General features: G+C 65.1%; 52 protein-coding genes, 1 pseudogene and 1 riboswitch (2 of these 54 running past the window's edge). Of the genes and pseudogenes, 36 read left to right on the top strand and 17 right to left on the bottom strand.

Annotated features, from left to right (window positions below; translation table 11 throughout):
- Both ACZ5BT_RS03185 and ACZ5BT_RS03180 read right to left on the bottom strand, forming a co-directional pair.
- Positions 1-17: the 5' portion of a GNAT family N-acetyltransferase gene (locus ACZ5BT_RS03185; RefSeq protein ID WP_464885180.1), read on the bottom strand. It extends 601 nt beyond the left edge of the window; 17 of the gene's 618 nt are visible here — the first part of the coding sequence; its start codon is at positions 15-17; its stop codon lies off the left edge, out of view.
- A 2-nt stretch (positions 18-19) separates the two neighbouring features.
- Positions 20-532, bottom strand: coding sequence for a ubiquitin-like small modifier protein 1 (locus tag ACZ5BT_RS03180; RefSeq protein WP_464885179.1), 513 nt, complete (start codon positions 530-532; stop codon positions 20-22).
- Between the two features lie 16 nt (positions 533-548).
- Here ACZ5BT_RS03180 and glyA point away from each other — a divergent pair, with 16 nt between their 5' ends.
- Entirely contained in the window at positions 549-1,763 is a 1,215-nt protein-coding gene (glyA, locus tag ACZ5BT_RS03175; protein WP_464885178.1) for a serine hydroxymethyltransferase, read from the top strand.
- A gap of 6 nt (positions 1,764-1,769) precedes the next feature.
- On the opposite strand, the gene ACZ5BT_RS03170 is transcribed toward glyA, so the two are convergent.
- The 5 genes from ACZ5BT_RS03170 to ACZ5BT_RS03150 all read right to left on the bottom strand — a co-directional run bounded on the left by ACZ5BT_RS03170 (position 1,770) and on the right by ACZ5BT_RS03150 (position 8,306).
- Positions 1,770-2,417 carry a ribonuclease HII gene (locus ACZ5BT_RS03170; RefSeq protein WP_464885177.1) on the bottom strand — a complete coding sequence of 216 codons (648 nt, stop codon included), beginning with the start codon at positions 2,415-2,417 and terminating at the stop codon, positions 1,770-1,772.
- Positions 2,404-3,066, bottom strand: a complete 663-nt coding sequence (locus ACZ5BT_RS03165) for an LOG family protein (protein WP_464885176.1) — start codon at positions 3,064-3,066, stop codon at positions 2,404-2,406. The genes ACZ5BT_RS03170 and ACZ5BT_RS03165 overlap by 14 nt, the downstream gene beginning before the upstream one ends.
- Entirely contained in the window at positions 3,063-4,538 is a 1,476-nt protein-coding gene (locus ACZ5BT_RS03160; RefSeq protein WP_464885175.1) for a PASTA domain-containing protein, read from the bottom strand. The genes ACZ5BT_RS03165 and ACZ5BT_RS03160 overlap by 4 nt, the downstream gene beginning before the upstream one ends.
- Before the next feature lie 82 nt (positions 4,539-4,620).
- Complete coding sequence (locus tag ACZ5BT_RS03155) at positions 4,621-6,831, bottom strand: S8 family peptidase (RefSeq protein WP_464885174.1); 2,211 nt, start codon at positions 6,829-6,831, stop codon at positions 4,621-4,623.
- 11 nt (positions 6,832-6,842) lie between these two features.
- Positions 6,843-8,306: a carboxypeptidase regulatory-like domain-containing protein gene (locus tag ACZ5BT_RS03150; protein WP_464885173.1), complete on the bottom strand. Its 1,464-nt coding sequence runs from the start codon at positions 8,304-8,306 to the stop codon at positions 6,843-6,845.
- A 228-nt stretch (positions 8,307-8,534) separates the two neighbouring features.
- Between ACZ5BT_RS03150 and ACZ5BT_RS03145 the strand changes: the two genes are divergently transcribed.
- The 12 genes from ACZ5BT_RS03145 to cobT all read left to right on the top strand — a co-directional run bounded on the left by ACZ5BT_RS03145 (position 8,535) and on the right by cobT (position 19,848).
- Positions 8,535-9,326, top strand: coding sequence for a class I SAM-dependent methyltransferase (locus ACZ5BT_RS03145; RefSeq protein WP_464885172.1), 792 nt, complete (start codon positions 8,535-8,537; stop codon positions 9,324-9,326).
- Complete coding sequence (locus ACZ5BT_RS03140; protein ID WP_464885171.1) at positions 9,323-9,730, top strand: secondary thiamine-phosphate synthase enzyme YjbQ; 408 nt, start codon at positions 9,323-9,325, stop codon at positions 9,728-9,730. Before ACZ5BT_RS03145 ends, ACZ5BT_RS03140 begins: the two co-directional genes overlap by 4 nt.
- Before the next feature lie 70 nt (positions 9,731-9,800).
- A riboswitch (cobalamin riboswitch) is annotated at positions 9,801-9,959 on the top strand.
- Between the two features lie 130 nt (positions 9,960-10,089).
- On the top strand, positions 10,090-10,968 hold the full coding sequence (locus ACZ5BT_RS03135) for an ABC transporter substrate-binding protein (RefSeq protein ID WP_464885757.1): 879 nt from the start codon (positions 10,090-10,092) through the stop codon (positions 10,966-10,968).
- Positions 10,969-10,977: 9 nt separating this feature from the next.
- Positions 10,978-11,997, top strand: a complete 1,020-nt coding sequence (locus tag ACZ5BT_RS03130) for a FecCD family ABC transporter permease (protein ID WP_464885170.1) — start codon at positions 10,978-10,980, stop codon at positions 11,995-11,997.
- A complete protein-coding gene (locus ACZ5BT_RS03125) occupies positions 11,987-12,748 on the top strand; it encodes an ABC transporter ATP-binding protein (RefSeq protein ID WP_464885169.1) in 762 nt (253 codons plus the stop codon). The genes ACZ5BT_RS03130 and ACZ5BT_RS03125 overlap by 11 nt, the downstream gene beginning before the upstream one ends.
- Complete coding sequence (locus tag ACZ5BT_RS03120; RefSeq protein ID WP_464885168.1) at positions 12,745-13,077, top strand: hypothetical protein; 333 nt, start codon at positions 12,745-12,747, stop codon at positions 13,075-13,077. The genes ACZ5BT_RS03125 and ACZ5BT_RS03120 overlap by 4 nt, the downstream gene beginning before the upstream one ends.
- A gap of 3 nt (positions 13,078-13,080) precedes the next feature.
- Complete coding sequence (cobO, locus tag ACZ5BT_RS03115; RefSeq protein ID WP_464885167.1) at positions 13,081-13,593, top strand: cob(I)yrinic acid a,c-diamide adenosyltransferase; 513 nt, start codon at positions 13,081-13,083, stop codon at positions 13,591-13,593.
- Between the two features lie 21 nt (positions 13,594-13,614).
- Complete coding sequence (locus ACZ5BT_RS03110) at positions 13,615-14,955, top strand: cobyrinate a,c-diamide synthase (protein ID WP_464885756.1); 1,341 nt, start codon at positions 13,615-13,617, stop codon at positions 14,953-14,955.
- The gene (gene cbiB, locus ACZ5BT_RS03105; protein WP_464885166.1) at positions 14,927-15,832 is read left to right on the top strand and encodes an adenosylcobinamide-phosphate synthase CbiB; all 906 of its coding nucleotides are present in this window, start codon (positions 14,927-14,929) and stop codon (positions 15,830-15,832) included. Before ACZ5BT_RS03110 ends, cbiB begins: the two co-directional genes overlap by 29 nt.
- Complete coding sequence (locus tag ACZ5BT_RS03100) at positions 15,829-16,836, top strand: pyridoxal phosphate-dependent aminotransferase (RefSeq protein ID WP_464885165.1); 1,008 nt, start codon at positions 15,829-15,831, stop codon at positions 16,834-16,836. Before cbiB ends, ACZ5BT_RS03100 begins: the two co-directional genes overlap by 4 nt.
- Positions 16,833-18,797, top strand: coding sequence for a cobyric acid synthase (locus tag ACZ5BT_RS03095; protein ID WP_464885164.1), 1,965 nt, complete (start codon positions 16,833-16,835; stop codon positions 18,795-18,797). The genes ACZ5BT_RS03100 and ACZ5BT_RS03095 overlap by 4 nt, the downstream gene beginning before the upstream one ends.
- The gene (gene cobT / locus ACZ5BT_RS03090) at positions 18,787-19,848 is read left to right on the top strand and encodes a nicotinate-nucleotide--dimethylbenzimidazole phosphoribosyltransferase (protein WP_464885163.1); all 1,062 of its coding nucleotides are present in this window, start codon (positions 18,787-18,789) and stop codon (positions 19,846-19,848) included. The genes ACZ5BT_RS03095 and cobT overlap by 11 nt, the downstream gene beginning before the upstream one ends.
- 15 nt (positions 19,849-19,863) lie before the next feature.
- Here cobT and ACZ5BT_RS03085 read toward each other — a convergent pair whose 3' ends face one another.
- Positions 19,864-21,783, bottom strand: coding sequence for a BTAD domain-containing putative transcriptional regulator (locus tag ACZ5BT_RS03085; RefSeq protein WP_464885162.1), 1,920 nt, complete (start codon positions 21,781-21,783; stop codon positions 19,864-19,866).
- A 103-nt stretch (positions 21,784-21,886) separates the two neighbouring features.
- On the opposite strand from ACZ5BT_RS03085, the gene ACZ5BT_RS03080 reads away from it, so the two are divergent.
- The 11 genes from ACZ5BT_RS03080 to ACZ5BT_RS03030 all read left to right on the top strand — a co-directional run bounded on the left by ACZ5BT_RS03080 (position 21,887) and on the right by ACZ5BT_RS03030 (position 34,976).
- Positions 21,887-22,666 (top strand): c-type cytochrome, encoded by a 780-nt coding sequence (locus ACZ5BT_RS03080; protein ID WP_464885161.1) that lies wholly within the window; start codon positions 21,887-21,889, stop codon positions 22,664-22,666.
- The gene (locus ACZ5BT_RS03075; protein ID WP_464885160.1) at positions 22,663-26,256 is read left to right on the top strand and encodes a nitrate reductase subunit alpha; all 3,594 of its coding nucleotides are present in this window, start codon (positions 22,663-22,665) and stop codon (positions 26,254-26,256) included. Before ACZ5BT_RS03080 ends, ACZ5BT_RS03075 begins: the two co-directional genes overlap by 4 nt.
- Before the next feature lie 21 nt (positions 26,257-26,277).
- Complete coding sequence (gene narH, locus ACZ5BT_RS03070) at positions 26,278-27,789, top strand: nitrate reductase subunit beta (RefSeq protein ID WP_464885159.1); 1,512 nt, start codon at positions 26,278-26,280, stop codon at positions 27,787-27,789.
- Positions 27,790-28,299 carry a nitrate reductase molybdenum cofactor assembly chaperone gene (locus ACZ5BT_RS03065; RefSeq protein WP_464885158.1) on the top strand — a complete coding sequence of 170 codons (510 nt, stop codon included), beginning with the start codon at positions 27,790-27,792 and terminating at the stop codon, positions 28,297-28,299.
- Entirely contained in the window at positions 28,296-28,991 is a 696-nt protein-coding gene (gene narI / locus ACZ5BT_RS03060; protein WP_464885157.1) for a respiratory nitrate reductase subunit gamma, read from the top strand. Before ACZ5BT_RS03065 ends, narI begins: the two co-directional genes overlap by 4 nt.
- A gap of 15 nt (positions 28,992-29,006) precedes the next feature.
- Positions 29,007-30,317 (top strand): MFS transporter, encoded by a 1,311-nt coding sequence (locus tag ACZ5BT_RS03055; RefSeq protein WP_464885156.1) that lies wholly within the window; start codon positions 29,007-29,009, stop codon positions 30,315-30,317.
- Between the two features lie 88 nt (positions 30,318-30,405).
- Positions 30,406-31,116: an adenosylcobinamide-GDP ribazoletransferase gene (gene cobS / locus ACZ5BT_RS03050; RefSeq protein ID WP_464885155.1), complete on the top strand. Its 711-nt coding sequence runs from the start codon at positions 30,406-30,408 to the stop codon at positions 31,114-31,116.
- A 56-nt stretch (positions 31,117-31,172) separates the two neighbouring features.
- Positions 31,173-32,483 (top strand): ABC transporter substrate-binding protein, encoded by a 1,311-nt coding sequence (locus ACZ5BT_RS03045; RefSeq protein ID WP_464885154.1) that lies wholly within the window; start codon positions 31,173-31,175, stop codon positions 32,481-32,483.
- A gap of 69 nt (positions 32,484-32,552) precedes the next feature.
- Complete coding sequence (locus tag ACZ5BT_RS03040; RefSeq protein ID WP_464885153.1) at positions 32,553-33,443, top strand: carbohydrate ABC transporter permease; 891 nt, start codon at positions 32,553-32,555, stop codon at positions 33,441-33,443.
- Between the two features lie 3 nt (positions 33,444-33,446).
- Entirely contained in the window at positions 33,447-34,271 is an 825-nt protein-coding gene (locus ACZ5BT_RS03035) for a carbohydrate ABC transporter permease (protein WP_464885152.1), read from the top strand.
- A 12-nt stretch (positions 34,272-34,283) separates the two neighbouring features.
- Positions 34,284-34,976 (top strand): glycerophosphodiester phosphodiesterase, encoded by a 693-nt coding sequence (locus tag ACZ5BT_RS03030; protein ID WP_464885151.1) that lies wholly within the window; start codon positions 34,284-34,286, stop codon positions 34,974-34,976.
- Between the two features lie 6 nt (positions 34,977-34,982).
- On the opposite strand, the gene mgtE is transcribed toward ACZ5BT_RS03030, so the two are convergent.
- Entirely contained in the window at positions 34,983-36,347 is a 1,365-nt protein-coding gene (mgtE, locus tag ACZ5BT_RS03025) for a magnesium transporter (RefSeq protein ID WP_464885150.1), read from the bottom strand.
- 204 nt (positions 36,348-36,551) lie between these two features.
- Between mgtE and ffh the strand changes: the two genes are divergently transcribed.
- From ffh to trmD, 5 genes are all read left to right on the top strand, one after another.
- Entirely contained in the window at positions 36,552-37,859 is a 1,308-nt protein-coding gene (gene ffh / locus ACZ5BT_RS03020) for a signal recognition particle protein (RefSeq protein WP_464885149.1), read from the top strand.
- Positions 37,853-38,119 (top strand): 30S ribosomal protein S16, encoded by a 267-nt coding sequence (rpsP, locus tag ACZ5BT_RS03015; RefSeq protein WP_464885148.1) that lies wholly within the window; start codon positions 37,853-37,855, stop codon positions 38,117-38,119. The genes ffh and rpsP overlap by 7 nt, the downstream gene beginning before the upstream one ends.
- Before the next feature lie 82 nt (positions 38,120-38,201).
- Complete coding sequence (locus ACZ5BT_RS03010; RefSeq protein WP_464885147.1) at positions 38,202-38,420, top strand: KH domain-containing protein; 219 nt, start codon at positions 38,202-38,204, stop codon at positions 38,418-38,420.
- The gene (gene rimM / locus ACZ5BT_RS03005) at positions 38,417-38,899 is read left to right on the top strand and encodes a ribosome maturation factor RimM (protein WP_464885146.1); all 483 of its coding nucleotides are present in this window, start codon (positions 38,417-38,419) and stop codon (positions 38,897-38,899) included. Before ACZ5BT_RS03010 ends, rimM begins: the two co-directional genes overlap by 4 nt.
- On the top strand, positions 38,900-39,631 hold the full coding sequence (trmD, locus tag ACZ5BT_RS03000; RefSeq protein WP_464885145.1) for a tRNA (guanosine(37)-N1)-methyltransferase TrmD: 732 nt from the start codon (positions 38,900-38,902) through the stop codon (positions 39,629-39,631).
- A 53-nt stretch (positions 39,632-39,684) separates the two neighbouring features.
- Here trmD and tgt read toward each other — a convergent pair whose 3' ends face one another.
- Positions 39,685-40,854 carry a tRNA guanosine(34) transglycosylase Tgt gene (gene tgt / locus ACZ5BT_RS02995; RefSeq protein WP_464885144.1) on the bottom strand — a complete coding sequence of 390 codons (1,170 nt, stop codon included), beginning with the start codon at positions 40,852-40,854 and terminating at the stop codon, positions 39,685-39,687.
- A gap of 32 nt (positions 40,855-40,886) precedes the next feature.
- Between tgt and ACZ5BT_RS02990 the strand changes: the two genes are divergently transcribed.
- Positions 40,887-41,654: a type III pantothenate kinase gene (locus ACZ5BT_RS02990; RefSeq protein WP_464885143.1), complete on the top strand. Its 768-nt coding sequence runs from the start codon at positions 40,887-40,889 to the stop codon at positions 41,652-41,654.
- 10 nt (positions 41,655-41,664) lie between these two features.
- On the opposite strand, the gene ACZ5BT_RS02985 is transcribed toward ACZ5BT_RS02990, so the two are convergent.
- From ACZ5BT_RS02985 to ACZ5BT_RS02970, 4 genes are all read right to left on the bottom strand, one after another.
- Entirely contained in the window at positions 41,665-42,789 is a 1,125-nt protein-coding gene (locus tag ACZ5BT_RS02985) for a hypothetical protein (RefSeq protein ID WP_464885142.1), read from the bottom strand.
- A gap of 37 nt (positions 42,790-42,826) precedes the next feature.
- Complete coding sequence (locus tag ACZ5BT_RS02980) at positions 42,827-43,618, bottom strand: YhjD/YihY/BrkB family envelope integrity protein (protein ID WP_464885141.1); 792 nt, start codon at positions 43,616-43,618, stop codon at positions 42,827-42,829.
- 11 nt (positions 43,619-43,629) lie between these two features.
- Positions 43,630-47,193: a methionine synthase gene (gene metH / locus ACZ5BT_RS02975; protein ID WP_464885755.1), complete on the bottom strand. Its 3,564-nt coding sequence runs from the start codon at positions 47,191-47,193 to the stop codon at positions 43,630-43,632.
- Between the two features lie 175 nt (positions 47,194-47,368).
- The gene (locus tag ACZ5BT_RS02970; RefSeq protein ID WP_464885140.1) at positions 47,369-48,979 is read right to left on the bottom strand and encodes an ABC transporter ATP-binding protein; all 1,611 of its coding nucleotides are present in this window, start codon (positions 48,977-48,979) and stop codon (positions 47,369-47,371) included.
- Between the two features lie 322 nt (positions 48,980-49,301).
- Here ACZ5BT_RS02970 and pyrF point away from each other — a divergent pair, with 322 nt between their 5' ends.
- From pyrF to ACZ5BT_RS02950, 4 genes are all read left to right on the top strand, one after another.
- On the top strand, positions 49,302-50,060 hold the full coding sequence (pyrF, locus tag ACZ5BT_RS02965; protein WP_464885139.1) for an orotidine-5'-phosphate decarboxylase: 759 nt from the start codon (positions 49,302-49,304) through the stop codon (positions 50,058-50,060).
- A gap of 2 nt (positions 50,061-50,062) precedes the next feature.
- Complete coding sequence (pyrE, locus tag ACZ5BT_RS02960; RefSeq protein ID WP_464885138.1) at positions 50,063-50,614, top strand: orotate phosphoribosyltransferase; 552 nt, start codon at positions 50,063-50,065, stop codon at positions 50,612-50,614.
- 341 nt (positions 50,615-50,955) lie between these two features.
- Positions 50,956-51,291 carry a hypothetical protein gene (locus tag ACZ5BT_RS02955; protein ID WP_464885137.1) on the top strand — a complete coding sequence of 112 codons (336 nt, stop codon included), beginning with the start codon at positions 50,956-50,958 and terminating at the stop codon, positions 51,289-51,291.
- Between the two features lie 138 nt (positions 51,292-51,429).
- Complete coding sequence (locus ACZ5BT_RS02950) at positions 51,430-51,654, top strand: integrase core domain-containing protein (protein WP_464885754.1); 225 nt, start codon at positions 51,430-51,432, stop codon at positions 51,652-51,654.
- Between the two features lie 100 nt (positions 51,655-51,754).
- Here ACZ5BT_RS02950 and ACZ5BT_RS02945 read toward each other — a convergent pair.
- From ACZ5BT_RS02945 to ACZ5BT_RS02935, 3 genes and pseudogenes are all read right to left on the bottom strand, one after another.
- A pseudogene (locus ACZ5BT_RS02945) lies at positions 51,755-52,924 on the bottom strand (IS256 family transposase); the annotation flags it as partial.
- Positions 52,925-53,681: 757 nt separating this feature from the next.
- Complete coding sequence (locus ACZ5BT_RS02940; RefSeq protein ID WP_464885136.1) at positions 53,682-53,837, bottom strand: hypothetical protein; 156 nt, start codon at positions 53,835-53,837, stop codon at positions 53,682-53,684.
- Positions 53,838-53,963: 126 nt separating this feature from the next.
- A complete protein-coding gene (locus tag ACZ5BT_RS02935) occupies positions 53,964-54,101 on the bottom strand; it encodes a hypothetical protein (RefSeq protein ID WP_464885135.1) in 138 nt (45 codons plus the stop codon).
- A 90-nt stretch (positions 54,102-54,191) separates the two neighbouring features.
- On the opposite strand from ACZ5BT_RS02935, the gene ACZ5BT_RS02930 reads away from it, so the two are divergent.
- Complete coding sequence (locus ACZ5BT_RS02930; RefSeq protein ID WP_464885134.1) at positions 54,192-54,698, top strand: 2'-5' RNA ligase family protein; 507 nt, start codon at positions 54,192-54,194, stop codon at positions 54,696-54,698.
- Between the two features lie 61 nt (positions 54,699-54,759).
- On the top strand, positions 54,760-56,469 hold the 5' portion of the coding sequence (locus tag ACZ5BT_RS02925; protein ID WP_464885133.1) for a PD-(D/E)XK nuclease family protein. The gene runs 552 nt beyond the window's last position; the window shows 1,710 of its 2,262 coding nt (coding positions 1-1,710); the start codon lies at positions 54,760-54,762; its stop codon lies beyond the right edge, outside the window.

Raw genomic sequence — 56,469 nt, 5'->3', positions numbered from 1 at the left:
TCTTCCTCCGTGCCCACGGCTAACCTCCACCGCGCATGCAGGCCAGAGTGATCTTCTTCCACCAGCGCTCGGCTTCATCCCCTTCGACCTCGACCCCGAGCTTGGCCACCAGCCAGGAACCGACCTGGGTCGGCGGTTCTTCCCAGTAGCGAACCCGAGCGCCGGAGAGCGTCCACCAGCCGTCTTCGCCGGGGGTCGCGCCCCACTTTTTCAGGTAGCCCTGGAATTGCTGGGGGCTGACGCCCCCGAAGACGGTGCTGAACCTGCCGCCGCCGGCGACGGGGGGGAAGATGTCGATGACGTCGTCCTCGGCGACCGGGCTTTGAAGGCCCTCGAGGTAACGCACGTCGCGGCCGTTGATGAACACCGAGTAACCGTCGGCCACCTCGTCGCCCTCGAGGAGTTCAGCTTTGATCACGGGCCAGCGCGCGGCGAGTGCTTCGATGACCTCCTTCACCGTGCCCCCGCTGACGTTGAGGCTCTTTTCTCCCGTGAGATCGCGGAGCGTGGCGTACAGATTGACCCTGGGCATCCCTTACCATAATGGCATGTATCCACGCGACCAGGAGGTATTCCAGTGGATTGCCGCCGAGGCGCGGCGCCAGGCCGAGGGGCTCGAGCTCATCGCCAGCGAGAACTTCGTCAGCCCGCAGGTGCGGGAAGCGGTGGGGAGCGTCCTGACCAACAAGTACGCCGAGGGCTACCCGGGCAGGCGCTACTACGGGGGCTGTGAGTACATCGACGAGGTGGAAACCCTCGCCATCGAGCGGGCCAAGACCCTGTTCGATGCGAGGTGGGCCAACGTCCAGCCCCACTCCGGCTCACAGGCCAACATGGCGGTGTATTTCGCCCTGTTAAAGCCCGGCGACACCATTTTGGGGATGGACCTGGCCTCGGGTGGCCACCTGACGCACGGGTCCCGGGTGAACTTTTCGGGGAAGTTTTTCAACGTAGTGAGTTACGGCGTCGACCGTGAGACCGAGACCATCGACTACGACGAGGTCGAGCGCCTGGCCCTGGCCCACGAGCCCAAGATGATCGTCGCCGGGGCCAGCGCTTACCCCCGGGTGATCGATTTCGAGCGCTTCCGGGCCATCGCCGACAAGGTCGGGGCCTATCTCATGGTCGACATGGCCCACATCGCCGGGCTCGTGGCCACCGGTTTGCACCCCAGCCCCCTGCCCCACGCCCATGCGGTGACCTCGACCACCCATAAGACGCTCAGGGGGCCCCGGGGCGGGCTGATTTTGGGCAATGACCTCGAGGTGGCGAAGAAGGTCGACAAGATGATCTTCCCCGGGATCCAGGGCGGTCCCCTCGAGCACGTAATCGCGGGCAAGGCGGTGGCCTTTTTCGAGGCTTTGCAGCCGGCTTTCAAGGCCTATTCCCGGACCGTCATCGACAACGCCAAGGCCCTGGCGGCGGCGCTTTCCGAGCGCGGCTATCGCATCGTTTCCGGCGGCACCGACAACCACCTCTTCCTGGTCGATCTTCGTCCCAAGGGGTTGACCGGGAAGGAGGCTGAGGCGCGCCTTGATGCGGTCGGGATCACGGTCAACAAGAACGCCATCCCCTTTGATCCCGAGCCCCCGCGGGTCACGAGCGGGATTCGCGTCGGCACCCCGGCGATCACCACCCGGGGCTTCCTTCCCGAAGACATGCCGCTCGTCGCCGAGCTCATGGATCGGGCGCTGACCGAGGGGCCCTCCGATTCGATTCGCGAGCGCGTGCGGCAGCTGGCGCTCGAACACCCCATGCCCTGATCTCGCTCACCGCCGGCGGCGAGGATCCCCGGGCCGCCCGGGGCCTTCGGACCCTTCCAGAGCCGTAAAGAGCGGTGCCTGGCGCACGGGGGAAAAGCGCCTGCGGTGGAGCGGTGTCGGGCCGAGCCGTACCAGGGCGGCCTTGTGCTCCCGGGTGGCGTAGCCTTTGTGGCGCGCGAACCCGTAACCGGGGAAGCGGGCATCCAGGTGAACCATGAGCCGGTCACGGCAGACCTTGGCCAGCACCGAGGCCGCGGCCACCGATGGGCTCAGGCGTTCGGCCTTGGGCGGTGCCAGGAGGGGGATGTCCACCTCGAGGCGTAGGAAATCGGTGATGAGCAGTTGGGGAACGAGCCCGAGCCGCTTGAGGGCTCTGGCCGCCGCCAGATGGGTCGCGGTCAGGACGCCGAGCCGGTCCACCTCGGCGCTCGAGGCCCAGCCCACGGCTGCGGCCAGGGCCACGCGCCGGATCTCTTTGGCCATCCTCTCCCGGGCATGTGGCGAGAGGCGTTTGGAGTCTTCGAAGGGGTAATCGCCAGGGGGGAGCACGACCGCTCCCACCGCCACCGGCCCCGCCAGGGCACCGCGCCCCACTTCGTCGATCCCGGCTACGGTGAGGCCTTCCTGCCAGTAGGGCGTCTCAAGTCCCCACATTGGGCTCGTGGCTTTGAATGTAGGCGACGGCTTGCTGGGGCGAGTCGACCAGGGCGAAGAGGTTCTCATCCCCCGGGCTGATGGCCTTGGCCTTGCCCATCGTTTCCCGGATCCACTCGGCGAGCCCCCGCCAGTAGTCGACCCCGAGGGCGACGACCGGGAAGTGGTGGACTTTTCGCGTTTGGATCAGGACCAGCACTTCAGAGAGCTCGTCGAGCGTTCCCAGCCCGCCCGGGAGCACGATGAAACCTGCCGCGTAACGCACGAACATCACCTTGCGCACGAAGAAGTAGCGGAAGGTCAGGGCATGGGTCTGGTAGGGGTTGGGGTGCTGTTCGTGGGGGAGCTCGATGTTGAGCCCGACCGAGACGCCGCCGGCTTCAAAGGCCCCGCGGTTGACCGCTTCCATGGTGCCCGGCCCGCCGCCGGTCACCACCCCGTAGCCGGCTTCGACCAGGGCCTTGCCGAGCTCGTAGCCCATTTCGTAGGTGGGATGGTCGGGGCCGAACCGGGCCGAACCGAAAACGCTCACCAGCGGCACCTTGATCTCGGAGAGGAGCTCGAATCCGTCGACGAACTCGGCCAGAATGCGGAACATTCGCCAGGCGTCGCCGTGGTGGAGTTGGTCGAGGATCCCCTGCTGGTTCATGGCCCACCTTCCTGCGGGGTCGCGGTCCATTGCTGATAGAGGAAGTCGCCGACGTAGAGCTTAAAGAGCGCCTTGCCCTTGACCGGGACCTCGCCCTCGATCTTCCAGCCCTTTTGGGTGGGTCCTTCGTAAAGGGTCCGGGTGCCGTTGTCGTCGGTCACGGTGAGGCGGACGGGCTTGCCCTCCAGCCCTGGAGGCAGGCTCAGCCGGATGGGGACCGTCGGCCCCTGCTCGGCTGGCGGGGGCAAGGTTGGGGGTGAGGTTGGCGGTGTGGTTGGCGTCTGGGGCGCGGCGCCGTTCGTGGGGAGCGTTTTCGGCCTGAGAACTTCGACCGCTTCGGCGATGGTGAGCGTGACCGGGGTTCCCTCTTCGATCACCGTGCCCGGCTCGGGGGTCTGGGCGATGACGGTGCCGGGGGCTTCGGGGCTCGGCAGCTTTTCCTCACGCCCGAGCGTGAGCTTGGCCATCGAGACCAATGCTTCGGCGGTTTTGGCCGGGAGGCCCTGGAGCTTCGGCACCATGGTGAGCGGTTTTTGGGGGCCTTCGGAGACGAGGAGATCGACGCTCTGACCGGTCGGGAGGGCAAACCCCACCGGGGGCAGTGTCGCGAGCACGGTACCTGCGGGTGAGGCGTCGTAGGCTCGGACCACACGCCCGAGCTGGTAGCCTTCGGCCTCGAGGCGCTGGCTGGCGACCGCGAGGCGCTGTCCGACGATCTCGGGGACGCGATGCGCCTTGGGTCGGTTGACAATGAGCCGGATTCTGCGGCCCGGCTTGATCTGGGTGCCGGGCGGGGGAGTGATTTCGAGGACCGTCCCCGCCGGCTGCTCCGGCCGGCTCTCTTCCTGGAAGACGATCTCGAGCCCCTTTCCCCGGAGCGCTTTGAGCGCTTCCTGGACCGTGCGTCCGGTGATCTGGGGAACGGTGAAGATCGGAGGGTTGAGGTAGCGATCCACGCCGATGGCGCCCAGGGCGAGGCCGAGGAGGCCGAGCACCAGCCCCGGGAGCCAGCGGAAAAGGCTGCGGGTTCTTGGGATCCGGTCGGTCGCCGGGCGTGGGGGGCTGGCCTGGAGTTCGGGCGCCAGATCGAGGATCTGGAGATGGCCGCCAACGAGACTGACCGCTTCCGGGTTGATCGCGTAGCCAAGGGGGGCCAGCGCGTTTTCGATCTCGGCCAGCTTGCGACGAGCGCGCCGACCCTTCGGGGGGACGATTTCGTGGCCCTGGGGCCAGAAAACGTAGTAACGGCCGGGCTTGGCGCTGACCTCGAGGCCCTGCGGTAAGACGCCGAGGCGCTCAAGCTTTTTAAGGGCGTTGCGATATCGGAAGAAGGCCGCGCGTGACTCAGGGTCGTGGACCTCGAACCAGTAGAGCTTTCCGGGACCGCTCGGACCCTGGACCTCGAGGGTGCGCACGAATCCTCTGAGCGGACCTTCGCGTAGGACCTGGTATTTGCCCACCACCTCGGGCACAGACCGATTATACGGGCACCTGGTGGGGCGAGCCCCCTGCTATGGTCGTGCCACAGCAGGGGGCTCCCTGGCGCGGATCGGCTCAGTAGACGGTCAGGAGGTTGGTAAAGCCCGCGTTGCCGCCGGAGAGGGCGGAGTAGATGACCGAGAGGTTCGTATTGACGTCGCTGCCCTTGGCGATGGGGATCGGGCCGAACCGTTTGGTGATGCCGTTCATGGTGACCGTGATCGTGATCTGCGTGTCCTGGCTCGCGTTGGTGGCGTCTACGCTCACGATGTAGGGCCAGCTGGTGGCCTCGCTCGGGGTGTGGCTCGCGGGCAGGGTGTAGGTCTCGCTGGCGGTGGTACCGGTGCCGTCGTCGTCCTGATTGAATGGGGAGTTCTGTTGCCCGCTGCTTACCTTGGGGGTGTTCCACCCAAGACCGGCTTCCAGGATGGCCAGGTCGAGGTCGTTAGGCGTGTTGGGATCGCCGGTCCCGGCCCACTCGATGGTCACCTGCATCGTGGAGTTCAGGGTCGCGGTCAGGGTATCCGGGGCCGTGATGTCGCTCCCCGCGTTGACGGTGAGCGTGCCCGGGGTGACGCCGTTATTCGGATCGCCATCCGAATCCCAGCTGGTCCGCTCGAAGGGCCAGGCGGCCATGGCGCTGAAGTCGGTAATGTCCTGGCCGGAGACCATGACGTCGTAGGTTCCGGGGGCAATATCGGCGAAAATGGCCTCGCCCAGATCGTTGGTCTTGGCCAGGTACTTCACCTCGCCGTTTTGCAAAAGCTGAACGTCGACTGCCGGAAGAGGTACGCCACCGTTTTCGGTGGTTACGGTGACCTTGGCCACCCCGCCTTTTTCGGTCTGGGCCGTTTGCGCCAGGATGGCCTTGACCTTATCGACGAGCTTTTTCAGATTGATCCGACCCCAGCCGGTGCCCCGGTCGAAGCCCGGGGGGCCGATGTCGTCGGCGGTGGATTCCAGCAGGCGGCGAACCTCGTACGGCGTGGCCGCGGGGAGGAATTGCTTGATGAGCGCCACCGCCCCCGACACCTCGGGCGTGGCCATGCTGGTGCCCGAGATGCGGTAGTAGTACTGGCCGGTCCAGCGGGGCCAGGTGGAGAGGATGTCCACGCCGGGGGCACTCACGCTGATGTGTCCGCCCGAGGTCGAGAAGTCGGCCTTTTGGTCCTGGCCGTTGGTCGCCCCCACGGCGATGATCCCCGGATAGCCCGCGGGGTATTGGACTTCGTCTTGGAACGAATTCCCCATGGCTACGGTGATGGTGACGGTTCGGTCGGGGATACCGTCCCCTGCCGTGCCGCCCCCGGTGCCGTCGTCGTAGGCGGGGAGCGCCTGGCCGGTGGTCACGTCGTAGCCGGTGAGCGCCGAGTCGAGCGCATCCTTAACCACCTGGCCGTAGCCCTTGCCGCCGAGGCTCATGGTCAGGATGTCGGGAACGACGCCGTCGCCGTCAGCGTCGGTGATGGCGGCCCACACGCCCTGGGCGATGGTGAAATCGCTGGTGAAGGGACCGCAGAAGACCTTGATGTCCATCAGGGTAGCGTTGTAGGCCACCCCGGCGACACCCTCGTTGTTATTGCCCCTCGCGGCTGCGATTCCGGCGACGTGGGTGCCGTGGATTTCACCCGTTGAGGCGTCGCTCCCCGGCGGGATCAGGCCGCTCGGTGAGAAGCAGCCGGTGGCGTCCCAACCGTTGACGAAGGCTCCGGCCAGATCCGGATGCTGGCCGTCGATGCCGGTGTCCACGACCCCGATGACCACCCCGCTGCCGTCAGGTGTCGTGCCCTGGCCATCCATATCGGTGGCCCACGCGTCTGCGGCCTGCATCACGTCGTGGTCCCACTTTTGGGCCTCGAGGGGGTCGTTCAGCCCCACCTGGGCCGCGGCGGTCCCGATGGCGGTGACCGCGGTGCCCTGCGGCGTGGGCAGGGGGTGTTTAAAGTTCGGCTGGGCGTAGCGCATCCCGCGGGGCTTCTTCGCCCGGAGGATGCCCAGCGCCTGGGATGCGCTGGTCCCGCTTGGGAGTTCGACCAGGGCGGCCTTGAGCCCGGGGATGGTGTCGATCACCCGGGCGCCGCCGAGCGCCGAGAGGATTTCAGGCAAGTCGCCGCTGTTTTGGTAGCCGATGACGATCTGGTCCGGCACGTGGTCGGCGGTGATGGCCACCGGCTGGGCCGGAATCGAGGGGCCCGACCCTTGGGAAGTTGAGCTGGTCGTGCTCGGAGTGGTGGAGCAGGCGGCCAGGAGGAGGAGTCCGGTGAGGAGTACGAGAATTTTTCGCATTCGTGACCTCCTTAGGGTGCGGTGGTGAAGGTGAAGTGGTCGGACGAGGGGACGCCGTAGGGGAACCAAAGGCCGAGGCCGTCAGCGGCAACCGAGACCGCGGTGGGGTTGACGGGGTTGTCAAGGGCGTAGGCCTCGATGAGTTGCCATTCGTAGGATCGGCCCTTTTGCAGCGTCTCAAACGCGGTTCCGTTGAAGCTGCCGTCCTGGTTCCAGGTCCACTGGGTGATGTTTTCCAGGGCCATGACCGGGTTGTTGGTGAGGAAGGCGATCTCGCCGCTCACGGTGTCCCACAGCGCGGCGGCGTAGTAGTGGTAGGGGCTGACCGTGGCGCTCGCTTGCCAGGAGAAGGTCGGGGTGACCGAGACCCCGGTGGCATTATCGCCGGGTGAGACGAGCGAGACGGTGAAGGCCTCGAGAGGCGTGGTGCTGAGGATGTTCGACGGCTCGGACTCCTGGTCGCCGATGAACGCGGTCATTCGGTAATAGACTTTCCTGCCCGGGGCGAGTTCGGGGCTTGCGTCCACAAAGGAAACATCTCCGGCGGCTACGGTACCGATGGCGGTAAAGCTGAAGCCGTCGAAGCTGCGGTAAATGCGATACCCGTAGGGGATGCCGTCGGGAATGCCACTGAAATCGTACCGCGGGCTCCAGACGAGCTGTACCCAGAGGTTGCCGCCGGTGGGCGCAGCTTGCGGGCTGACCTGGAAGAACTGGACCGGGCTGGAGAGCGTGACCGCCAGAATCCCCCTGAGATCAGGTGCGGTCAGGGTGAGGTTCCCCGGGCTCGGGTGATTGATGGTGATGTGCCGTCGGAGTTCGGTCCGGTTGCCGTTGGTGTCGTAGACCACGACGGTAAGGGTCGTGGGCCCGCTGACCGCGTAGTCGAGGGGGTTGAGGTACGCGTCGCCGGTGTCGTTGGTCTGGGAGAAGAAGGCACGCGTACCGCTTAAAAACCCGGCGCCCGGCGTCTTCCCGAGGGCGGCGTAGATGATGTTGCTCGTGAGCGGGCTTTGGGGCGTGACCTGGACCCGGTAGAGGATCGGTCCCTGCGAGGCGTCGTAGGTATCCCCTTCGTTCACCCATTGCAAGGTGACCTGTGGGGGCTCTGTGGGCCAGTTGGGGTTAAAGGCCTGCCGTTGGATGATGGTGAGTTTCGTAACCTGGTTTTTCTCTACCTTGACGTTCAAGACCTGGGAGCCGGCATAGCCGTTTTTGCTGGCCACGAAGTCGTACAGGCCGGGTTCCAGATCGATCTTGAACGCGCCGTCACTTCCGGTGGTAACGGTTGCAACCGGCTGGCCAGCCTTCTTGACGCTGATCTGTACGCCAGCGATCGTGCTCCCCGCGTTCGCGCTGACGACATAACCCTCGACCCCGCTCGGAGTGGGCGTCGGCCAGAAGAAGTTCTGGTTGCAGCTGGCAAGGATGAGGGTGAGGAACAAGAGTGAGGATAAGACCAATTTTTTTCGCACGTAAACCTCCTTCCAACGAGCGACTTGGATGCTCTGGGCAAAGTGTGTGACGAGACCTCCCTGCTGCGCCTATCTCGGGGATGCTCTTTTCCTTCTGGGTTCCACCTCCTCTCCAGGGTTATTTTTTGGAAATCTTACGCCAGCCGCGAACGATAACCGGTGAGATTTGCACCACGGCTTCCCGGCTTTTGGCTTATAAGGAATAGATTGGTATGATACCTCCTGAGCATGGAGCCCGCTCGAGGCCGAGTGGCCTTCGCCTACGACCGAACGCGCTATCATCCCCCTGAAGTCTCGGGGCGCATCGCGACAGCCATCACCGCCCCGGTGGAGCGGCGGTTCCGTGATCCGCACTTCCTCGAGCTGGGCGTGGGCACCGGCCGGATCGGGGTTCCGGTGCTTGCCCGGGGGTTCCGGTTCACCGCCGTCGACAACGACCCGGCGATGCTCGAGGTCTTCCGCTACAAGATCGCCGGGGTCAACCGAAAGGTGCAGGTGGTTGAGGCCGACGTGCGAGAGCTGCCCTTTGAAAAGGGGCGTTTCCACGCGGTGCTGAGCGTTCACCTTTGGCATCTGATCCCCGACTGGCAGCGGGCGTTGCTCGAGGCCATCCGCGTTTTGGCCCCCCAGGGCTTTCTTTTTGAGGGCTGGGACGAGGGCGTAGGGGAGAGCGAGGACTGGCGCATTCAGGAAGTCTGGCGGGAGATCCTCAAATCCCGCGGGTTCGAGCTCAAACGGGGGCGGCACAAAGCGCGGTTGATGGAGGTGGAGAAAGCCCTGCGTAAGCTCGGGCTCGAGCCTGAGACCCAGGTCGCGGCGGAGTGGGTTGAAGAGCGGACGCCGCGCCAGAGCCTCGAGGCCATCGAGGAGCGGCTCTACTCGTTCACGCACCAGGTCCCGGAGCCGGTCTTTCGCGAGTCGGTTGAAGAACTCTACCGATGGGCCCGGGCCACCTACGCCGATCTCGATCAGCCCATGCCCATCCGCTGGCGTTTTATGCTGCGAACGACGGCGTTATGAGAACGATTGAGATCCAAACCCCGAGCCGGGAGGCCCTGGTCAATCTGACCGCCGAGGTAAGGGCGGCGGTGAAGGGCGCAGGTTTTACCTACGGCGTCGTTCATCTCTACAGTCCTCACACCACCGCCGGGCTCGTGATCCAGGAAGGGGCGGACCCCATGGTGGCGGAGGATCTCCTGCGGCGATTGCGCGAGCTCATTCCCCACCATCACCCTGCCGACCGGCACCTCGAGGGCAACTCCGACGCCCACCTCAAGACGGCGCTGGTGGGCCAGTCGGTGACGGTCCCGGTGCGGGGCGGGCGGCTTTTGCTCGGCACCTGGCAGCAGATCTTCCTTGCCGAGTTCGACGGACCCCGGCGGCGTCAGGTCTGGGTCAGCTTCCTGGCTGCGGCCGTCGTGTGATCGCCGTGCCCTTGAAAACTGGGTTCGCGGGTTTTAGCCTGGGGGTGTCCCCGATACGGGGCATAAAGGCTGCCAATACGAGGCCCCTGGTGCCTGGGCGCGTAGCTCAGGCTTAAAGTGGGGAAGTCCGGTGAAAGTCCGGCGCTGTCCCGCAACGGTAACCGGGCAAGCATAGGAGCTTGCGTCGTTGCCCGGAAGCCCGAACACCTGCCAGGGGAGCCCAGTGCGCCCCGCCTGGGCACCTCTCGCGGAAGAGGGGAAAGGGGGGTTCTCGATCGTCGCTTACCCCGCCTTTTCCCGGTGGGGATTTTTCGTGCCCCACCTCCGAAGCCGGCAGCCTAAGGAGGTGGTTTTTCATGTTGAAGCGTTGGTTGGTTGCACTTTGGTTTTTGGGCTTGGCGATCGCCACGTCGTACCCGCTCACGGTTCAAGACGACCTCGGACGCACGGTGGTCCTGCCCGAGGCCCCAAAGCGCGTGGTGGTCATGCTGCCCTCGGCGACGGAGACCCTTTGTGCGATCGGGGCCTGTGATTTGATCGTGGCCACCGATGATTATTCCAACTGGCCGGCGTTGGTGAAGTCGCTGCCCAAGGTCGGGGGTCTTTACAACCCAAACATCGAACGGATCCTTTCGTTTAAACCAGACCTGGTGATCGCGTCCAAATATGGCAAGCTCGCCGACACCCTGAGCCGGGCCGGGATTCCCACCTACGCGGTGAAGACCGAGACCTTCGAGGACATCTTTAAGACGGCACGGGCGCTCGGGCGGCTCGTCGATCGCGAGGCGGAGGCTGAGGCCTTGGTGGCCAGGATCCAGGCCGAGGTGTACCGCCTGGAGTCGCTCGCGGCCAAAGCCAAAGACCGCCCCACCCTCTACTACGAGATCGACCCCACGCCCTACACCGTGGGTCCGAAGTCCTTTATCGGCGTACTGATCGCCAAAGCCCGGGCAAAAAACATCATCCCCGCTTCGCTCGGGCTCTTCCCCAAGATCAGCCCCGAGCTGGTGGTGGAGAAAAACCCTGCCGTGATCGTGCTCGGTGACGCCCCCTATGGCGTCACCCGGGAAAAGATCGAGGCCAGACCTGGGTGGTCGGGGATTCAGGCGGTTCAGGATGGGCGCGTGTGTGAGCTGAGCAAGGAAGAAACCGATGTCGTCCACCGTCCGGGCCCCAGGGTGGCCCAGGGCCTTGAGGTCCTCATCCGGTGCGTGCACCCCGAGGTGCTCGGGCAGTAGAGGATCTTCGTGGAACGATCCCGGCGTCGCTACGTGTGGCTCGGTCTTTTGCTCGCCCTCATCCTCTCGGTCCTGCTCGGGGTGATGGTGGGGGCGGTCCGGGTGCCCCTGGCCCAGGTCGTTGCCTCGGTGACGGGTGGGCTTTGGGGGGGTGAGGTCAACCCCGTGATCTTTGAGATCCGCCTGCCCCGCGTCCTCGGGGCCACGCTGGTCGGCGCCTTGCTGGGGGTTGCCGGGGCCACCTACCAGGGTCTTTTCCGCAACCCTCTGGCCGATCCCTATTTGATGGGGGCGGCGAGCGGCGCCGCATTAGGGACAGCGGTGGCGCTGTCGGTCGCGGGTGCGCTCTCCTCCTCGTACGCGGCCTGGATCGCCTCCGAGGGGACGGGGTGGGTCCCGCTCTTCGCGTTTTTGGGTGCCATCTTTGCCGTCTCGCTGGCGCTTTTCCTGGCCGGCGGGGTGGGGCGAACCCAAGATCTCATCCTGGCCGGGGTCGTGGTGGGCGCGGTGCTCACCGGGCTGACGACTTACCTGATGATGAAGGACGCCGATCGCGTGCGCGCCGTCTTCGCCTATACGCTTGGCAACCTCTCGTTCGTCGGCTGGCCCGAGGTACACCGGCTCGCCCTCTATTTCCTGATCACCGTTCCGCCGCTTTTGCTCCTGGCCCGGGTTCTCAACGCGCTGCAGCTCGGCGACGAGGTGGCGCGGAGTTTGGGGTTGCCCCTCGAGGCCCTCAAATATGCCCTGATTGCCGCGAGCACGCTGGCCACGGCGGTGGCGGTGGCCGTGGCTGGCATCATCGGTTTCGTGGGTTTGATCGTCCCCCACACCCTCAGGCGGCTCGGGGGCGGAGACCACCGTTTCCTGATCCCGGCGAGCGCCGTCGGAGGGGCGGTGCTCATGGTACTCGCTGACCTCCTGGCCCGGGTCGCGGTCCGGCCGGCGGAGCTCCCGGTGGGGGTGGTGACCACCCTGCTCGGGGGGCCCTTTTTCCTGTATTTGCTCCGGAGGTCCCGTGGCGCTTGAAGCGAAGGGTATCGTCGCCGGGTACGGCAGCCGGATCGCCCTTTCGGGGCTTGACCTTTCTTTGGCCGGTGGGGAATGGCTTGCGCTGCTCGGCCCCAACGGTTCGGGGAAGACCACGCTCTTGCACGTGTTGACGGGGCTCATGCGTCCTTTCCGGGGCGAGGTGTGGGCCGACGGGGTCCCCCTTTTGGGGATGAGCCCCTGGCTGCGGGGGCAAAAGATCGCCTACCTGCCTCAAAACGGGGCGGTTCCTCGGGGGATGTCGGCGCTGGAGGTGGTATCCCTCGGCCGAACGCCCTACCTCGGTCTGCTGGGGCGGATCGGCCCTGGCGATGAGGAAGCGGTGCGCTGGGCCATGGAGGTGACCGAAACCTGGGGCATCCGGGATCGCGCCCTCCATACCCTCTCCGGCGGCGAGCGCCAGCGGGTGATGCTGGCCCGCGCGCTGGCGGCGAGGCCGCGCTATCTGCTCCTCGACGAGCCGACCAATCACCTCGACCTCCAGCACCAATCCCGGCTGCTGCGCCTGCTTTCCAGGCTGCGTGCCGAGGGCATCGGGGTGTTGACCGTGCTCCACGACCCCAACCACGCCCGCCCCGCCGATCGGGTGGCGGTCTTGGTCGAAGGCACCGTGGTGGCGAGCGGGCCTTACGAGGCGGTGGTGCCGGGCCTCGATGCGATCTATGCCGGATGGGTCAAGGTCGTGCGGACGCCGGGGGGGGCGGTGGTGTTGCCGAAATGGGAGGCATGATGCGCGGTTCGCTCAGGGCAACCGGCAATCTTTTGGTCATCGACCTCGGCGAGGTGCGCCGGCTGATCACCGAATCCGGGCCTCGAATCGCCCGCTACGTGGTCGTGGTGCGCGACGGCGCCACCGGCCAGGCAAAACGCCCGGTCGGTCCCTTATTGCTGCGGCACGGCGTTCCCCCGGGGGAGACGCTCATCTACACCACGGCCTGTGACACCTTGGACTTCGAAATCGTCGATGGTGCGGTGGTGGTCGGCGGGGTGGCCGTCTATCCCGACGGGCCGCCCGATCTGGTCTTCACGCCGTATTACGCCTGGACGGCAGGAGAGTGAGGCATGGGCCGTTTTCTGATCATGACCGGTGAGGGAAAGGGAAAGTCCACGGCCGCCTTCGGGCTTTGCCTTCGGGCTTACGGACGGGGCATCGCCCCCATCGTGCTGCAGTTCATCAAGCGTGCGGATGCCAACTACGGCGAGCACCGCGCGCTTTCGGCGCTGGGGATTCCGGTGATGGCCCTGGGGGATGGCTTCACCTGGCGGAGCAAGGACCTCGAGGCCACCAAACGCCTGGCGCAAGCGGGCTGGGCGCGGGCGAGCGAGGTCATCCGCTCGGGGCGCTACGGACTGGTCGTCCTCGACGGGCTGACCTACGTGCTCAATTTCGGCTGGCTCGACCGGGCTGAAGTGGTGTCGGTTTTCACCCAGCGCCCCGAGGATCAGCACCTGGTGGTGACCGGTCGCGATGCGCCGGCATGGCTGGTGGCGATGGCCGACACCGTGACCGAGATGCGAAAGGTCAAACACGCCTACGACCAGGGGATCCCCGCCACCAAAGGCATCGAGCTCTAGGGAGGGGGCAAAGGGGCATTGCTGGAAATTCCCCGTTTGGTGATTGCGGCGCCTCACTCCGGGGCAGGGAAGACGACGGTGTCCCTGGCGCTGGCGCTGGCCTTTCGCCGTCTGGGGCTTTTGGTTCAGCCGTTTAAGGTCGGGCCGGACTACATCGACCCCACGCACCTGGGCCGGGTGGCGGGCCGGATTCCCCGCAATCTGGACCGCTTTTTCCTCGATCGCGAGGCCTTGCGTTGGCTTTTCGCCCGGGCCACGAGGGACGCCGACCTGGCCCTGATCGAAGGGGTGATGGGTCTTTTCGACGGCAAGGACGCCCGCGGACAAAAAGCCTCGACCGCCGCGGTGGCTAGGGATCTGATGGCGCCGGTGGTCCTGGTCGTCGATGCCCAGGCCATGGCCGGCTCGATCGCCGCGCTGGCCCGGGGCTTTTGCGACCACGATCCCGAAGTGCGTGTTGCCGGCGTCATCGCCAACCGGGTCGCCGGACCCCGCCATGCGGCGATTCTCAGGGAAGCCCTTCGCGCCGTAGGGCTCCCCTTGCTCGGCTACCTGCCAAGGGATCCGGCCCTGACCCTGCCCGAGCGACATTTGGGGCTGGTGCTGGCGGGGGAGGTCTCGCTGCCCGATGACGCGCTCGCCGCCGCCTCGAGGACGCTCGATGTCGAGGCGTTGCTGCAGGTGGCGAGGCTCGCCCCGCCCCTGCCCCGGGGCCGGGCCCCGTACCCTCAGGACCTCCGCTTCACTCCAGCCCGGATCGCCCTCGCCCGGGACGAAGCATTCAGCTTCTATTACCCCGAGGTGCTGGAGATGCTCGAAGATCTGGGGGCCGAGTTCTTGCCCATGAGCCCCTTGCGGGACCAGGCCATTCCCGAGGGCGCGGGGGCCATCTGGCTCGGGGGTGGTTACCCCGAACACTATGCCCGGGGCCTGGCGGAAAACCGGGCCATGCGCGAGGCCATCCGGCGTTTTCCGGGGCCGATCTATGCCGAGTGCGGCGGGTACATCTACCTCTCGCAAGCCCTTTGGTGGCAGGGACGTCGCTACCCGATGGTCGGTCTTTGTCCCGGCGAGGCCAGGATGCGGTCCCGTCCGACGCTTGGCTACCGCGAGGTCCGGGCCATCGCCGACACCCCTTTTGTGGCCCGGGGGATGCTGGCCAGGGGGCACGAGTTCCATTACGCCGAACGCCCCCCTTCGCCCCGCCCGGTTTGGCAAAACGTCGCCGACGGGAAGGTAGAGGGGTGTGGGGACTCGCGGGTCCACGCAAGCTTTGTCCACCTGTATTTGCTCTCAAGCCCGGGCATTGCCAGGCGTTTTCTGGAGGCGGCCGGTGGTCGTTTGGCTTTCGGGCATCCTTGACCTCGCATTCGGCGAGCCGCCGACGCGCTTGCACCCGGTCGGGTGGCTCGGGAAGTGGCTTGACCGCTGTGAACGGGTGTGCTATCGCGATTCCCGCCGGTCCGGGGCCTTGGCCTTGGCGCTGGCCCTGGCACCGGTTCTCGCCGCCGCGGGGTTGGCCGAGTCCCTGGCGCTGGCCCTGGAGGATCCCTGGCGGGTGATGGTCCTTGCGGTTTTGCTCAAGCCGAGCTTCGCCCTTCGAGGGCTCTTCCAGGCCGTCGCCGCCGTCGAGCGGGCGTTCGACGGCGGTCTGGATGCGGCCAGGGCGCGGCTTTCGGAGATCGTGAGTCGCGATACGAGGCGCCTCGATGCCGGCGGGGTCCGGATGGCGGCGATCTCGTCTTTGGCCGAGAACCTTTCCGACTCGGTGGTGGCACCGCTTTTTTACTACGCGCTCTTTGGCCTTCCCGGCGCCTGGGTTTACCGGGCGGTCAACACCGCGGACGCCATGTGGGGGTACACCGACCTTGGGGGCGTGGAAGGCGCGGGCGATCCTCGAGGGCGTCGCTACCGTCACTTTGGCTGGGCTGCGGCCAGGCTCGACGACCTTTTGAACCTGGTCCCTTCCCGCCTCGCCGCGATCTTAATCTTCCCCAGGGTTTGGGCCCTGGCTGGGGAGGCGCGAAAAACGCGGTCTCCCAACGCCGGCTGGCCCATGGCGGCGATGGCTTTGGCGCTCGGCGTTCGCCTGGAAAAGCGCGGACACTACGTTTTGAACCCTGGTGGTCGGGTACCCGGGGGACGCGACGTGACCCGCGCCCTAATTCGGGCTGGGACCGCTGCCTCGGGGGCCGGGTTTCTGCTGGGCTTGCTGGCTGGCTTGGGGGGAGGGCGGTGAAGCGGGGCGGGTTTTTCGACGCCTCGATGCTCGTGCGTCGGCACGGCGGTGCCGACGACGGCCCCGAACCTCGTTACGACTTCTCCACCAACGCCAATGCCTTGGGGCCGAATCCGGTGGTCCTCGAGGCGATCAGGAACGCCGATCTCTCGCGCTATCCCGAACCCACTTACCGGGAACTTCGTGCCCGGCTGGCCGACGATCTTGGTGTCTCGCCCGAGGCGGTGGTCGTGGGCGCGGGGGTGAGCGAGCTCATCTTCCGTCTGGTGGGGTTACTCGGCGGCCCGGTCCTCACCCAGCCGCCCACCTTCGGTGAGTACGCGCTGGCGGCCAGGGTGATGGGGCAGGCGGTCCGCGAGGCCAGGGATCCGGTCGCCTTCCTGCGGCTTTTACCCGAAGCCGAGCTGGCCTTTCTTTGCCTGCCCAACAACCCCACCGGGGCGGTGCCGGATGAGGCATTTTTGCACCGGGCGGCGGCAATCGCGGCCCGGCACGGCACGGTTTTGGCGCTCGACCTCGCCTACCTTCCCCTTTCCGAGGTTGCGGTGGCCCTACCCGATTCCGCCCTCCTGCTCTTTTCGCCGAACAAGGCCCACGGCCTCACCGGCATCCGCGCCGGCTATGCCCGGGTCCCCGACCCCGATCTGGCCGGGGCGCTGCGGAACCGTGCGCCCTCGTGGGTCCTGGGTGCGTTGGAGGTGGCCTTTTTGAGCGCGAGCCTGAGCACCGATGCCCGTTCGTGGCTTTCGAGAACGGTGCCCAGACTCCACGCCTGGCGGCGATCGCTGGCAGTGGGCTTGGCCGATCTTGGCTACCCGGTCGTCGAGGGAAAGGCAAACTTTCTCATGGCCCGCCTGGGGAGGGTGGCGGTGAAAAGGCTCCGCCACCAGGGCATCCGCGTGCGACCGCTCGGCGATAAGGGCCTGCCGGAATGGGTCCGGCTCGCCGCCCTGGGGCCGGTCGCCCAGGCGGCGCTCTTCCGTGGGTTGCGGGAGGAAGGATGAGCCGAGCGATTGCCGTTTGGGGGACGGGCTCGAACGTGGGCAAAAGCCTTTTGGTGACTGCCCTCGCCCGGTGGTACCGGCGGCAGGGGTTTCGCGTGGCCCCCTTCAAAGGGCAGAACATGTCGAACCATGCCCGGGTGGCTGAAGGTGGTGAGATGGGCGCCGCCCAGTATTACCAGGCCCTGGCCGCGGGCGCGGTTCCCGAGGTGCGTATGAATCCGGTGCTTTTAAAGCCCGAGGGCGAGCGGCAGAGCCAGGTGGTGGTGCTCGGCCAGGCCGACCTCGAGCTCTCCCGGATGCCCTGGCGGGAAAGAAAGGTGCGGCTTTGGCCGGTGGTCCGGGAGAGCCTGGCGGCGTTGATGGCCGAGTATGACCTTTTGCTCATTGAAGGGGCCGGGAGCCCGGCGGAGATCAACCTCATCGACGCCGACATCGTGAACCTTCGGGTGGCCCGCGAGGCCGGGGCGCCGGTCTTGCTGGTGGCCGATATCGATCGGGGTGGGGCGTTCGCCCACCTCTATGGGACCTGGGCCCTCCTCCCCGAAAAAGGTCGCTCGTTGCTGCGGGCGTTCGTCCTCAACAAGTTTCGCGGCGATCCCGACCTCCTGGCACCGGCGCCGGAGACGATTTGGCAAAGAACGGGGCTCTACCCCCTTGGCGTTCTCCCGATGCTGCGGCACCGGCTGCCGGAAGAAGACGCGGCCACGCTCGGCACGCAGACGGGGATCAAGGGCGGGCCGCGGGTGGCGGTGGTGGCCTATCCCTTCGCCTCGAACCTCGACGAGTTCTGGTCTCTCGGCGATCTGGCCCGGCTGCGCCTGGCGCGGGTGCCGGACGATCTCGACGATGCGGATTTGGTGGTGCTTCCGGGTTCGAAGAACGGGGGCGCCAGCCTCGCCTGGCTTTTCGAGAGCGGAATGGACGAGGCGGTCCGCGCCAAGGCCGGGCAGGGGATTCCGGTCCTGGGAATCTGCGGGGGGATGCAGATACTGGGCCAGGAGATCGTTGATCCATTTGGGGTTGAGTTTGGCGGCAGGGCCCGGGGGCTCGGGCTCTTGCCGATCGCGACCGAGCTGGACCTCAAAAAGCGGGTGAAAAGGCGGGTGGTTCGCTTTGGCCAGGTTGAGGGATTTTTCGCCCCGCTCGGCGGGATGGAGTTTTTGGGGTACGAGATCCACCACGGGAAGACCGTGGCCCACAAGGCGAGCGCGGTTCTTCCCGAGGGGCTCGGCTTTCAAAAGGGCAACGTCCTGGGGGTTTACCTCCACGGTCTCTTCGAAAACCCCGGGGTTCAAACGGCGCTCTTCGGCCGGGCGGCAAAGGGGCTCGACTCGACGTTTGATGCGCTCGCCGATGCGGTGGAGGCGCACCTCGACCGGGCCTTCTTGCTCGAACTCGCGGAGCGGGGTTTGGGGGCAAGGCGCCCGGTGAATCCGAGGAAGGTGTTCTTTCTCGGCGGGGCCCGGAGTGGCAAGAGCCAAAGGGCCCAGGCCCTGGCCCGGCGCTTGGGGGGCGATGCCGTCAGCCTGATCGTGACCGCCAGGGTCGAGGACGAGGAAATGCGCGAGCGGGTGCGGGCGCACCAGCGCCAGCGGCCCGCGAGCTGGGAGGTCCTCGAGGCCCCGCGCGGGGCGGCCAGCGCGGTTCGGGCGGCCAAGCACAGGGTGGTTTTGCTCGATTGCCTCGCCTTGCTCGTGGCGAGCGCGCTCCTCGACGAAGGTGAGGCGGCGGCCCGGGCCGAGGTGGAAGCGCTGGTTGAGGCCATACGGGACACCGCCAAGACCGTGATCGTGGTTTCCAACGAGGTAGGCATGGGCGTGGTGCCGGCCTACCCCTTGGGCCGGCGCTACCGCGATTTGCTCGGCTGGGCCAACCAGCGGCTCATGGACGTGGTGAGCGAGGGGTATCTGGTGGTGGCGGGACGGACGGTTCCGCTCAAAGGAGGCTGGGATGACGTTTGAAATCGAGACCGTATCCGACGAATGGCGCCAGCGGGCCTGGCAGCGACTCGATCGTCTCACCAAACCGCCTCGTTCGCTGGGGCGCCTGGAGGCCATTGCCGCCCAGATCGCCGCCATTTTGCGCGATGATCGTCCGGTTTTGGGCAAAGGGGCGGTGGTGGTGGCCGCCGCCGATCACGGGGTGGCCGAGGAGGGTGTTTCCGCTTATCCCCCCGAGGTGACCTGGCAGATGGTGCAAAACTTCCTCGTCGGCGGGGCGGCGATCAACCAGATCGCGCGCGTCGCCGGGGCCGAGGTCTGGGTCCTCGACGTGGGGGTGCGGGGACCGGCTTTTCCCGACCACCCGCGCTTGATCCCGGCCCGCGTTCGCCAGGGGACCGGGAACATCGCCCGGGAAGCGGCGATGCCTTTGGAAGCGGCGGAGGCTGCCCTTATGGCCGGGAGGCAAGCGGGGCGGCGGGCCATCGAAGCCGGGGCGACCCTGCTCGCTGCCGGCGACATGGGTATTGCCAACACCACCGCGGCCGCCGCTTTGGTCGCCGCCTTTCTGGACCTGCCGGCGGCTGCGGTCACCGGCCGGGGCACCGGGGTCGGGGACGCGGCCTACCAGGCCAAGCTGGCAATGGTCGAGCGCGCGCTCCGTCGCGCCCGGGATGAGCTCGGCGATTTCAGCCGCTCAGACCCCCTCGCGGTGGCGGCCCAGCTTGGGGGCCTTGAGCTCGTGGCCATCGCGGGCGTGTTTTTAGCCGGGGCCGAGGCGGGCGTGCCGCTGGTGGTGGACGGGTACCCGGTAAGCGCCGGCGCCCTTCTCGCGACCCGGCTGGCGCCGCCCCTCCGGGACTATCTCTTTGCCGGTCACCGTTCGGTCGAGCCCGGGCACAGCCTGGTCCTCGAGGCGCTGGGCCTGAGGCCGCTGTTGGAGTTCGAGATGCGCCTCGGGGAAGGGACCGGGGCCGTGCTGGCCTTCCCCTTGCTCCGAGCCGCGGCGGCGGTCCTGTCGGGGATGGCGACGTTCGAGGAGGCCGGGGTCAGCGGCGCCGGTGAGCGTTGAAGCCGCCGGCCAGCCTCACACCGGCTCGAGGCGTCTTTTGGCCTCGGCTCTCGCCAGCTCGGCCTCGCGGTGCCGGCCGAGGCGTTCGAGGGTCTGGGCCAGGTTCTCATAGAGGTAGGGGTCGTCGGGGTCGATGGCGGTGAGGCGGTGGTAAATGGCCAGCGCCTCCTTGGGCCGGCCGAGCTGGGTCAGCTCGGTGGCGGCGCGCTCACCCACCCGCACCGCCTGGGCCTTGAGGTAGGCGCGCTCCGACATGAGCCAGTCGCTGTAGCGCTCTTCGGCCATGACGTCGCCCCGGTAGAGGTCGAGGGCCTCGAGGTAGGCGCGGATCGCCTCTTCGCCCTTTTTCGCGTCCCCCTCGCGGATCTTGGCCTCGAAGGCGTCGACATCGAGGTGGTATGACAGCGAGGGTTCCCAGGCGTAGCCCTCGCCCACGGTCTGGATGATCTGCGGTTGGCTGGGGTGGGGCTCGATCTCCTGGCGCAGCTCGTGCACCACCTGGGGGACGCGACGGGTGGCCTCGAGGGGGTCTTCGCTCGGCCAGAGGGCGGCGGCAATCTCCTCCTTGCTCAAAGGGCGCCCCCGGTGCGCGAGCAGGAGTTTAAAGAGCTTCCAGGCCCGCTTTTTCGCCAGATCCTGGGAAGGGATGCGCCGCCCTTGAACGCGCACCTTCAGGTTGCCGAGGGCTTCGACCTCCAGCCAGTGGGAGCTGCCGAGCCTGAGGGCCGGCTGGCTCGGCGCGCTCAGTGTTTCCCAGACCAGACGCTGGAGCCACATCAGGGGGACGATGGCCCGGGTGGGAGGCGTCGGGCTGCGGGCGAAGAGCAGGGTTTGCACGCCGACCACCGCGTCGCCCGCCCATACCGGCAGGCAGTAGCGGGGTCGACCCTGGCTCTCGGGGCAGGGTTTGACGCCCATGCGCACCGTGTAGACCTCGCCGGAAAAGGCCGGGCAGCTCTCCACGCCATCGCAGGCCGGGGGCAGGTGGGCGGGGACCGAGATGCGCTTGCCGTCCTGGTCGAGGAAGGTGGCCGAGCTGGCGCCGCTGAAGGCCGCTGATTCGGCCAGGAGGTGCTCGATGGCGCTCTCCCGCGATCCGTGCTTGAGCGAGTTGAGGGAGCGGGAGAGCTGGCGTTCACCGAGGCCGGTCAGGGCGGCGTAGATGCCCGAGGCCAGCATGGGGGCGATGAGTTCGAGCAGCTCCAACGCCTCATCTCCGGCATCCTTGTTCTTGCTCGCGAGGTTGAGGACGCCGATGATGCCGTGGGGTAGTTCGAGGGGGTAGCTCAGGTAGGTGTGATAGCCGGCGCGCTTGACCATCACCCGTAGGTAGCGTTCGTCGGCCTCGAGGTCGTGGGTGACGATCGGCGTCTTTTCGGTGGCGACGATGCCGGGATACCCCTCGCCCCAAGCGAAAAAGGGGCGTTCGAGGAAAGCGCGAACGTTTTTCCCCACGTGGGCGGTGAGGATGAGGTAACGCTGGCGGGGGTCGGCCAAAAAGAGTTCGGCGGCCTCCATCCCCGAGGCGTGGCGAAGCCGGTCGAGGAAGACCTCGAGCACCTGAAAAAACCGCAACGGCGCCTGGACCATGCGCCGGGTCGCCCAGGAGAGCGAAGCCAGGATCTCCTCGGCGTTGGGCTTTTTTCGAGATCGGAGGTGGATGACCGTGCCGTCGCTCCCAGCGACCCCGTGGCAGCGCAGGCGCTCGCCCCGGACCACGAGCAAGGTTTGGGCCTCGTAGTCCCCGCGCTCGATACGGGCGAGAACGGGGCAGCGGGCGCAAAGGGGGCGGCCGAAGTCGTCGGTGCCCCGGACGGCCTCCCAGCAGAATTTGCCAAGGATCTCTCTCCCTTCCTGGCCGAGGAGTTCCCCGACCTCGGGGGATAGCTCCAGGATCCGTCCCTCCCGGTCGAGTCGCCAGCGCGCTTTCTCCATTACCCCCCACTATAGCAGTTGGTACAGATGTCCCGGCCAGTGAATTTGGGGCGAATTGGTGTCGGCTAAGGTTCGCCCTAGGAAGGGGGAGTGTGGAATGCGAATGCGAAGAAGCTGGCTTTTGGCCCTGCTCCTCATGCTCCTGGGCCTGGCCACGGCTCAGAGCGGGGCGGCCCTCTACGGGAACAACTGCGCCGCCTGCCACGGCGCGAGCGGCGAGGGTGTGCCCGGGGTTTTCCCTCCGCTCAAGGACAATCCCAACGTCGAGGATTCCGCCTACGTGGCCAAGGTGATCCGCGAGGGGAGGAGCGGGCCCCTCGAGGTCAACGGCCAAACCTATAACGGCGCCATGCCACCGTTCCCTCAGCTCTCCGACGCCGAGGTCGAGGCGCTGGCGCGCTACATCGCCGCCGGGCTCGCTGAGGCTCGGGCGTCTGAGCCCGCCCCGAAGACCGCAACGCCAAAAGGGGATCCGCTCCGTGGTCGTGCGCTCTTTTTGGGCGAGCAGCGCTTCCAAAACGGCGGATCGCCCTGCGTCGCCTGCCACACCGCCAAATCGGTGGGCGCTCTGGGCGGCGGTGCGCTGGGGCCGGACCTTTCGGATGCGGCCCAGCGCTTTGGCAGCGCGCTCCCCGGCGTGATCAAACAACCCGGTTTCAAGGTCATGCGCGTCATCTATCGGGACAAACCCCTCACCGACCAGGAGGCCCAGGACGTGGCCGCCTTTTTGGCCGAAGGCGGCAGCGGTCCCAGCGTCGCCACCGCGGGCAGCCGCCTTTTGGGACTCGGTTTCCTGGGGTTTTTGGTCCTCTTCCTCGGCATGTTCCCGTTCTGGCCCAGGCAGCGTGAAACGTACTTGCAGCGCTTAAGGAGGAGAAAATGAAGAACTGGATCAAGGAGATCGAGTCGCCTGCCGAGCGCAAGTGGGAAGAGTTCTACCGCAACCGCCATCAGCATGACAAACGGGTGCGTACCACCCACGGCGTCAACTGCACCGGCAGCTGCAGCTGGGAGGTCTTCGTCAAGGACGGAATCGTGACCTGGGAGCTCCAGGCCACCGATTATCCCCACCTCGAGGACGGCCTTCCCCCATACGAACCCCGGGGCTGCCAGCGGGGGATTAGCTATTCCTGGTACCTCTACAGCCCGATTCGGGTGAAATACCCCTTTGCCCGGGGCGCGCTGCTCGATCTTTGGCGCGAGGCACGCCGCGAACACAAAGACCCGGTGAAAGCCTGGGAAGCGCTGCAGTCGGATTCGGAAAAACGCCGCCGCTACCAGCGGGCCCGGGGCAAGGGCGGGTTCCGCCGCAGCACCTGGGAGGAGATGCTCGAGCTCATCGCCGCCAGCGTGGTCTACACGGTGAAGAAGTACGGCCCCGACCGGGTGATCGGCTTTTCCCCAATTCCGGCGATGAGTCAGGTGAGCTACGCCGCCGGCAGCCGCTTCCTCACCCACCTCGGCGGCGTGGTGCTCAGCTTCTACGACTGGTACTGCGACCTCCCCCCGGCGTCGCCGGAGATCTTCGGTGAGCAAACCGACGTCAACGAGTCGGCCGACTGGTACAACAGCCGCTTCATCGCGGTGATGGGTTCCAACCTCAACATGACCCGCACCCCCGACACCCACTTCATCTCCGAGGTGCGCCACGCCGGGGCCAAGCTGGTGGTGTTCAGCCCCGACTTTTCCCAGGTCGCCAAGTACGCCGATTGGTGGGTGCCGACGAACCCCGGTCAGGACGGGGCGTTTTGGATGGCCGTCGACCACGTCATCCTCAAGGAGTACTACGCCGAACAGAGCACGCCCGAGTTCACCGAATACCTCAAGACCTACACCGACGCCCCCTTCCTGGTCGAGATCAAGGACGGGCGGCCCTATCGCTATCTGCGGGCGGGTGAGCTCTCCGCGTACCGGGACGTCGAGCACAAAGCGTGGAAGCTCCTCATCTGGGATAAGGAAAAGGGTCCCAAGATGCCGCAGGGCACCATCGGCTTCCGCTGGGCCGAGAAGGAGACCGGCAAGTGGAGCCTCGAGATGAAGGACGGGAAGACCGGCGAGGCGCTCTCGCCCGAACTGACCTTCCTCTCGGCCCATGACGAGGTGTTGGAGCTCGAGTTCGACGACTTCGCCGGCGATCGAACCCTGCGGCGCGGCGTTCCCGTACGCTACGTCGAGACCGAGCGGGGAAGAGTCGCCGTCGCCACTGTCTTTGATCTCATGATGGCCCAGTTCGGCGTCGATCGGGGCCTGCCGGGCGAGTACCCAAAGGGCTACGACGATGCGCTCCCCTTCACCCCCGCCTGGCAGGAGGGTTACACCGGGATTCACCGCGACACCGTGATCCGCTTTGCCCGGGCCTGGGCGGAAAACGGCCGGAAGACCGGTGGCAAGAACATGATCATCATCGGCGCCGGCGTGAACCACTGGTATCACAACAACCTGATGTACCGGGCCGGGATCGTGGGGCTGATGCTGACCGGTTCGGTGGGCAAGAACGGCGGCGGCCTCGCCCACTACGTGGGGCAGGAAAAGGTCGCGAACCAAGCTTCGTGGAGCACGATCGCGTTCGCCCTGGACTGGGGCATGGCCCCCAGGCACCAAAACACCCCGAGCTTCCACTACGTCCACACCGATCAGTGGCGCTACGAACGCGGCGCTGCCGACTACGACAAGACCGCCGAGACGGTCGAGGACCACACCATCGACCACCAGGTGCGGGCGGTCAAGCGGGGCTGGCTCCCGTTTTACCCGCAGTTCAACAAGAGTTCCCTCGAGGTCGTCCGCGAGGCCGAGGCTGCCGGGGCCAAGACCGATGCCGAGATTGTCGCCTACGTGGTGGAAAAGCTTAAAGGCGGTGAGCTGAAGTTCGCGGTCGAGGACCCCGACGCGCCGGAGAACTGGCCCCGGGTGTGGTTCATTTGGCGTGGCAACGCCATCGGGACCAGCATGAAGGGGCACGAGTACATGATGCGCCACTACCTCGGCACCCATTCCAACGCCGTGGCCAAGGAGTGGGCCAAGGAAGTGGTCAAGGAAGTTGTCTTCCGCGACGCGGCCCCCGAGGGCAAGTTCGACCTGGTGGTCGACCTCAACTTCCGCATGGACACCAGCGCCCTCTACTCCGACATCGTGCTCCCGGCGGCGAGCTGGTACGAGAAGCATGACATCAACACCACCGACATGCACACCTTCATCAACCCCATGCAACCCGCCGTGCCCCCGGTTTGGGAATCCAAGCCCGACTGGGAAATCTTTAGCGAGATCGCCCGGAAGGTGAGCGAGCTGGCCGAGGTCCACCTTCCCGAGCCGGTCAAGGACGTGGTCATGCTTCCCCTGCAGCACGATACTCCGGACGAGCTGGCCCAGACCGAGGTCAAGGACTGGTGGACCGGTGAGGTGGAGGCCATTCCCGGTAAGACCATGCCCAAGTTCCGGGTGATCGAGCGGAATTATCGCGACCTCTACGAGCGGATGGTTTCGCTTGGACCGGCGGTCAAGAAGAACGGCGTCGCCGCGCACGGCTTGAAGATCCCCGTCGACGACGTCTACGAGGAGCTGAAGACCCGCCAGCCGCGAAAGAGCGACCGGCTCGGCGAGGTCTATCCGAGCCTGGAAAACGGCCGCGACGTGGCCGAGGCCATCCTCCTTTTGGATCCGGTGTCGAACGGCGAGCTTGCTTACCGCGCTTTCTTGGCTGAAGAGAAGAAAACCGGTCTCAAGTTGGCTGACCTGGGCGAGGGCAGCCGCGACGTACGAATCGACTTCGACGCCATCGTGGGACAGCCCCGCCGCCAGCTCACCACCCCTACCTGGTCGGCGATCACCACGAACGGCCGGGCCTACAGCCCCTTCACCCTGAACGTCGACCGGCTGGTGCCCTGGCGCACCCTTACCGGGCGCATGCACTTCTACCTCGACCACGAGGGGTACCTGGCCTGGGGCGAGCACTTGCCGACCTACAAGCCCCGCCCCGACCACACCATGCTGCTCGAAACCGAGGTCAGCGCCAAGGAGGCGCCCGGGCGGTTGATGAACTACATCACGCCCCACGGCAAGTGGTCGATCCACTCCACCTACTCGGAGAACCACCGGATGATGACCCTCTCCCGGGGCGGGTACCCGGTCTGGATGAACGACAAGGATGCCCGCGAACTGGGGATCGAGGACAACGACTGGGTCGAGGTCTTCAACGACAACGGCGTGTTCGTGCAGCGGGTCATCACCTCGGCGCGCATTCCCAGGGGAACGATCTTCGTCTACCACGCGACGGAACGGACGGTCGGCATTCCCAAGTCGCCGCTCAGGAAGCGCCGGGCCGGCATGAACAACTCGATCACCCGGGCCCGACTCAAGCCGCTTTTGATGAACGGCGGGTATGCCCAGTTCACCTACTTCTTCAACTACTGGGGTCCCACCGGCGTGAACCGCGACACCTGGGCCTTCATCAGGAAAGTCGATCGGCCCGAGTTTTGAGGGAGCTGAGAGGAGGAAGCGATGAACGTACGTGCCCAAATGAGCATGCTGTTCCACCTCGACAAGTGCATCGGATGCCACACCTGCTCGGTCGCGTGTAAGAACCTCTGGACCGACCGCAAGGGGACCGAGTACATGTGGTGGAACAACGTCGAGACCCGGCCGGGCACCGGTTACCCGGTCGGTTGGGAAGATCAGACGCACTACCAGGGGGGATGGGTCTACGACGGTCGCGGGGAGCTCAAGCTGAGGTTGCACAGCAAGGCCCAGGGGCTCACGCGGCTCTTTTTCAACCCCGCCCTGCCTGACCTCGAGGACTACTACGAGCCCTTCACCTTCCGCTACGGCGATCTCTTTTCCGCCCCCGCCGGCGACGATCAGCCCACCGCGATTCCGATCTCGATGATCACCGGCGAGCCCATGAACATCGAGTCGGGCCCCAACTGGGACGACGACCTTGGCGGCTCCAACATTTACGCCAAGAACGATCCCAACAGCCAGGATCTCCCCGACTCGGTGCGGGCCCAGCTCGAGGAGATCGAGGGGGTGGTCTTCAACTACCTGCCCCGCATCTGCAACCACTGCCTGAACCCCTCCTGTGTTGCGGCCTGCCCCACGGGGGCCATCTACAAGCGCGGCGAGGACGGGGTGGTTTTGGTCAACGAGAACAAGTGCAAGGCCTGGCGGATGTGCATCTCGGCCTGCCCGTACAAAAAGGTGTATTACAACTGGTCTTCGGGCAAGAGCGAGAAGTGCATTCTCTGCTTCCCGCGTCTCGAGACCGGCCAGGCCCCGGCCTGCGCGCATTCCTGCGTGGGGCGGATCCGTTACATGGGGGTGTTGCTCTACGACGCCGACCGGATTCCCGATGCGGCGATGGTGCCGGATGAGGCGCTGGTCGAGTCCCAGCTCGACGTGATCCTCGACCCCTTCGACCCCGAGGTGATCGCCGCGGCCAAAAAGAACGGCATCAGCGACGACTGGATCAAGGCGGCGCAGAACTCGCCGGTCTACAAGTTCGTCAAGGTCTGGCGCCTGGCGCTGCCGCTGCACCCCGAGTTCCGCACCATGGCCATGATGTTCTACATCCCGCCGCTCTCGCCGGTCATGGGCGTGATGGAGAACAACACATTGAACCTGGCGGTGGATGCGCGTGGCCCCGAGTTCGAACTCTTCGCCGACCTCTCTAAAGCGCGCCTGCCCGTGAAGTACCTGGCCAATCTCTTTTCCGCGGGCAACGAGAAGATCATCGAGGACGTGCTCCGGAAGATGCTGGCGGTGCGCATCTACAAGCGGGCGGAGACGGTGGATGGAGCGCTCACCGACGAGGCCAAGGCGGCACTGGCCGAGGTTGGGCTCGATCCCGAGACGGCGGAGGAGATCTACCGCCTGACCACGCTGCCGACCCTTGAAGACCGTTTCGTGATTCCGCCCTACCACCGCGAGGCCTCGATCGAGGCCTGGAAGGATCCCCTCGAGCACAAGGGACTCGCTGGAGTGGGTTACATCCAGCCGCCGGTAAGGGGGGAGTAGATGTTCCGGACGCTGGCCCTGGCCCTCAGCTATCCCCGCGCCGGGCTTTTGGAGGATCTCAAAGCCCAAAGCTCGGCCTGGCCGAAGCATCCGGCCAAGCAGGCGTTCGCCAGGTTCCTCGAGGCGATCGAAGGGCTTGGGCTTTCGGCGTGGGAAGAGCTCTACACCGAGACCCTCGACATGAACCCCAAGCTGGTTCCGTATGTCGGCTACGTGGTCTGGGGCGAGAGCTACCGGCGGGGCGACTTCATGGCCAGTCTCAAGGCCGAGATGGACCGCCTCGGTATCGACACCGGCGGTGAGCTGCCCGATCACCTGGCGCCGATCCTGCGTTACCTGGATCTGGCCGAGCACCCCCTGCCCAGCCTGATCGAGGTGCTCGAACCGGCGGTGTTGCGAATGAAGAAGGACCTCGCCGCGCTCAGCCCCCAAAACCCCTACCTCCACCTGCTCGACGCGATCCTGGTCAGGGTAGGGGAGCGCTTTCAAAAGGAAAGGAGGAAGGGATGAACTGGAACGCGCTTCTTTTCGAGATTTTCCCTTACGCGGCCCTGGTCCTGGCCATCGGGGTTACCGCGTACCGCTGGGCCTACCGCCCATTTAGCGTATCGGCTCAGTCGAGCCAGCTTCTCGAGCGGCGGCTCCTCTTTTGGGGCTCGATCCCCTTTCACTGGGGCATCAGCATCATTTTGACCGGACACCTTCTGGCCTGGCTTTTCCCCAGCGCCATCTTGGGGTGGAATGCGGCGCCTTTGCGGCTCTACCTGCTCGAAATCACCGGATTTGCCCTCGGACTTTGGACCCTTTTCGGCCTGCTCATCCTGCTCTGGCGGCGGATCGCTTCCGCCAAGGTCCGAGCCACGGCCACGGCGATGGATTACGTGGTGCTGATCTTGCTCCTCATTTCGGTCGCGACCGGGGTCTACACGGCGCTCTTTTTCCGCTTTGGCTCGAGCTGGTTCGCCACCACCATGAGCCCCTATCTCACCAGCATCTTCACGCTCCAGCCGAAACCAGAGCTGGTGGCCGACATGCCCTTTGCCTTCAAGTGGCACGTCTTCAACTTCTGGCTCCTTCTCGCCGTCTTCCCCTTCTCGCGATTGGTTCACATCATTACCGTGCCACTCGGTTACGTGCTCCGTCCCTGGCAGATCGTCATCTGGGTGCGGCGGCGCTTTACCCAAAACGTTCACCAGTTGTAGAGGAGGTTTGTTGAGATGCACACGGCAGGACACCACAAGATCCGCAGCAATCCGTCCGAGGCTTTGATCGCGGCCACGATCGGCTTCTTCGTCGGCTTTGCCGCCGTTGCGCTCTTCAACGTGACGGCGAAGAACTTCAAGGATGCCATGGGGCTTGACCCCGTTCAGGTCGGGCTTTTGGTCTCGATGCCCATGCTCTCGGGGTCGCTGCTCCGTATCCCCTTCTCGGCGTGGGTCGATACCGACGGTGGCCGTAAGCCCATGCTGACGCTCCTCTTCATGGCCATCGCCGGCTTGCTCGGTCTGATCGCGCTGATCGTCCTTTACTACCCAGATGGTTTGGATGCGAGCCTTTACCCGCTCTTGCTCTTCCTCGGGCTTTTGAGCGGTTGCGGCATTGCCACCTTCTCGGTGGGGATCAGCATGGTTTCTTACTGGTTCCCCCAGTCGCGTCAGGGCTGGGCGCTCGGCACCTATGCCGGCGTTGGCAACCTGGCCCCGGGCATCTTCACCTTCCTCCTTCCCGCGGCGCTGGCCGCCTGGGGGCTCCTCGGCGCCTACACCGCCTGGACCGGATTGCTGGCGGTCGGCACGCTCATCTTCATCTTCATCGGTTTCGGTGCCCCCTACTTCCAGCTCATCAAGCAGGGGGTGGCGGCGGACGAGGCGAAGAAGTTGGCCCGGAACATGGGCCAGGAGATCTTCCCCGCCGGCTCGATCATGGAGACGCTTACCCGCTCGGCGTCGAACTGGCGTAACTGGGTGCTCGTCGCCCTCTACTTCACCTCGTTCGGTGGTTTCCTGGCCCTCACCGCCTGGCTCCCCACCTACTGGCGCGAGTTTTTGGGCCAGGACGTGAGGATGGCCGCCTACCTCACCGCCTACTTCTCCATCCTGGCTTCGATCATCAGGGTGTGGGGCGGGTCGCTGTCCGATAAGATCGGCGGCGAGCGGACGGCGTTCCTGGCCTTTGGCGCGGTGCTCGCCGGGGCCGTGGTCATGACGCTGTCCCACGGTTTTGCCCTGTCGTTCATCGGGGAGACGCTGGTGGGCTTTGGGATGGGCGTGGGCAACGCCGCCGTCTTCAAGATGGTGCCGTACTACGTGCCCGACGCGGTTGGCGGCGCTTCCGGCTGGGTCGGCGGGCTCGGCGCCTTTGGCGGGTTCGTGGTGCCCCCGGTGATGGGGTATTTCGTGAAAGCCTACGGCAAGCTCAGCGGTTATCCCCTTGGCTTTACCGTCTACATCGTTCTCAGCGTGATCTCCTTGCTCTTCGTTTGGCTCTTGAGCGCGACCAAGCGCCAGGTGGCGGCGCGGTTGGGTTGACCGGTCTCTGGCCGACCGCAGGGTGGCCCCGCGCGCGGGGCCACCGCTTTTTGGGATCTTCCCGTCCTGACCGTGGAAAAATGGAACGGTGCAGCTTGCTCCCCTCTGGCACGCGTTTGCCTTTCTGACCCGGCTGCCGACGCCCCGGCCGAAGGCGGCGATGGACCTCGAGGCCGCCAGCGCCTTTTTCCCCCTGGTCGGCTGGGTCATCGGGGGCCTCCTTTTCCTAATCCACTGGGCTTTGAGCCGGGTCTTCGACCCCGGGATCGCCGCCGCGATGGTGCTTTTTGGCTGGCTCTGGGTCAGCGGCATGCTCCACCTGGATGGGTTGCTCGACCTGGCGGATGCCCTCCCGGCGGCGGTTTCTCCAGACCGGCGCCTGGAGATTCTTCGCGATGTCCACCTCGGAAGCTTTGCTTTGGGGATCGGGGTGGTCTACCTGGTTTTGAAGTGGCAGGCCCTGGTGTCCCTCGCCGCATTCTGGCCGCTCCTCTTCGCCCCGGCCTGGGCCAGGTTCGCGGTGCTGCTGCTGGCGCGGATCTACGCCCCGGCAAAGCGCTCCGGTCTGGGGGCAGCGCTCGGTCGGGGTCGGCTCGGCCTCGGCTTCATTTTCGCGCTACCGATCGTGCTGATCGCCCCCCTGGCGGCGCTTTTTTCGCTCCTGGGCGCGCTTTTGCTCGCGGGCTACGCCCGGCGCCGTCTTGGCGGTCTGACCGGCGACGTTTACGGCGCCGCGATCGAGGTGAGCGAGCTCGTCTTCCTGCTCGTGGCTGACGCGCTCATGAAGCTCGGGCGCTAAGCTGGAAGAGCCGGGAATGCTATACTGGCAGACGGAAAGGTAAAGGGAGGTTGGCTATGAAGCGAATCGCAGTGGTGGTAGCTACGCTTTTGCTGGTCGGGTCCGCCTTTGCGGCCAAGAAGGTCCAGATTACCTTCTGGCACGCGTTCGGGGGTGGGAGGACGGCGTTCATCCAGCGTATGGTGGAAGACTTCAACTACACCCACCCCAACATCGAGGTGAAGGCCGAGTATAAGGGCTCCTACCGCGACACCCTCAACGCCGCGATTTTGGCGGCGCGTCAGGGGAGCGCGCCCCACATCGTTCAGATCTTCGAGGTGGGCAGCCAGCTCGCCCTCGACTCGGGCATCTTCGTTCCCTTTGAGGATTACGTGCCGGCGAGCCTGCGCTTCCAGCTCGACGACTACATCAAGCCGGTGGCCAACTACTACCGCATCGGTGGCAAGTTCAACTCGATCCCCTGGAACTCCTCGAACCCGATCCTTTACTACAACAAGACCATCTTCAAAAAGGCCGGGCTCGATCCGGACAACCCGCCCAAGACCTTTGGCGAGGTGCTCAAGGCCTGCGACAAGATCATCTCCAGCGGTGCCGCGCCCAAATGCATCACCTGGCCCCTCCACTCGTGGTTCGTCGAGCAGTGGGTCGCCGAACAGGGCGCTTTGCTCGCGAACAACGAAAACGGCCGTGCCGCCCGGGCCACCGACGTCTACATCAACTCCGAGGCCATGAAGCGGATCATGACCTGGTGGAAAGAGATGTACGACAAGGGTTACTACGCCTACTCGGGCAAGCCCGAGGACTGGGACGGCGCCAACCAGCTCTTCGTGAGCCAGCAGGCGGCCATGGAGATCACCTCGACCTCAGACGTGACCTTCCACCAAAACGCGGCCTTCGAAAACGGCTATGAGCTCGGCACCGGCTTCCTGCCCGTTCCCGACGGCATCGAGCGGAACGGGACCGTGGTCGGCGGCGCCTCGCTGTGGCTGACCAAGGATCACCCCCGGGAAGAGCTCGAGGCCGCGGTGACCTTCCTCCTGTGGTTCACCAACACCGAGAACATGGTGCGCTGGCACAAGGGGACCGGTTACTTCCCGGTGCTCAACACCTCGGTGAAGGTTCTGGAATGGGAGCGCTGGTTCGACCGTCAACCGGCCTACCGCGCTGCCTTCGACCAGCTCCTGCAGTCCAAGGCGAACCGGGCCACCCAGGGTGCGCTGATTGGGCCCTTCCCCGAAATCCGTAGCATCATCGAGGACGCGGTGCAATCGATCTTCCAGGGCACCCCGGTGGATAAGGCCCTCGACCGGGCCGACGCCAAGGCCGACAAGGCGCTTCGCGACTACAACACCTCGGTCGGGCGGTAGGCTTTAGGCCTTCGCCCCGCGGTGCGACCGGCGACCGCGGGGCACTTTTTTTGGAAGAATGGGGGTGTGATGGAAACCCACTCCGCCTACAAGAGCCGATGGTTGCCGTGGGTGTTGCTGGCCCCGACGCTCGTCATCCTGATCGTTTTTCTTTACTGGCCGACCATCGAGACCTTCCGGCTCTCCCTTTTCCGGGTGGCGTTCTTGGGCCTGCGCAAGACCTTCGTCGGGCTTGAGAACTACCGGGAGATCTTCACCAACCCCGAGTACGTGCGGATCTTTACCCAAACCGCCGTCTTTGCCGTCCTGGTCGTCTTCTTTTCCATGGCGGTCGGGCTCATGCTCAGCGTTTTGGCCAACCAGAAGGTCACCGGCTGGCGGTTTTACCGGTTGATGCTGATCTGGCCCTATGCCCTCAGCCCGGCGGTGGCCGGCGTGATCTTCCTCTTTCTCTTCAACCCCCAATCCGGCATCGTCAATTTTTTCCTCGGCAAGCTCTTCGGCATCCGCCCCGACTGGCTGACCGAGCCAGCGCTGGCGATGGGCGTTTTGGTGCTGGCGGCGGTGTGGAAGAACGTGGGGTATAACGTGGTTTTTTACCTGGCGGCGCTGCAGAACCTTCCCGGGGAGATCCTCGAGGCCGCGCTCATCGACGGGGCCACGCCCTGGCAGCGCTTTTGGCGGGTCACGTTTCCCCTGCTCTCACCGATGACCCTCTTTTTGCTGGTCATCAACACCATCTACGCCTTTTTTGAAGCCTTTCCCTTCGTCGACCTCCTGACCAAAGGCGGCCCCAACGGGGCGACGAACATCCTGATCTTCAACATCTACCGCGATGGCTTTGAGTTCTTCAAAACCGGCCTCGCCGCGGCTCAGTCGGTGGTGCTCTTTGTGGCGGTGGTGGTCCTGACGATCGTGCAGCTGCGCTTCGGCGAGCGGCGCGTGCACTATGGGGGGTAAAAGATGATGAGGAAACGGACCGCGAGCTTCGTCGTTCACCTCTTGCTGATATTTTCCGTGATCGCGGTGGCGGCGCCGGTGGTGGTGGCGTTCATCTTCTCGACGCAGACCCCCGGTGAAATCTTCCGTTACCCCCCGAAATTCACCATCGGCAGCGCCTTCATCGAGAACTACTCGGTGGTGTGGAATCAGTACAAGCTCGGCCTTTTCATGAAAAACTCGGCGATCATCTCGATCGCGGTGACGGTGGGCAAGACCCTGGTCTCGTTCATGGCCGCCCTGGCGCTGGTCTATTTCCGCTTTCCGCTCAAAGGGGCCATCTTCACCTTTATCCTGCTCACCCTGATGATGCCGACCGAGATCATGATCGTGGCGCTCTTCGAGCTGGTGAATCAGATCGGGTGGTCGAACTCGTACGCCGCCCTCATCGTGCCTTTTTTGGCTTCGGCCACCGGGACCTTCCTTTTCCGGCAGCAGTTCTTGCAAATCCCCACCAGTTTGGTTGAAGCGGCCAAGATCGATGGGGCGGGGCCGATTCGCTTTGCCTGGTCGATCCTGCTGCCGATGAGCATGAACGTGATCGCGGCCATGGCGGTGATCCAGTTCGTTTACATGTGGAACCAGTACCTCTGGCCGCTCATCATCATCCGCGACGGCAGCAAGCAGGTGGTCCAGGTGGGGCTTCGCATGCTCACCAGCGGCCAGGACGCGACCAACTGGGGCATCGTGATGGCCGGGGCGATCGTGGCCCTTTTGCCGGCGCTCTTCGTGTTCCTGCTGCTCCAGGAGCAGTTCAGCCGCGGTTTCGCCCTGAGCCAGGAGAAATAGGGGGTGGCGGGTATGCTCTTTGCCGACCGCGCGCGGCCCTTGCTGCTCGGGCACCGGGGCGCCCTGCACCTGGCCCGGGAGAACACGCTGGAAAGTTATGCCCTGGCCCTCGAGGCCGGCCTCGATGGGGTCGAGCTCGACATCCAGCGCACGCGGGATGGAGTCTTGGTGGTTCACCACGACTTTGCGGTGCCTGGGGGCTATATCCACGCCCTGAGTTATGAGGAGCTCCACGCCGCCGCGCCCTACGTGCCCCGCTTTGAGGCTGTGCTCCGCTTTTTCGAAGATCGGCCCGGGGCGTTGATCAACGTCGAGCTCAAGAGCATCCCGGGCTACGAGGACGGGCGGGTCGAGGCCCTCGCCGAGATGCTCGGTCGCTGGCGCGGCCGGGCCCGGGTCTGGGTGTCGTCGTTCGACCCGGTGGCGCTGTATCGTTTCAAAGAGCTCGCGCCCCAGATCCCCATCGGCTTTTTGTTCTTCGGCCACGATGCCAGCGATTTCGCCCGCTGGATGGGGCTCGCCGCCGTTCACCCCCACCACCTGCTCATCACCCGCGATCGGGTGATGCGCTGGCACGACGAGGGGTTTTTGGTCGGGACCTGGCCGGTCAACGATCCCGAGGAACTGCGCCGGGTCATCGACGATGGGGTGGATGTGGTCATGGGCGATTACCCCGATCGCCTCAAGGCCGCGGCGGGGCGCTGAAGCGGTTTAAACCCCGAGCAACAGCCTGGCCACGGTGAGGTAGATCACGAGCCCGGAGACGTCGGAAACGGTGGCGATCAGGGGGTTCGAGATCAGCGCCGGGTCGACGCCCAGCCGGGCGAGCAACAGCGGGAGCAGGGATCCCGCGAGGTTGGCCACGATCACCAGGAGAAAAAGCGCCATCGCCACCACCGGGGTGATGCCGAGGTGGCCATCGAAGACGACCTTGGCGGCGATGAGCCCGGCCAGGGTGACACCGAGGAGGAATCCTACCCCCAGTTCTTTGAATAAGATGCGCGGCCAGTCCCGGATTTCGATGTCCTTGGTGGCCAGGGCGCGGACGATCAGGGTCGCCGCCTGGCTGCCCGAGTTGCCGCCGGTGCCGAGGAGCACCGGGATGTAGAAGGTGAGGGCGGTCACCGCCTGCAAGACCTTTTCGAACCCGCCCAGGATGGAAGAGGTGATCATCCCGGTGAGGATGAGGATCACCAGCCAGCGGACCCGGGCGCTCCAGAGCGCGATCGGCGAGGACTTCGAGTAAACGAGCTCGGGCGTTTCCACCGCACCCAGCCGGTAGATGTCTTCGGTTGCCTCTTCCTCGAGGACGTCGATCACGTCGTCGATGGTGACGATGCCCACCAGCTTGCCCTGGGCGTCGATGACGGGGAGTACGGTGAAGTCGTAGTCGGCCATCAGCCGCGCCACCTCTTCCTGGTCGGTCTCGGTGGTGGCGTAGACGACGTTTTCGTTCATGATCTCCTTGACCCGGGTGTGGGGGTCGGCGACGATGAGGTCGCGCAAGCTCAAGACCCCGATCAGACGTCCCGAGTCATCGACGACATAGATGTAGTAAATGGTTTCGGCGTCGGGCGCGACCTTCCGCAAAAAGGCGAGCACTTCCTCGACCGTGGCCCCGGCCCGGACCGCCACGTACTCGGGGGTCATCAACCCCCCGGCTTCGTCCTCCTCGTAGGCCAGCAGCCGCCTGACCTGGTTTCGCGTTTCCGGATCGAGCTGCTGGATGAGGTGCTCGAAGCGCTCGGGATCGGCTTCGCGGGCGCGCTGCAGGATGTCGGTGAGGTCGTCGGGGTCGAGGGCCTCGAGGATGCCCCGGACCTGGAAGCTGGGTAGGGTTTCCAAGAACTCGAGCTGATCTTCGGGGTCGAGGTTCGCCAGGATGGCCGCCGCCTTTTGCGGCGGGAGGACGGTCAGCAAGACGTACTGGTGCTCGCCGGGGAGGGAGGAAAAGCCCTCGAGGATCTCGTGCTCCGGAGCCTCGATCGCCAGCCGTTCGAGCCGCGCCAGGTCGCCGAGGTCCAGCGCTTTGCGGATGAGGTCCATGTGGCTGGTGCGTTCTTTCGCGGCTCGCATGTTCGGCCTCCTTGGCGGTGGGGTGGTGGCGAAAAACCCAGGCCGGAGTTTACCACATCGCTTTCTGGGCGGGCTCGGTGCGAGGGCTTTCGTGTGGGGGAACCCCTCTCCGCCGGCCTCGCTTAAAATATTAGAAAAATTGCGGTTGACACGCTCAATCTGTGGGGGCTATCCTGGTCGCTGGCCGTTAGGCCGGAGGCGCGCATGTTCGAAAACCTCAGCCGCAGGCTGCAAACCACGCTCGACCGGCTCCGAGGGCGCGGCCGGATCACCGAGGCCGAGCTCAAGGACGTGCTCCGCGACCTTCGCCGGGCGCTCCTGGAAGCCGACGTCAACTACCAGGTGGCCAAGGACTTCGTCAAGCGGGTCGAAGCCAAGGCGCTCGGCAAGCAGATCCTCGAGAGCCTCACCCCGGCGGAGCAGATCCTCGCCGTGGTCCACGAGGAGATGGTCGAGCTCTTGGGCGGGCGTTTGGTTGAGCCGCGCCTTGCGAGCGAGGGCAACGTGTGGTTTTTGGTCGGGCTCCAGGGGACGGGGAAGACCACGGCGGCGGCGAAGCTCGCCCTCTTTTACAAGAAGAAGGGGCGCCGTCCGTTGCTGGTGGCGGCCGATACCCAGCGCCCTGCGGCCCAGGATCAGCTCGAGATCCTCGCCACCCAGGTCGGGGTCCCCGTCCTCAGGGTAGAGCAGGGTGAGCCCCCGCAGTCGGTGCGCGAGCGGCTCGATGCCCGGCTGCAAAACGACTACCGCGATCTGGTTATCGTGGATACCGCCGGGCGTTTGCAGATCGACGCCGCGTTGATGGAGGAGCTCGCGGCCCTGGTCGAGGCGCTCTCGCCCACCGAGAAACTGCTCGTTGTCGACGCCATGATGGGGCAGGAGGCGCTCGCCGTGAGCCAGGCCTTCGACGAGAAGATCGGGGTGACCGGGCTCTTGCTCACCAAGCTCGACGGCGACGCCCGGGGCGGCGCGGCGCTCTCGGCGAGGCACGTCACCGGCAAGCCCATCTACTTCGCCGGGATCTCCGAGAAGATCGACGGCCTCGAGCCCTTCTATCCCGACCGTCTGGCCGGGCGGATCCTCGGCATGGGCGACCTCGCCACCCTGGCCGAGAAGGTGCGCGAGGCCGAGATCAAGGGCCCGGCCAAGGCGCCGGATAAGTTCGATCTCACCGATCTTTTGGAGCAGATGCGTCAGATTCAGAAGATGGGTTCGCTCGGCGAGCTCATCAAGATGATCCCGGGTGCGTCGCGCTTTCTGCCCAGTAACCTCCAGGTCGACGAGAAGGCGATCAAGCGCGTCGAGGCCATCATCCTTTCCATGACCCCTGAGGAGCGGCGGAACCCGAAGATCTTGAACGCTTCCCGGCGTCGCCGGATCGCCCGGGGCAGCGGGACCACGGTGCAGGAGATCAACCGCCTGATCAAGACCTTTGAGGAGACCAAGGCTTTGGTGAAGCGGCTCGGCAAGAAAGGTGGACGAAGGAGCTTTTTAGGAGGAAGACCATGGTAAAGATTCGACTCTCCCGTTTTGGCGCCAAGCACAACCCTCACTACCGGATCGTTGTGACCGACTCGCGCAAAAAGCGTGACGGTGCCTACATCGAGCGGATCGGCTACTACGACCCCCGGAAGACCACCCCCAACTGGTATCGGGTCGACGTCGAGCGGGCCCGTTACTGGCTTTCGGTGGGGGCCCAGCCCACCGAGACCGTCAAGCGGCTTTTCAGGCTGGCCGGCGTTTACGAGGAATCGACGCAGAGCGAGGCCTGAGGCAGGGAAATGGCTTGGCCGCGCCGACAGGCGCGGTAAGCTGTTTTATGATCCAGCGAGTCGGGCCGCGAGGGGGTTGGTGATGAGAGAGGTCGTCGAATACCTGGCCAAAGCCGTCGTAGACCATCCGGAAGCCGTTCGGGTGACCGAACGCCGCGGACGCGGGGTTCGGATCTACCTCATCGAGGTCCTCCCCGAGGACAAGGGCCGGATCATCGGGCGTCAGGGCCGGGTGATCGAGGGAATCCGCACCCTGGTGCGGGCCTACGCCAGGGGACGAGTGAGCGTCGAGGTGCGATGACGACGCGAGTTCGCCTTGGTCAGCTCGGACGCCCCTACGGTCTTGCGGGCGCGCTCAAGCTCAAGACCGAAGCCGACCCCGCCGTTCTGATGGGGCTGGAAAAGGTTTACCTCGAGGGCCGGGGTTACCGGGCGGTGCAGGAGGTGCGCCGGGTCGGATCCGACTGGGTGATCGTCTTGGTCGGCGTTTCGGATCGCAGCGCCGCCGAGGATTTGGTGGGTCTTGCCGTGTACGTTGATCGCGATGCGCTTCCCAGGCTCGAATCGGGGGTATGGTACTACTTCGAGCTGGTGGGGAAGCCGGTGTACGTTTTCGAAAAGCCCTTCGGCGAGGTCAAGGAGGTCCGAGAGGCCGGCGCCCAGGATTTGCTGGTGGTCGCCCGGGGGTTACGCACCTACCTCGTGCCCCTGCAGGCTCCCTACGTTTCGGTTCGGGAGGAGGGCATCTTCGTCGAGCCGCCCCCGGGCCTTTTCGAGTAGATGCTCCGCTTCACGGTCTTGACCCTGTTCCCGGGGCTCATCCGCCCCTGGGCCGAAGAGGCGTTGATTCGTCGCGCCATCGAGCAGGGGCTGATCGAGCTTGGGGTCCGGGATCTCCGCGACTTCGCGAAGGGGCGCTACCGCCAGGTCGACGACTACCCCTACGGCGGCGGGGTAGGGATGGTGCTCCGGCCCGACGTGGTGATCCCGGCGATCGAGGCCTGTTTGCCAGCCGATGAGGTGATCCTCCTCACCCCAGCAGCTGACCGCCTGACCCAGGGGGTCGTCGAGGAACTGGCGACCAAATCGCATCTGGTGCTCGTCGCCGGACGGTACGAGGGGATCGATGCTCGGGTTGAAGCCTACGTGACCCGGGAGCTTTCGATCGGGGACTACGTGTTGATGGGCGGTGAGGTCGCTGCATTGGCGATCATCGAGGCTGCCGCCCGGCTGGTCCCCGGCGTGCTGGGCGCGCCCGAATCCACTCAGGAGGAATCCTTTTCCTGGGGGCTGCTCGACTATCCTCAGTACACTCGCCCCCCGGTCTACCGAGGCATGGAGGTTCCGGAAATCTTGCGCTCCGGCAACCACGGCGAGATCGAGCGGTGGCGACGTCGGCAGGCGCTCAAAAAGACGCTCGCCCGCCGGCCAGAACTTTTGCAAACGGCGCGGCTCGATGCCGAGGATGCGGTGTGGATCGCCGATCTGGACGCCGAGGCCCAGGACGAATAAGACCAAAAGGACCTGGAGCGCGAGGGCTTTTGGGCGCGCTTTGGGTGACGGGGTCAGAGATGTCCGCCCCACTCGAGGGCGTCACGGAACCAACGGGGAACTTCCTTTCCGAAGCGGCGTTCGGCGAAGGTCATGGCAAAGTCGGCAAAGCGCCCTTCCTGGATGGCCTGCCGCATCTCTTCGGTGAGTCGGTGGAGGTAGCGCAGGTTGTGGAGCGAGAGCATGACCAAACCCAGGATTTCGCCTGACCGCACCAGGTGGGTGAGGTAGGCGCGGGAATAGATTTGGCAGGCGTAGCAGTCGCAGGTCTCGTCGATGGGGCGCGGGTCCTCGAGGTGGCGCGAGGCGTTGAAGTTGAGCCGGCCTTCGGGGACGAGGGCGTAGCCGAAGCGACCGGTCCGGGTGGGGTAGACGCAGTCGAACATGTCCACCCCGAGTGCGACCGCGCCCACCAGGTCCTCGGGATGGCCGACCCCCATCAGGTAGCGCGGCCGGTCTTCGGGCAGGAGGTCGGTGGAGAGGTGGATGGCCGGGATCATGGCCTTTTTGGGTTCACCCACCGCGAGCCCGCCGATCGCGTAGCCAGGCAGGTCGAACTTGATCGTCTCCAGCGTGCTCTTTTTCCGGATCTCGAGATCCGTTCCGCCCTGCGCGATGCCAAAGAGCGCTTGGTCCTTGCGTTTTTTTGCCCGCAGTGAGCGTTCCAGCCAGCGTAGGGTTCGAAAGGCCGAGGCCTCGAGGTAGTCGGGGCTTGAGGGGTAGGGCGGGCACTCGTCGAAGGCCATGATGATGTCGGCGCCGAGGCGCTCCTGCACCTCGATGCTCTTTTCCGGGGTGAGTTTGACCAGGGATCCGTCGAGGTGGTTGCGAAACGTGACCCCCGATTCGCTGATCTCCCGCCGGTGGCCCAGGCTCATCACCTGAAATCCCCCCGAGTCGGTGAGCCAAGGGCCGTGCCAGGCGGCAAAGCCGTGCAAGCCCCCGAGCCTTTCCACCAATTCGGGGCCCGGACGGAGCAGGAGGTGGTAGGTGTTGGCAAGGAGAATCTGGCTGCCGACGGCTTTGAGGTCGCGAACCGCGATCCCCTTCACCGTGGCCTTGGTGCCCACCGGCATGAAGAGCGGGGTCTTCACGGTGCCGTGGGGTGTTTCAAGGACGCCGGTGCGGGCCTTGCCTGCTTGAGCGACGCGGGTGAAGGCGAACACGAATGCTAGACATACCATAAAGTGCGGTCCCTGCCCAGTAGACTAAAAGGGTGCTCTTGGCGATCGATGTGGGGAACACCAGCACCACCATGGGGCTTTGGCAGGGGGATCGCTTGCTCGCGCGCTGGCGGGTGGGCACGTCCAAAAAGCGTATGGATGCCGAGTACGCGGTGTTTTTGGAGCAGATCTTCCGCCAGCGGGGCTTGCCTCGGCCCTCGGCGGCGGTCGTTGCCAGCGTCGTGCCCCCGGTCGAGCACGAACTGGAGCGGGCGATCGATGAGCTGTGGGGCGTCGAGGCCCTTATCGTGACCCCGGAGCGGGCCGGGCTTTCGGTGGAGATCGAACACCCGCAGAGCGTGGGGGCGGACCGCCTGGTCAACGCGCGGGCAGTGTTGGCCTACCCGAACCCCCACGGGCGCTACATCGTGGTCGATTTCGGGACTGCCACCACCTTCGACCTGGTCGAAAGCCCGAACCGCTACCTGGGCGGCGCCATCGCCCCGGGGCCCGAGACCGCGGCCGAGGCCCTGGCGGCGCGGGCGGCGATGCTGCCCCGGTTCGATTTGGTTCCCCCGCCGCGGGGGGTGATCGGGAAGAACACCGTCGAGGCGCTGCAATCCGGTCTGGTGCTCGGTTATGCCGCGCTTGTAGATGGGATGGTCCGCCGCATCAAGCAGGAGGTGGGGGAGGCGTTGGTGGTGGGCACGGGGGGATTTGCTAGGACCCTCGAGGGCCTCGCAAGCGAGCTCTCCCTGGTCGATGCTGACCTCACGCTTAAGGGGCTGCGGCTCATTTGGGAGGACCGGACCCGCGCCTAGGACCCTGTTTTCAGCGAACGAAGGTCACCGGCTGGGATAACGCCATGGCTTCCTGGCACCCTCGCCCCGCTTGATCCTCAGCGAGCAAGGTTTCCTCGTTTTGAAGTTGGAGGAGAAGCCGGCCCGCGCCGGTGGGGTAGCAATAGATCGAACCGGGGACGACCTCATCAAACGCCCGGGCGACGTTGCCGCTCTGGGCCGGCGTGAACACGATCACCCGTCCCGCCAGGCCCGAAAGCGCGGTCCCGACGCTGATCGCGTATTTTTGAGGGTCGATGGGATCCTTGACCAGCGCCAGGTTGTGATCCTCGGGGAGTGAGGGGTGTCCTTTGAGGAACCAGTTGCCCATGGCGGTCCCGGGCACGTCGTAGCTGATCTGGCCGTGGATCGGCTCGGCGGTTCGGCGGGTGTCGGGTCCCCCCACCTTCGCATCCACCAGGCCTTTGAGGTCGGATCGGAGGAAATCCAGCGGGCTGACCGCGTAGATCAGCCACTTGAGGTCTTTCCGGTAGCGATCCTGGTTGGCGAAGCGGTTTTGCTCGACCCGGCGATCGCTCGCTCCGACATCGAGCGCCCACTGGCCGGGGTTGCCGCCGGCTTTGCCAAGCGGTTCCCCTGCAGAAACGGCGAGGAACATCGCGTAAATCGAGACCCGGTAGGTATGCCCCCCGCTGGTGTACGTTTCGGTGTGCGAGGGCTTTGCCTTTGCGATTGCGTCGTGGAGAAACGGGCGCAAAGCGCTCACGTGCCCATACCAGAATTCGAAGCCCCGGCACACGCCGACGGTGAGGCTGTAGTCGGTAAAGCCCTCGTCCAGATGCTCGCTCACGCTGACCCTGGTGACCCATCCCTTTGCCATCGAAAAAACGGGTACCACCGCGGTTTGGCCCTGCCCATCGAGCGGAAGGTAGAAGTAGTGGTGATCGCTCGGGAACACATGGCCGGTCGGGTTGAGGTTTCCAAGGGGCACCACATAGCGATAGTCACCGGGCTGGAGCGGCAGCGCCGCGAGCTCGGGGCCGGAAGCCGGGCAGGGCGGGAGCAAGGTGGACGTCGCACCTCCGCTACCGGACAAAAGTCCGCAACCGGTCAGGAAAACCCCGAGGGGGAACGCCAGCCAGTTGCCTTTGAGCATCGCCTCAGTCTACCTCCCATGATCTTGGAAAGCCCATTTAGGGCTTTGCTTCAGGGAGGAACGCGCGGAGGACGACCGCGCCGGAGATGAGCACCCACATCAAGAGGTAAAAGCCGAGCAGCAACAGGGCGGGGCTGGCCAGGGGGCCAAAGACCAGGGCGTATTGCTTTTGGGGAAGGAAGCGGGGGAGCCCCCAGGCGACGAGGTTCCACCCCAGCGCGGCCAGGAGGCTGACCAAAAGCGCGGGTTTCGTCGGTGGCCTGGGGCTTGGCAGGAGGCTGTAGATGGCAAAGAGCACCAGAGTGCTGGTGAGATAGGTGGTGAGGAGGCCCCGGGCCGGGCTCCATGGGCCTTCGGGGAGGAAACGGAAGACCAGGCCGAGGACAAGACCGCCGAGGCTGGCAAGGGTCAGCGCCAGCCCCAGCGCCACCGGCCCCAGGAGTCCGAGAAAACGGTTTTGCAGGCCCCGAATCTTTCCCCCAAAGACCAGCGAGAGTACCGCAGAGAGGGCGGTGAAGAAGTGACTGGCGCTCCAAAGGAGCAGCAGCACCGAGCCCGCGGTCAGTGAGGGAGCGCCGGCCTGGAGCGCCTCGACCACCTGCTGGCCGATGCCTTCGGCGGTGGGGAAAAGGCGAGTGACGAAGGCCTGCAGCTCGCCGCTAAACGCCTGGGCCAGCTCCGGGCTCCGGCCGAGCAGGATACCGGCGATCCCGGCGAGGAGGAGGATCAGGGGAAAGAGGCCGAGCAGGGCGTAGTAGGCGAGAGCGGCGGCGTAAAGGTGGACTGGGACCCGGGCGAAGGTGGCGTAGAGGCGGAAGAAATGGGTCATTCTCCCCCAGTTTAAGGGGAGGCTTGCACGGAGAAGTACCTGGCTTCGGGATGGTGGATGGCGATTCCCGAGGTGCTGGCTTCTGGAACCAGCTGGAAGTCTTCGGTGAGGCCAATGCCGATTTTTTCCCAGGCCAGCAGTTCGGCCAGGATGCCCTGGGCCTCGAGCGCCGGCCAGGCCGGGTAGCCGGGGGCGTAGCGGGCTCCGCGGTATTGCTTTTGGAAGAGCGCCTCGGGGGTGGGGCCGTCGAGTTGGTCGATGCCCCACTCCGCGCGGAGGGTTTTATGCCAGTATTCGGCCAGCGCCTCGGTCATCTCCACCACAAAGCCGTGGAGGAAGAGGTAGTCCTGGTAGCGCCCGGCTTGGTAGAGACGCTGGGCTTCTTCCAGGGCCGCGTCGCCCATCGTCACCACGAAGAACACCGCCACGTCGCGGGCGCCGGCCCGGAAAGCGGCTCCGGGAAGCCAGTCACCGGCGTCCGAGACCGAGGGACCAAAGCGGGGCAGGTGGTAGCGGGCGATGGAGAGCCCTTTTGCGGAGATGGGAAAGGCGATGGTTTGGAGGATCCGCCCAGTTTCCGGGTCGAAGACGAGGAGCGCTTCGCCCTCGCGGGCCACCGGGAAGTAGCCGTAGGCCACCCGGGGGGTGAGGAGGCCCGGGGCACGCTCGAGCAGGGCGTTGAGGACCGGCTCGGCCTCACGGCTGAGGAGCTTTTGGTGTTCACTTTTTGACATCTTTCCCTGCTTGAATCCCCACTGGCCGCGAAAGAGGGCGCGTTTGTTGAGAAAGCGAGCGATTTCGGAAAGCGAGAACGCGTCTTCTTTGAGGTGGCGAACGCCGAAGAAGGGAGGGCGGGGGAGTTCTGCAGGCGGTGGCGGGCCCTCGCTGGCGATCTCGGTTTGCCGAACTTGGACCCGGCGCAGGGCCTTGGGCGTCTCGATCGTCTCGCCGCGAACGATTCGCTCCATCAGCGCCAGGCCCTCAAAGGCGTCCTGCGCGTAGTGGACGTTGGCGTAGATGGGCCTGAGGTCCTCGTCGACGTAGCGGCGGTTGAGCGCCGCGCCCCCGAGCAACACCGGCAGGGTGTAGCCCCGCTCGGCCATGGTCTCGAGGTTTTCCTTCATCACCACCGTGCTCTTCACCAAAAGCCCGCTCATGCCCACCGCGTCGGGTTTGTGCGTGCGGACCGCCTCGAGGATGGCCTCGATCGGTTGCTTGATCCCCAGGTTGATCACTTCGTAGCCGTTGTTGGAAAGAATGATGTCCACCAGGTTCTTGCCGATGTCGTGGACGTCGCCCTTGACCGTGGCCAGGACGATCTTGCCCTTTTTCGTCCCTTCGACGCGTTCCATGTGGGGCTCGAGGAGGGCCACCGCCGCCTTCATCACCTCGGCGGATTTCAAAACGAAGGGGAGCTGCATCTTGCCTTCGCCGAAAAGATCGCCCACCACCTGCATCGCCGGCAGCAGGATCTCGTTGACGATCGCTTCGGCCTTGTATTTCCCGAGCGCCTCCTCGATATCGGCTTCCAGGCCCTTTTTCTTTCCCTCGATGATGCGCGATTTGAGCCGTTCTTCGACGGGAAGCGTCGCCGTGCTCTCTGCCTTTTTCTCCTCCTGGTGGGACTCGAAGTAGGCCATGAAGGCAAAGAGCGGGTCGTAGTCGCCCTGGCGCCGGTCGTAGATGAGGTCCTGGGCGAGTTCGAAGACCTCCTCGGGGATCTGGTTGGTGGGCAGGATCTTCCCCGGGTGCACGATCGCCGCCGTGAGGCCGGCGCGCATCGCCTCGTGGAGGAAGACCGAGTTCAGCACCTTCCGCGCCCGGGGTTTGAGGCCGAAGGAGACGTTGGAAACGCCGAGGATGAACCCGGCTTCTGGGAATTCGTCTTTGAGGATGCGGATGGCCTCGATGGTCCAGCGGGCGAGCTTGCGGGTGTCTTCGTCGCCCTGGGTGATGGGGAAGGTGAGGAGGTCGAAGAGGATCTCGTGGGGTAAAAAGCCGTGGAGATTGACCAGGCGGTCGTACATCCGCCGAGCCACCGTGAGTTTTTCCTCGACGGTTTTGGCCATGCCGCGCTCGTCGATCGCGAGCGCCACGACCAAGGCCCCGTGTTCGCGGGCGATTTTTGCGGTGCGGTCGAAACGGGTCTCGCCGTCCTCGAAGTTGACCGAGTTCACCGCCGGGCGCCCGGGGACGATTTTTAAGGCCGCCTCGAGGACCTCGGGGCTCGTGGTGTCGACCATGATCGGCACCGGCACCTCGGGCACGATGCGCTGGAGCACTCGCACCATATCGTGGATCTCGTTGCGGCCGGTCCAGGCCACGCTGACGTCGAGCATGTGGGCGCCCTCGGCCACTTGTTCGCGGGCGAGCTCGACGATGCCCTCGAGGTCGTCTTTGAAGAGCAGCTCGCGGAACTTCTTCGAGCCGGTGGCGTTCATCCGCTCGCCGACCATGAAGAGCCCGGCGTCGAACCGGAGCGGCACCGCCTGGTAGAGACCCGCAGCCATGGGTTTCCGGGTTGGCCGCTCGGGCAGGCGCAGCTGGGGGTGAAAGGCCAGGGCCTCGGCCAGCGCCTTGATGTGTTCGGGGCCGGTGCCGCAGCAGCCGCCGACGATGTTGGCGCCGTATTCCAGGACGAACTTTTTCTGCCAGCGGACGAGTTCCGCGGGCGTGAGGGGGTAGTGCACCTCGCCGCCGCGGTTTTCCGGCAAGCCCGCGTTCGGCAGCACGCTCACCGGTCGGGAGGCGTTTTGGGTGAAGGTGCGCACGTGGGCATCCATCAAGTCGGGGCCGGTGGCGCAGTTGGTGCCTACCACGTCGACTTCGAGCGCTTCCAGGGTGGCCAGCGCGGCTTCGGGGTCGGTACCCACCAGCATGGTACCGGTGGTTTCGAAGGTCACCTGGGCCTGGATCGGAACTTCCCGCCCCAGCTCGCGCATGGCCTGGCGGACCCCCATCACCGCGGCCTTGATCTGCAAGACGTCCTGGGCGGTTTCGATCAAAATCAGGTCCACCCCTCCAGCCAGGAGTCCACGGGCGGCGATTCGGTAGGACTCAAAGAGCGTGTCCCAGTCGATCTGGCCGAGACTGATGAGCTTGGTTCCCGGTCCGAGGGACCCGGCGACGAAGCGAGGGCGTTCGGGGGTGCTGAAGGCGTCTGCCGCCTCGCGGGCCAGCCGGGCCGCGGCCTCGGCCAGCGCCTCGGCACGGTCCGCAAGGCCGTACTCCTTGAGGACATGGGGCATCACCCCAAAGCTGTTGGTCTCGATGACGTCCGCCCCGGCCTCGAGGTAGCGTTGGTGGATGCGGCGAATGACGTCGGGGCGGGTGACGTTTAAGATTTCGGGGCAACCCTCAAACGCCGGGCCGCCGTAGTCCTCGGCGGTGAGCGTTTCCTTTTGCAGCTCGGTGCCCATTGCCCCGTCGTAGATGAGGACGCGCTTTTTGAGGGCCTCGAGGTAGGGCGAGCGTTTTGCGGCGGTGGTCTTTGCAGTTCGTTTCATCCCGGCCAAACCTAGAGGCCTATCGTATAAAAATGTCGGCCGTAGGTCCAGGCGGGTCGGTTGGGGAATCGGGTCCGGTGGTAGAAATCCGCCTTTCTCAGCCTCACGGGCGGGGCTACCCAGCCAATATTCGATGAGGCCGATTCTTCCTGTAAGGAAACCCCACCACCTGGGGGGTGATGGGGATCCGCTTCATGGCCCAAGGACATTACCGGTTGGTGAGGTTTCGCCTGTCGGCGAAAAGTCAGCGGTACCAGTCGCTTTGGGCCTGCCACATGGCGGCGTACTCGCCGCTTTTACGCAGCAGTTCGTCGTGGGTTCCGGTTTCGGCAATCCGTCCCCCTTTCAACACGACGATGCGATCGGCAGTTCGCACCGAGGCAAGCCGGTGGCTGATCAGGACCGCGGTGCGCCCTCGTGCCAGCTCGGCGAAGCGCTTGTAGACGGCGAGTTCGCTCAGAGGGTCGAGCGCGGCGCTGGGTTCGTCGAGAATCATCAGCTTGGCGTTTTTCCGAAAAAAGGCCCGGGCCAGCACCACCTTTTGCCACTCGCCACCGGAGAGCTCGGTACCGCCGAAGGCTTTCGTAAGCATGGTTTTGAGCCCATCCGGCAGCTTGGCCACGAGCTCTTCGCCCTCAGCTTCGGCTAGCGCCTTGAACACGGCTTTTTCCTCGTACATGCGTTTGGGTTCCGCAATGCCTACGTTTTCGCTGAGGCTCAACGCGTAGGTGCCAAAGTCCTGAAAAACCGCCGCGATTGATGCACGCCAGGCCTTGATGTCGAGCTCCCGGAGATCGCGGCCGTTTACGAGGATGCGCCCTTCGGTGGGGTCGTAAAAGCGCAATAAGAGTTTGACGAGCGTGGTCTTGCCGGCACCATTTTCTCCGACCAAGCCAATCCGTTGCCCGGGCTCGATTCTCAGTTGAATGCCGTCCAAGGCTTTGCGGCCGTCCGGGTAGGCAAACCCCACCGACTCGAACACGATCTCCGGGGGATGGGCCTCGCTTACACGCAGTCCGGGACCAGCCTTGAGCGTGGGTTTTTCTGCGAGGAAGGTGTGGAGTTCGTCCATATAGAGTAGGGATTCAAAGAGCATGCCCGCATCCTGCACCAAAAGCAGCAGGTTCTGCTGCAGATAGCCTAATGTCGAGAGAAACATGGCCAAATCGCCTGGACTTGGTCGCTTTGTAAACAACCCAAAAACCGCCAGCGACACACCGAGTACGCTTACGCCCACGTAGGCCAGGTTGCCCACGAGTTGGCGATTCCGCTGAGCCCGCATGGCTTTGTGAAGCTTTTGAAAGTGCTTTCGGTAGAACGCGATCCAAAAGCCCGCGCTCCGATAGAGCCGGTGTTCCTTGGCGTACCTCGGGTCGAGCAGCAGCGTGCTGGCGTACTCCATGCGTCGCGCCTCGGGGTTGGTGCCGGTGACGGTTTCCCAGACGGCGCGTTGAAGCTTAAACGAGACGAGGGCGTACGGGGTCGCGGCCAGGAGCAGGGCCAGGGGTATCCACCAACCCAAGCTGCCAACCACTATGAGCAACGGGAGCAAGGTTAGGGTTTCCCGCAAAACGGCGGTGAGGAAAATGATCAAGTTGGTGGGTTGGTACGAGGCCTGTTCCCTGAGTAGCCGCACGCGGTCGTAAAACGTTTCGTCTTCGAAGGGCGTCAGATCCTCGAACTCGTTGACCTTCTTCATGAGCAGAAGATTGAGGTGAGCGGTTAGCCGTTCGTTGAGGTTGCCTTGAATGGCAGCGGCGATCGGCCCGAGCACTTGGTCGGCAAACAGGACCCCCAGCCATACTGCACCCCATCGAATGAGCTCAGCGGCGTTCCATAAAATTGCTTCGTCCACCAGTCTTTTGACGGACCAAACGGTAAGTGTCGGAACAAGGGACTGGAGGGTGAGCACGAGGAAGAAGACCGCGGATAGGGTGGGAGATGCTTGGAAAACGATATGTGAGCTGGTTTGGAGAAGACTAAGATGCTTGCGCACGGGTTTACCTCCTTCAAACCGGACGCTACGGTCCCGAGTCCGCTTTTCTGGGCGGTAGGAGTCTGAGGAACCTGAGGGTTTCTCAAAGGATTAGTTCCCGTGCGCAAGATGCATGACTTTATTTTAAGGAATTTTGACGGAGACGGTTGGGAGATTACTGCCATCCAATTAGGATGAGCTTGTGGACTTCCTAGAGCGAATCGAGTCAGGATCGCCTCTGGTTCTTGGTCTTGACCCCCGGCCCGAATATCACCCGGGGGGATTGGTTGAGATACGCAAGCACGCGCTTTCCTTGATGGAGGCCCTGGGGCCCCACCTGGCCGCGGTCAAGCCCCAGGCGGCCTTTTTTGAGGCGCTCGGGGCCGAGGGATACGCGCTTTTCCTCGAGCTGGCCCGCGAAGCCCGGGCGCTCGGGTTGCCGGTACTCTTCGACGTCAAAAGGGGCGATGTGCCCTCGACCGCAAGCGCCTATGCCCGGGCCTACCTCGAGGCCTTCCCCGGTTCCGCGATCACGGTCAACCCCCTCCTTGGCGAGGATTCGCTCCTGCCCTTTTTCGAGGCCGCGGCGCAAAGCGGCGGCATGGTCTTCGTGCTGGTGTGCACCTCGAATCCCGGGGCGCGGGAGTTTTTCGAGCTCGAAACCGCCACGGGGACGCTTTGGGAGGTCTTGCTCGAAAAGGCCGAGGCCTGGAACCGGCGCTTTGGCGGCCGGGTGGGGGTGGTGGTCGGGGCCACCCACGAGGAGGCCCTCGAGGCCGCCAGAGAGCGGTTTGCCGGCTGGATCTTGGCGCCCGGCGTGGGGGCGCAGGGGGGTGAGGCCAGACCCATGGCCCGAGTGCTCTACCCCCTTTCCCGTGCCCTGATGTATCCCGGGGGCAAGGTCGATGTGGCCGAGAGCCAAAGGGCGGCCAAGGCGCTTTTGCTTCGGTTAGGCTTTTGACGATGGACGTGTTGGAGATGTACCGCGAGAGTGGCGCGCTCCTTACAGGCCACTTCCTTCTCAAAAGCGGCAAGCACAGCCCCTATTTTCTGCAGTCGGCCGCGGTCTTTCAGTACCCGCGCCACGCCCGGGTTCTCGGGGAAGCCTTGGCGCGCCGTTTTGCTGACCTCGAGGTGGACTTCGTCATCGGTCCGGCGATCGGCGGCGTCATCCTCGCTTACGTGGTGGCCGAAGGCCTAGGGGCGCGCGCGCTTTTTGCCGAAAAAGACGGCAAAGGGGGCATGTTCATCCGCCCTGGTCTCGTCGTCGGGCCTGGGGAGCGTTTCCTGGCGGTCGAGGACGTGGTCACCACCGGCGGGTCCGTCCGACGCGCGATCGAGGCGGCCGAGGCGCGGGGGGCGGAGCTGGTGGGCGTGGGCGCCGTCGTCGACCGGAGCCAGCACCCCCTGGACTTCGGCGTCCCTTTTCGCGCCCTCGCCCGTTTTCCCGTCGAGGCCTACGATCCGGCCGAGTGCCCCCTTTGCCGGCGGGGCGAGCCGCTGATGAAGGTTTAGTCTCACTCCTGGTCCTTGTTCCTCCACGCGGAGCTCGGGGCCCCGCCAAGAGCGCGATGCCCCGGGCCTGATCCACCCCCGGGGCGGTGTCGCCCGTGGGCGCGGAGCCAAAAGAGGCCAAGAAGGCCAGCTTCCCCGGTTCCGGCTCCGGGCGTTTGAAGGGGCCCACCGGCTCGTGGAGGGACTGGGTCAGGGCGAGGCCGGCCTTAGGGACCGCAGCTTCCGTCCCCCACCGCAGTTCGAGAAACCCCAGAGGGCCTACGGCGGCAGGTCCTAAAACTCCGCAGGCGCGCTGGTCCGACCACGCCATCGGCAAGAGGCTTGGCCTCTCCAAGAGCACGGTGGGGCGCATCCTGAAAGCCCAGGGGTTGAACCGCCTATCCGCCTTGGAACCCAAGCCCCCGCCCCGGCGCTACGAGGAGGAAGCTCCCGGAATCCGCCTGCACTTGGACACCAAGAAGCTGGGGCGGTTTAAAACGCCCGGGCACCGGGTCACCGGGGATCGAAGCTCACGGAACCGTTCGGCGGGTTGGGCGTACGTCTTCGCCGCGGTGGACGACCACAGACGGTTGGCCTACGGGGAGATCAGGGGCGACGAGCGGAAAGAGAGCACCACCGACTTTTCGCTTTCGGCCCTGCCTACCACCGGCGGATACACATCCGGGTACGGGCGGTGATGACGGACAATGCCAAAGCCTTCCAGTCCAAGCGTTTCCAGCGGGTGCTTCGTTGGCTGGGCATCCGGCACAAGACCACGCCGCCGTATACACCGAAGGTGAACGAACGGGAAAGTAGAGCGGTTCATCTGTACCCTTTTGAACGAGTGGGCCTATGCCCACGCCTACCGGAGCTCCGATGAACGGGCGGCCTACCTCCTCGAGTGGCTCCACGACTACAACTGGTGCCGACCGCATAGCAGTCTTGGCAACAAGGCACCGGTCTCACGCTTGGGGCCCTGTGTGAACAACGTGGTGAGACTGCGCAACGAGCCCAAAAGGCCTTGCCGCTTACCACGGTGGCCAAGGTGGCGGTGTGAATAGCGTCCGAGGGAAAAACCGACAGGAGGATTGGGAGGTTACTGTTTGGCTCCAAAGGTAACCGTGAACTTGAAAAAGGTAACTTCCGCAAAGAGAGCGTCAAGTTTTTTTGTGTCGAAGTCTGTGTCGCGGGGTACCGCGCGTTGAAAAGGTCATTGATTTCCTCTTGAACGTCAGCAAAACCCGGCAGCTTCCGGTCCCATCTCCCCTCCCTCCGTTCAGCCTCTAGGTAGACGAGCTTGTAAACCGATTCGGGCTTGGGAAACTTGTGGTCCCGCACCTTGGTACTCCTTCGTAGTTCCCGGAAGAACTGCTCGATCAGGTTGGTGCTCCTCAGGTAACGCCACAAAGGCTCGGGGTAGTCGTAAAACCGAAGCAAGGCCCCTGAGTCGTTCCACCAGGAAGCAGTGACCCGGGGGTAACGATCCTGCCACCTTTGGGTAAAGCGTTTGAGCCCTTCCAGGGCCTTGGCTCGATTGGGTGCCCGGTAAACCCGTTTGAGATCGGCGAGTATGGCGGAGGCGTCCCGGCGTTTGACCTGGGCCTGGGTGGCCCTGAGTTTGTGCAGGATCGAGTACTGCCACTCGGCCCGGGGGTAGACCCGATGGATCGCCTCTCCGATCCCCGCAAGACCGTCGGTGATGAAGAGGAGTACTTCGACAAGGCCCCGGGACCTGAGCTCCTTTAAAAGCTCCTCCCAGACGACGGCCCCTTCATTAGGAAAGAGCCAAAAGCCCAGAAGGATGCGCCTGCCGTCTTCGGCCAGACCCAAAGCGGCGTAGAGCGCCTGCTTCTCGATGCCCTTGCCGGGGTACTGCAGCTTGAGGAACAGGGCGTCCAGGTAGACCGCAAAGAGCCGCCGGGGCAGGGGCCTGTGGCGGAAGGCTTCCACCTCCTCTTGCACCAGCTCGGTCAGGTTGCTGACCGTCTCGTGGCTGTAGCGGTAGCCGAACAGGAGCCCCACGATCTGGGCCACCTTGCGGTCCGAGACCCCGCTGGCGTAGAGGGCCAGCACGAGGTCCGTCAGGTCTGGAGTACGCCGGGCGTAGCGGGGAAGAAAGCTCGGGGTGTATTGGCCTTTGCGATCACGGGGCACCTTAAGCTCGACAGCACCGAAGGCGGTCTCCAACTTGCGCGGGTAATGGCCATTGGCGCGGCCACCGTGTTCTTGCAAAAAAGCCCAGCGGTCCAGCTCCAAGAGCGCCTGCAGCTTTTCCTCCACCACCTCGGCCATTGCTTCCTTCAGCAGCGCCTTGAGCGTATCCTGGTCCACGGGGTACCTCCTTTCGCCTACTGGCGGTACCCCCTCTTCTTACACAGAATTCGACACAAGAAAGATTACACCCTCGCGAATCAAGCTCAGAAGCCAGCAAGTAGGGCAAAAAGCCCCGCTGTGCGGCCTGCCTAAATTCCGCTCCCCCCGCGAATAATTCAAGCCAAAAACTCTGCACACCCTGTCTCTCGAATGGAAAAGTGATCATTGCAAGGATCGCGGCAGCGATCACGCCCCAAACAAACCCACGCAGATAGTTCCGGCGCAAGACGGAAACACCCCCTTCAATTCTTGCGACACATCGAACGTCCTGGAACCCGTGCGCGGATTTTCCGCGCACGGGCAGTCGAGAAACGCTTAGCTACCAGCCACCTCCTCCATTCGCGCCCCTATTCGCACCGTTTGTCCCGTTACCGCTCCGGCCCCTCCTATTCCATGGCCAGTTGGAAGCAACGGTCGTCGCAAAGGCTTTCGCAGTGGAAATAGCAGTTTTCGACCAATTAATAAGGGTTTTCGGCACAGCCTCGACCAAACCGGAGGCGTATTTCTTCACCACAATGACGCTCTTGGTTACCGCCCCAGACCCTGACACAGCGCCGATAACAGCGGATTGGCCAACGCGATCGAGAAGTGGCTTGCCTTGCAAGCGGTTGGCCACCATCTGCGTACCGGCTCCGACTGCAGCACCCCAAGCCATCCCTGCCAGCCAGGGCAAGAACTCAAACTCACCAGAAGCCTTATCAAGGCTACGGTCGCTTCACTCCTTTCCCTCCGGCACCACCACCTGCACGATCTCACCCTGCTGCGCGGGGGCGGCCGCCTTCACCTGCTCCCCCGCGGCCAGGACGGGGGTCACCCCCATGAGCAGGAGTCCGAAGACCAGAAGAACCGCAAGCCCTTTCTTCACACCCATCACCCCCTGAAGGCAAGAAGAGAGATGGAAGGGCCTCCAGTAATCACTCCTAATCCATGGGGGGCAGAAGTCAAGCGAAACTTCACACCCGCCCTCCCGGAGCCCCTAGGGCTTTGGAGGTGGCCCTCAGGTCGAGAGGCGGTACGCCAAAAGCGCCCCCGGATTTCGCGCCCAGCCCTCCCGCAGGTCGGCCTCCACCCGCTCGACCTGCGTGATCAGGGCCCCGGCCCTGAGCTCCAGGCGCGCCACCCTCCAGAGCAACATGGCGGAGAAGGCCCGGCTCGTCTGGATTTTGGCGCCGGAGGCGTGCCTGGTTCCCGGCCTCGCCGGGGGGCGAGGGGTATACTTGGGCCTGTGTACGGTGTTCTCGCCTGGCCTCCTGACGATCTGATGGAGTGGATGCGGCGTTTGCAAAAGGCCTACGGCGTTAAGGGCTACGGGTCGCCGCATTTGAACCTCCGGCAACCTTTCAAGTGGCGCTGGAGCCAGGAGGCGTTGCGGCGGGGAGTGGAAGGTATCCTGCGCGGCCACCAGCCTTTCCGGGTCAAGCTCGGGGGCTGGGGCGTGTTCGACGGTAAGGGCGTCGTGTACCTCAGGGCCTACGGTGGATCGGCGTTTGACCGCCTCTACCAGTCGCTCGAGCCCCTGGCCCCGCCCGAGGCCGAGATCGAGGGGCCTTCCTACATCCCCCACCTCACCCTGGCCCTGGACCTCGAGAGGGACGCCGCGGAGGCCCTGGCTCGCAAACTGCCGCCCCCACCCCGCAAGTCCTTCACCATCAGCGAGGTGGCGCTCGTCGAGGATGACGATGGCGATTTCGTCGAGCTGGCTCGCTTTCCCCTGGGACCGGTTGAAAAATAAGTGCGTCTTCGATGGTGCAGGTTCGCCGGCTGGGCAGGCCGAGCGCCGATAGACTGAGGCGATGAAGCTCGTCGTCGGGCCTCCCGGCTTGGCGGAATCCGCCCTGCTTCTGCGCGCCCGGGAACGCCTTTCGCCCGAGAAGAACTTGGTATGGGTCACGCTACCGCACCAGCGCCGCTACTTCCTGCGCCGTTTGGGTGAGGGTGGCGCGGCGCTGGGGGTCGAGGTCTTGCACTTCCAGCAGTTTTACTTCAAGGTTTTGAGCGAGCTTGGCAGGCTGCGCCCGGTTCTGGGGCGTGGGGGGCGGATTGCCCGGGTTGCCGATGCCTACCGCGAGGTGCTGGGCCGGATGCCCGGCCCCGGGGAGGCGGTGCTTTATACCCGGGCGATCGCCGAGGCCAAGCGCAACGGGCTTTTGCCGGAGGATCTGCCGGTGCCCGACGCCGAGGCGGAGCATTTGGCGGCTGTTTTCGCCTGCTACGAGGCTCGAAAGCGGGAAGCGGGCGTGTGGGATGCCGACGATGTGCGGGCTGAAGCGGTGGCTGCGGTGACCTCGGGTCGCTACCGCTATTCGGGGCCGGTATTCGTCGGCGGCTTTTGGGAACTCGGGGTCCTCGAGGCCCGCTTTCTTCTGGCTTTGGAGGCCGGGGGCGCCGAGGTTTGGGCCTCGCTCCCCGAGCCGGTGCCGTATGCCCAGGTGGTTGAGCGGGTGGGACCGTCGGCCGAGAAGCGAGCCTTCCGCGCCCAAAACCCGGTTCAGGAGATTCGCTGGGTGCTGACCCAGCTGAAGCGGGACGTTGCCTCGGGCATCGACCCCCAGGACCTGGCGCTGGTGGTCCCGCCCGCCCTCAAGCGCCAGGTGGTGCTTTTTTCCCGCGAGTACGAGATCTATTTGATGGACGAGGCCCCGCTTTCCCTGGCCGAGACCGAAGCGGGGCAAAGGCTCATTCACCTGCTCGAGTTCGAGGCGCGCATGGGGCCGGAGGTGCTTTTGCACTTTGAAGAGCTCGCTGACCTGGGTCGGGAGGCGCTTCGCATGGGGCTCGTCGGGCGGGCCGCGATCGAGAAGCTGGCGAGGGCAATGGGACTCGATGCCGCCCTTTCGGCCCTCGAGGCGCGCCTTCGACCGCCGTCACCCGAGCCCGGGCGGGCCGCGCCTACCTGGGAGGCGCTCTCGGCCTGGGCAGCCCGCCTGCTCGAAGGCCTGCCTTTCGATGACGACGCCTGGCGCGAGCGTTTCCTCGAAGTCTTCCGCCAGGCGGCGGAGGCCGATCCTATTGACCCCAGGCCCTGGTGGGCCTCTTTCCTCAAAACCGAGGCGCTCTTTTCGCCGCAACCGGCCGGCATCGCCCTCCTCACCCCGGATCTGGCCATCGGCCGGCGTTACCGGAAGGCCTACGTCATCGGGGCCCAGGAGGGGGTGTACCGGGTGGGGGAGCGGGAGGATTACTTTTTTCCCGAGGAGTGGCGGCGCGAGCGCGTCGATCCCCGGGGCCCAGCCGGGCTGCCGAGGCGGCTTCGAGGCCAGGATCGATGGCTCTGGCAGGCTCTCTCTCACCTGGCGGAAGAGGTTTGGATCAGCTACCCCGAAACCTCGGGCGGTGAAGTCCTTTCCCCCGAGCCGGGCCTGTTCGCCTCCGGGGAGGCCCTGGCCCAAGCCAGGGTGGAAGCGGCGGCGAGCCCTGCGCTTTTGCAGCCGGCGAGGCCTTGGGCGCGCGTCTGGGGTCGCCTCCAACCCCGGAGCTTCCGCCATGCCGACGAATTGCGGCGT

The organism is Vulcanithermus mediatlanticus (genome assembly GCF_055385885.1).
This window is presented reverse-complemented; position numbering and strand designations above follow the sequence as displayed.

Bases quoted from the DNA above. Each gene is read 5' to 3' on its own strand.
- ACZ5BT_RS03180 (WP_464885179.1), bottom strand. From the start codon at position 532: ATGCCCAGGGTCAATCTGTACGCCACGCTCCGCGATCTCACGGGAGAA.
- glyA (WP_464885178.1), top strand. From the start codon at position 549: ATGTATCCACGCGACCAGGAGGTATTCCAGTGGATTGCCGCCGAGGCG.
- ACZ5BT_RS03170 (WP_464885177.1), bottom strand. From the start codon at position 2,417: ATGTGGGGACTTGAGACGCCCTACTGGCAGGAAGGCCTCACCGTAGCC.
- ACZ5BT_RS03165 (WP_464885176.1), bottom strand. From the start codon at position 3,066: ATGAACCAGCAGGGGATCCTCGACCAACTCCACCACGGCGACGCCTGG.
- ACZ5BT_RS03155 (WP_464885174.1), bottom strand. From the start codon at position 6,831: ATGCGAAAAATTCTCGTACTCCTCACCGGACTCCTCCTCCTGGCCGCC.
- ACZ5BT_RS03145 (WP_464885172.1), top strand. From the start codon at position 8,535: ATGGAGCCCGCTCGAGGCCGAGTGGCCTTCGCCTACGACCGAACGCGC.
- ACZ5BT_RS03140 (WP_464885171.1), top strand. From the start codon at position 9,323: ATGAGAACGATTGAGATCCAAACCCCGAGCCGGGAGGCCCTGGTCAAT.
- ACZ5BT_RS03120 (WP_464885168.1), top strand. From the start codon at position 12,745: ATGATGCGCGGTTCGCTCAGGGCAACCGGCAATCTTTTGGTCATCGAC.
- cobO (WP_464885167.1), top strand. From the start codon at position 13,081: ATGGGCCGTTTTCTGATCATGACCGGTGAGGGAAAGGGAAAGTCCACG.
- ACZ5BT_RS03095 (WP_464885164.1), top strand. From the start codon at position 16,833: ATGAGCCGAGCGATTGCCGTTTGGGGGACGGGCTCGAACGTGGGCAAA.
- cobT (WP_464885163.1), top strand. From the start codon at position 18,787: ATGACGTTTGAAATCGAGACCGTATCCGACGAATGGCGCCAGCGGGCC.
- ACZ5BT_RS03085 (WP_464885162.1), bottom strand. From the start codon at position 21,783: ATGGAGAAAGCGCGCTGGCGACTCGACCGGGAGGGACGGATCCTGGAG.
- ACZ5BT_RS03080 (WP_464885161.1), top strand. From the start codon at position 21,887: ATGCGAAGAAGCTGGCTTTTGGCCCTGCTCCTCATGCTCCTGGGCCTG.
- ACZ5BT_RS03075 (WP_464885160.1), top strand. From the start codon at position 22,663: ATGAAGAACTGGATCAAGGAGATCGAGTCGCCTGCCGAGCGCAAGTGG.
- narH (WP_464885159.1), top strand. From the start codon at position 26,278: ATGAACGTACGTGCCCAAATGAGCATGCTGTTCCACCTCGACAAGTGC.
- ACZ5BT_RS03065 (WP_464885158.1), top strand. From the start codon at position 27,790: ATGTTCCGGACGCTGGCCCTGGCCCTCAGCTATCCCCGCGCCGGGCTT.
- narI (WP_464885157.1), top strand. From the start codon at position 28,296: ATGAACTGGAACGCGCTTCTTTTCGAGATTTTCCCTTACGCGGCCCTG.
- ACZ5BT_RS03055 (WP_464885156.1), top strand. From the start codon at position 29,007: ATGCACACGGCAGGACACCACAAGATCCGCAGCAATCCGTCCGAGGCT.
- ACZ5BT_RS03045 (WP_464885154.1), top strand. From the start codon at position 31,173: ATGAAGCGAATCGCAGTGGTGGTAGCTACGCTTTTGCTGGTCGGGTCC.
- ACZ5BT_RS03040 (WP_464885153.1), top strand. From the start codon at position 32,553: ATGGAAACCCACTCCGCCTACAAGAGCCGATGGTTGCCGTGGGTGTTG.
- ACZ5BT_RS03035 (WP_464885152.1), top strand. From the start codon at position 33,447: ATGATGAGGAAACGGACCGCGAGCTTCGTCGTTCACCTCTTGCTGATA.
- ACZ5BT_RS03030 (WP_464885151.1), top strand. From the start codon at position 34,284: ATGCTCTTTGCCGACCGCGCGCGGCCCTTGCTGCTCGGGCACCGGGGC.
- mgtE (WP_464885150.1), bottom strand. From the start codon at position 36,347: ATGCGAGCCGCGAAAGAACGCACCAGCCACATGGACCTCATCCGCAAA.
- ffh (WP_464885149.1), top strand. From the start codon at position 36,552: ATGTTCGAAAACCTCAGCCGCAGGCTGCAAACCACGCTCGACCGGCTC.
- rpsP (WP_464885148.1), top strand. From the start codon at position 37,853: ATGGTAAAGATTCGACTCTCCCGTTTTGGCGCCAAGCACAACCCTCAC.
- ACZ5BT_RS03010 (WP_464885147.1), top strand. From the start codon at position 38,202: ATGAGAGAGGTCGTCGAATACCTGGCCAAAGCCGTCGTAGACCATCCG.
- rimM (WP_464885146.1), top strand. From the start codon at position 38,417: ATGACGACGCGAGTTCGCCTTGGTCAGCTCGGACGCCCCTACGGTCTT.
- trmD (WP_464885145.1), top strand. From the start codon at position 38,900: ATGCTCCGCTTCACGGTCTTGACCCTGTTCCCGGGGCTCATCCGCCCC.
- tgt (WP_464885144.1), bottom strand. From the start codon at position 40,854: ATGGTATGTCTAGCATTCGTGTTCGCCTTCACCCGCGTCGCTCAAGCA.
- ACZ5BT_RS02985 (WP_464885142.1), bottom strand. From the start codon at position 42,789: ATGCTCAAAGGCAACTGGCTGGCGTTCCCCCTCGGGGTTTTCCTGACC.
- ACZ5BT_RS02980 (WP_464885141.1), bottom strand. From the start codon at position 43,618: ATGACCCATTTCTTCCGCCTCTACGCCACCTTCGCCCGGGTCCCAGTC.
- pyrE (WP_464885138.1), top strand. From the start codon at position 50,063: ATGGACGTGTTGGAGATGTACCGCGAGAGTGGCGCGCTCCTTACAGGC.
- ACZ5BT_RS02940 (WP_464885136.1), bottom strand. From the start codon at position 53,837: ATGGGTGTGAAGAAAGGGCTTGCGGTTCTTCTGGTCTTCGGACTCCTG.
- ACZ5BT_RS02935 (WP_464885135.1), bottom strand. From the start codon at position 54,101: ATGTTGCTCTGGAGGGTGGCGCGCCTGGAGCTCAGGGCCGGGGCCCTG.